Annotated in this window: 57 protein-coding genes, 4 tRNA genes and 1 riboswitch (1 of these 62 running past the window's edge); of the genes, 30 read left to right on the top strand and 31 right to left on the bottom strand. The window is 64.4% G+C overall.

Going from position 1 to position 55,112, the window contains the following annotated elements:
• Both HG262_RS08235 and icd read right to left on the bottom strand, forming a co-directional pair.
• Positions 1-108: the 5' portion of an O-antigen ligase family protein gene (locus HG262_RS08235; protein ID WP_169270611.1), read on the bottom strand. Its footprint begins 1,107 nt before the window's first position; only the first 108 of its 1,215 coding nucleotides appear in the window; its start codon is at positions 106-108; its stop codon lies off the left edge, out of view.
• Between the two features lie 167 nt (positions 109-275).
• Positions 276-1,532, bottom strand: a complete 1,257-nt coding sequence (gene icd, locus HG262_RS08230) for an NADP-dependent isocitrate dehydrogenase (RefSeq protein WP_050447222.1) — start codon at positions 1,530-1,532, stop codon at positions 276-278.
• 489 nt (positions 1,533-2,021) lie between these two features.
• Between icd and HG262_RS08225 the strand changes: the two genes are divergently transcribed.
• Positions 2,022-2,447 (top strand): DUF1841 family protein, encoded by a 426-nt coding sequence (locus tag HG262_RS08225; RefSeq protein ID WP_169270540.1) that lies wholly within the window; start codon positions 2,022-2,024, stop codon positions 2,445-2,447.
• 72 nt (positions 2,448-2,519) lie between these two features.
• Here the strand turns inward: HG262_RS08225 and HG262_RS08220 are convergent, their stop codons facing one another.
• Both HG262_RS08220 and HG262_RS08215 read right to left on the bottom strand, forming a co-directional pair.
• Positions 2,520-2,882 (bottom strand): cytochrome c, encoded by a 363-nt coding sequence (locus tag HG262_RS08220; RefSeq protein ID WP_169270539.1) that lies wholly within the window; start codon positions 2,880-2,882, stop codon positions 2,520-2,522.
• Positions 2,883-2,893: 11 nt separating this feature from the next.
• The gene (locus HG262_RS08215; RefSeq protein WP_006217806.1) at positions 2,894-3,247 is read right to left on the bottom strand and encodes a cytochrome c; all 354 of its coding nucleotides are present in this window, start codon (positions 3,245-3,247) and stop codon (positions 2,894-2,896) included.
• A gap of 178 nt (positions 3,248-3,425) precedes the next feature.
• Here HG262_RS08215 and HG262_RS08210 point away from each other — a divergent pair, with 178 nt between their 5' ends.
• Entirely contained in the window at positions 3,426-4,307 is an 882-nt protein-coding gene (locus tag HG262_RS08210) for a MoxR family ATPase (RefSeq protein WP_169270538.1), read from the top strand.
• A gap of 25 nt (positions 4,308-4,332) precedes the next feature.
• Positions 4,333-5,505: a VWA domain-containing protein gene (locus HG262_RS08205; protein WP_169270537.1), complete on the top strand. Its 1,173-nt coding sequence runs from the start codon at positions 4,333-4,335 to the stop codon at positions 5,503-5,505.
• 4 nt (positions 5,506-5,509) lie between these two features.
• Here the strand turns inward: HG262_RS08205 and HG262_RS08200 are convergent, their stop codons facing one another.
• The 3 genes from HG262_RS08200 to HG262_RS08190 all read right to left on the bottom strand — a co-directional run bounded on the left by HG262_RS08200 (position 5,510) and on the right by HG262_RS08190 (position 7,375).
• Complete coding sequence (locus tag HG262_RS08200; protein ID WP_169270536.1) at positions 5,510-6,067, bottom strand: GNAT family N-acetyltransferase; 558 nt, start codon at positions 6,065-6,067, stop codon at positions 5,510-5,512.
• An 81-nt stretch (positions 6,068-6,148) separates the two neighbouring features.
• Positions 6,149-6,526, bottom strand: coding sequence for a hypothetical protein (locus tag HG262_RS08195; protein ID WP_169270535.1), 378 nt, complete (start codon positions 6,524-6,526; stop codon positions 6,149-6,151).
• Positions 6,527-6,775: 249 nt separating this feature from the next.
• Complete coding sequence (locus HG262_RS08190; RefSeq protein ID WP_169270534.1) at positions 6,776-7,375, bottom strand: GNAT family N-acetyltransferase; 600 nt, start codon at positions 7,373-7,375, stop codon at positions 6,776-6,778.
• Between the two features lie 109 nt (positions 7,376-7,484).
• On the opposite strand from HG262_RS08190, the gene HG262_RS08185 reads away from it, so the two are divergent.
• Both HG262_RS08185 and HG262_RS08180 read left to right on the top strand, forming a co-directional pair.
• Entirely contained in the window at positions 7,485-10,241 is a 2,757-nt protein-coding gene (locus HG262_RS08185) for a pitrilysin family protein (RefSeq protein ID WP_169270533.1), read from the top strand.
• Positions 10,242-10,527: 286 nt separating this feature from the next.
• The gene (locus tag HG262_RS08180; RefSeq protein ID WP_169270532.1) at positions 10,528-10,917 is read left to right on the top strand and encodes a DUF4148 domain-containing protein; all 390 of its coding nucleotides are present in this window, start codon (positions 10,528-10,530) and stop codon (positions 10,915-10,917) included.
• A 436-nt stretch (positions 10,918-11,353) separates the two neighbouring features.
• On the opposite strand, the gene dnaJ is transcribed toward HG262_RS08180, so the two are convergent.
• From dnaJ to hrcA, 7 genes are all read right to left on the bottom strand, one after another.
• Positions 11,354-12,487 (bottom strand): molecular chaperone DnaJ, encoded by a 1,134-nt coding sequence (dnaJ, locus tag HG262_RS08175; RefSeq protein ID WP_105555315.1) that lies wholly within the window; start codon positions 12,485-12,487, stop codon positions 11,354-11,356.
• 109 nt (positions 12,488-12,596) lie between these two features.
• Complete coding sequence (gene dnaK / locus HG262_RS08170; protein ID WP_169270531.1) at positions 12,597-14,522, bottom strand: molecular chaperone DnaK; 1,926 nt, start codon at positions 14,520-14,522, stop codon at positions 12,597-12,599.
• A gap of 80 nt (positions 14,523-14,602) precedes the next feature.
• Positions 14,603-15,007 carry a thioredoxin family protein gene (locus tag HG262_RS08165; protein WP_169270530.1) on the bottom strand — a complete coding sequence of 135 codons (405 nt, stop codon included), beginning with the start codon at positions 15,005-15,007 and terminating at the stop codon, positions 14,603-14,605.
• A gap of 17 nt (positions 15,008-15,024) precedes the next feature.
• Positions 15,025-15,582 carry a nucleotide exchange factor GrpE gene (grpE, locus tag HG262_RS08160; protein WP_169270529.1) on the bottom strand — a complete coding sequence of 186 codons (558 nt, stop codon included), beginning with the start codon at positions 15,580-15,582 and terminating at the stop codon, positions 15,025-15,027.
• 123 nt (positions 15,583-15,705) lie between these two features.
• Positions 15,706-15,942 (bottom strand): hypothetical protein, encoded by a 237-nt coding sequence (locus tag HG262_RS08155; RefSeq protein WP_006223544.1) that lies wholly within the window; start codon positions 15,940-15,942, stop codon positions 15,706-15,708.
• Positions 15,932-17,056 (bottom strand): ferrochelatase, encoded by a 1,125-nt coding sequence (gene hemH / locus HG262_RS08150; protein ID WP_169270528.1) that lies wholly within the window; start codon positions 17,054-17,056, stop codon positions 15,932-15,934. The genes HG262_RS08155 and hemH overlap by 11 nt, the downstream gene beginning before the upstream one ends.
• Positions 17,057-17,101: 45 nt before the next feature.
• Entirely contained in the window at positions 17,102-18,106 is a 1,005-nt protein-coding gene (gene hrcA / locus HG262_RS08145) for a heat-inducible transcriptional repressor HrcA (RefSeq protein WP_006223542.1), read from the bottom strand.
• Between the two features lie 142 nt (positions 18,107-18,248).
• Between hrcA and HG262_RS08140 the strand changes: the two genes are divergently transcribed.
• Positions 18,249-19,148: an NAD kinase gene (locus tag HG262_RS08140; protein ID WP_169270527.1), complete on the top strand. Its 900-nt coding sequence runs from the start codon at positions 18,249-18,251 to the stop codon at positions 19,146-19,148.
• A 13-nt stretch (positions 19,149-19,161) separates the two neighbouring features.
• Positions 19,162-20,823, top strand: coding sequence for a DNA repair protein RecN (gene recN / locus HG262_RS08135; protein WP_169270526.1), 1,662 nt, complete (start codon positions 19,162-19,164; stop codon positions 20,821-20,823).
• Between the two features lie 145 nt (positions 20,824-20,968).
• Here recN and fur read toward each other — a convergent pair whose 3' ends face one another.
• Positions 20,969-21,388 (bottom strand): ferric iron uptake transcriptional regulator, encoded by a 420-nt coding sequence (gene fur, locus HG262_RS08130; protein ID WP_006223539.1) that lies wholly within the window; start codon positions 21,386-21,388, stop codon positions 20,969-20,971.
• 157 nt (positions 21,389-21,545) lie between these two features.
• On the opposite strand from fur, the gene HG262_RS08125 reads away from it, so the two are divergent.
• The gene (locus HG262_RS08125; RefSeq protein ID WP_169270525.1) at positions 21,546-22,082 is read left to right on the top strand and encodes an outer membrane protein assembly factor BamE; all 537 of its coding nucleotides are present in this window, start codon (positions 21,546-21,548) and stop codon (positions 22,080-22,082) included.
• Positions 22,083-22,099: 17 nt separating this feature from the next.
• Positions 22,100-22,891, top strand: a complete 792-nt coding sequence (gene dapB / locus HG262_RS08120) for a 4-hydroxy-tetrahydrodipicolinate reductase (RefSeq protein ID WP_169270524.1) — start codon at positions 22,100-22,102, stop codon at positions 22,889-22,891.
• 82 nt (positions 22,892-22,973) lie between these two features.
• On the opposite strand, the gene murB is transcribed toward dapB, so the two are convergent.
• The gene (gene murB / locus HG262_RS08115) at positions 22,974-24,020 is read right to left on the bottom strand and encodes a UDP-N-acetylmuramate dehydrogenase (protein WP_169270523.1); all 1,047 of its coding nucleotides are present in this window, start codon (positions 24,018-24,020) and stop codon (positions 22,974-22,976) included.
• A gap of 193 nt (positions 24,021-24,213) precedes the next feature.
• On the opposite strand from murB, the gene HG262_RS08110 reads away from it, so the two are divergent.
• The 8 genes from HG262_RS08110 (at position 24,214) to HG262_RS08075 (ending at position 28,112) form a co-directional block, all read left to right on the top strand.
• Positions 24,214-24,289, top strand: a tRNA-Gly gene (locus HG262_RS08110).
• Positions 24,290-24,478: 189 nt separating this feature from the next.
• On the top strand, positions 24,479-25,660 hold the full coding sequence (locus tag HG262_RS08105; protein WP_169270522.1) for a hypothetical protein: 1,182 nt from the start codon (positions 24,479-24,481) through the stop codon (positions 25,658-25,660).
• Positions 25,661-25,792: 132 nt separating this feature from the next.
• Complete coding sequence (locus tag HG262_RS08100) at positions 25,793-26,503, top strand: hypothetical protein (RefSeq protein ID WP_169270521.1); 711 nt, start codon at positions 25,793-25,795, stop codon at positions 26,501-26,503.
• Between the two features lie 141 nt (positions 26,504-26,644).
• Positions 26,645-26,720, top strand: a tRNA-Gly gene (locus tag HG262_RS08095).
• Between the two features lie 156 nt (positions 26,721-26,876).
• Positions 26,877-26,952: transfer RNA gene (locus HG262_RS08090), tRNA-Gly, on the top strand.
• Between the two features lie 55 nt (positions 26,953-27,007).
• Positions 27,008-27,081: transfer RNA gene (locus tag HG262_RS08085), tRNA-Cys, on the top strand.
• 66 nt (positions 27,082-27,147) lie between these two features.
• Positions 27,148-27,510, top strand: coding sequence for a hypothetical protein (locus HG262_RS08080; RefSeq protein ID WP_169270520.1), 363 nt, complete (start codon positions 27,148-27,150; stop codon positions 27,508-27,510).
• A gap of 2 nt (positions 27,511-27,512) precedes the next feature.
• Positions 27,513-28,112, top strand: coding sequence for a DUF2946 family protein (locus tag HG262_RS08075; RefSeq protein ID WP_169270519.1), 600 nt, complete (start codon positions 27,513-27,515; stop codon positions 28,110-28,112).
• Between the two features lie 29 nt (positions 28,113-28,141).
• Here the strand turns inward: HG262_RS08075 and HG262_RS08070 are convergent, their stop codons facing one another.
• Together HG262_RS08070 and HG262_RS08065 are read right to left on the bottom strand one after the other, a co-directional pair.
• Positions 28,142-28,573 (bottom strand): nuclear transport factor 2 family protein, encoded by a 432-nt coding sequence (locus HG262_RS08070; protein ID WP_211187026.1) that lies wholly within the window; start codon positions 28,571-28,573, stop codon positions 28,142-28,144.
• A gap of 132 nt (positions 28,574-28,705) precedes the next feature.
• Complete coding sequence (locus tag HG262_RS08065; protein ID WP_169270518.1) at positions 28,706-29,107, bottom strand: DoxX family protein; 402 nt, start codon at positions 29,105-29,107, stop codon at positions 28,706-28,708.
• 130 nt (positions 29,108-29,237) lie between these two features.
• Here HG262_RS08065 and HG262_RS08060 point away from each other — a divergent pair, with 130 nt between their 5' ends.
• From HG262_RS08060 to HG262_RS08040, 5 genes are all read left to right on the top strand, one after another.
• Positions 29,238-30,170 carry a LysR family transcriptional regulator gene (locus HG262_RS08060; protein ID WP_169270517.1) on the top strand — a complete coding sequence of 311 codons (933 nt, stop codon included), beginning with the start codon at positions 29,238-29,240 and terminating at the stop codon, positions 30,168-30,170.
• 10 nt (positions 30,171-30,180) lie between these two features.
• Complete coding sequence (locus HG262_RS08055; RefSeq protein ID WP_169270516.1) at positions 30,181-30,762, top strand: NUDIX hydrolase; 582 nt, start codon at positions 30,181-30,183, stop codon at positions 30,760-30,762.
• Positions 30,759-31,532 carry a leucyl/phenylalanyl-tRNA--protein transferase gene (gene aat, locus HG262_RS08050; RefSeq protein WP_169270515.1) on the top strand — a complete coding sequence of 258 codons (774 nt, stop codon included), beginning with the start codon at positions 30,759-30,761 and terminating at the stop codon, positions 31,530-31,532. Before HG262_RS08055 ends, aat begins: the two co-directional genes overlap by 4 nt.
• A 41-nt stretch (positions 31,533-31,573) precedes the next feature.
• On the top strand, positions 31,574-32,308 hold the full coding sequence (locus tag HG262_RS08045) for an arginyltransferase (RefSeq protein ID WP_169270514.1): 735 nt from the start codon (positions 31,574-31,576) through the stop codon (positions 32,306-32,308).
• A 75-nt stretch (positions 32,309-32,383) separates the two neighbouring features.
• Positions 32,384-33,427, top strand: coding sequence for a quinone-dependent dihydroorotate dehydrogenase (locus HG262_RS08040; RefSeq protein ID WP_169270513.1), 1,044 nt, complete (start codon positions 32,384-32,386; stop codon positions 33,425-33,427).
• Positions 33,428-33,575: 148 nt separating this feature from the next.
• Here the strand turns inward: HG262_RS08040 and phaP are convergent, their stop codons facing one another.
• Positions 33,576-34,154, bottom strand: coding sequence for a TIGR01841 family phasin (gene phaP / locus HG262_RS08035; protein WP_169270512.1), 579 nt, complete (start codon positions 34,152-34,154; stop codon positions 33,576-33,578).
• Positions 34,155-34,537: 383 nt separating this feature from the next.
• Between phaP and HG262_RS08030 the strand changes: the two genes are divergently transcribed.
• Entirely contained in the window at positions 34,538-35,515 is a 978-nt protein-coding gene (locus tag HG262_RS08030; RefSeq protein ID WP_169270511.1) for a tripartite tricarboxylate transporter substrate binding protein BugD, read from the top strand.
• An 81-nt stretch (positions 35,516-35,596) separates the two neighbouring features.
• Here the strand turns inward: HG262_RS08030 and HG262_RS08025 are convergent, their stop codons facing one another.
• From HG262_RS08025 to HG262_RS08015, 3 genes are all read right to left on the bottom strand, one after another.
• The gene (locus tag HG262_RS08025; RefSeq protein WP_169270510.1) at positions 35,597-36,463 is read right to left on the bottom strand and encodes an IclR family transcriptional regulator; all 867 of its coding nucleotides are present in this window, start codon (positions 36,461-36,463) and stop codon (positions 35,597-35,599) included.
• A gap of 158 nt (positions 36,464-36,621) precedes the next feature.
• Positions 36,622-37,437 (bottom strand): molybdopterin-binding protein, encoded by an 816-nt coding sequence (locus HG262_RS08020; protein WP_169270509.1) that lies wholly within the window; start codon positions 37,435-37,437, stop codon positions 36,622-36,624.
• Positions 37,438-37,470: 33 nt separating this feature from the next.
• Complete coding sequence (locus tag HG262_RS08015; RefSeq protein WP_169270508.1) at positions 37,471-38,280, bottom strand: EI24 domain-containing protein; 810 nt, start codon at positions 38,278-38,280, stop codon at positions 37,471-37,473.
• A 63-nt stretch (positions 38,281-38,343) separates the two neighbouring features.
• Between HG262_RS08015 and HG262_RS08010 the strand changes: the two genes are divergently transcribed.
• Complete coding sequence (locus tag HG262_RS08010; RefSeq protein ID WP_169270507.1) at positions 38,344-38,727, top strand: thioredoxin family protein; 384 nt, start codon at positions 38,344-38,346, stop codon at positions 38,725-38,727.
• A gap of 82 nt (positions 38,728-38,809) precedes the next feature.
• Here the strand turns inward: HG262_RS08010 and HG262_RS08005 are convergent, their stop codons facing one another.
• The 3 genes from HG262_RS08005 to HG262_RS07995 all read right to left on the bottom strand — a co-directional run bounded on the left by HG262_RS08005 (position 38,810) and on the right by HG262_RS07995 (position 41,685).
• The gene (locus HG262_RS08005) at positions 38,810-40,300 is read right to left on the bottom strand and encodes a DEAD/DEAH box helicase (RefSeq protein WP_211187015.1); all 1,491 of its coding nucleotides are present in this window, start codon (positions 40,298-40,300) and stop codon (positions 38,810-38,812) included.
• Between the two features lie 321 nt (positions 40,301-40,621).
• Complete coding sequence (locus HG262_RS08000; RefSeq protein WP_169270506.1) at positions 40,622-40,957, bottom strand: AzlD domain-containing protein; 336 nt, start codon at positions 40,955-40,957, stop codon at positions 40,622-40,624.
• Complete coding sequence (locus tag HG262_RS07995) at positions 40,954-41,685, bottom strand: AzlC family ABC transporter permease (RefSeq protein WP_169270505.1); 732 nt, start codon at positions 41,683-41,685, stop codon at positions 40,954-40,956. The genes HG262_RS08000 and HG262_RS07995 overlap by 4 nt, the downstream gene beginning before the upstream one ends.
• A gap of 194 nt (positions 41,686-41,879) precedes the next feature.
• Here HG262_RS07995 and HG262_RS07990 point away from each other — a divergent pair, with 194 nt between their 5' ends.
• The 4 genes from HG262_RS07990 to HG262_RS07975 all read left to right on the top strand — a co-directional run bounded on the left by HG262_RS07990 (position 41,880) and on the right by HG262_RS07975 (position 44,685).
• Entirely contained in the window at positions 41,880-42,800 is a 921-nt protein-coding gene (locus HG262_RS07990) for a branched-chain amino acid transaminase (protein ID WP_169270504.1), read from the top strand.
• 91 nt (positions 42,801-42,891) lie between these two features.
• A complete protein-coding gene (locus tag HG262_RS07985) occupies positions 42,892-43,110 on the top strand; it encodes a zinc-finger domain-containing protein (protein WP_054424547.1) in 219 nt (72 codons plus the stop codon).
• 34 nt (positions 43,111-43,144) lie between these two features.
• The gene (locus tag HG262_RS07980) at positions 43,145-43,567 is read left to right on the top strand and encodes a nuclear transport factor 2 family protein (protein WP_169270503.1); all 423 of its coding nucleotides are present in this window, start codon (positions 43,145-43,147) and stop codon (positions 43,565-43,567) included.
• 17 nt (positions 43,568-43,584) lie between these two features.
• Positions 43,585-44,685, top strand: coding sequence for an alpha/beta fold hydrolase (locus HG262_RS07975; protein ID WP_169270502.1), 1,101 nt, complete (start codon positions 43,585-43,587; stop codon positions 44,683-44,685).
• A 40-nt stretch (positions 44,686-44,725) separates the two neighbouring features.
• Here the strand turns inward: HG262_RS07975 and HG262_RS07970 are convergent, their stop codons facing one another.
• Positions 44,726-46,249: a M48 family metalloprotease gene (locus HG262_RS07970; protein WP_211187013.1), complete on the bottom strand. Its 1,524-nt coding sequence runs from the start codon at positions 46,247-46,249 to the stop codon at positions 44,726-44,728.
• A gap of 57 nt (positions 46,250-46,306) precedes the next feature.
• On the opposite strand from HG262_RS07970, the gene galU reads away from it, so the two are divergent.
• A complete protein-coding gene (gene galU / locus HG262_RS07965) occupies positions 46,307-47,158 on the top strand; it encodes a UTP--glucose-1-phosphate uridylyltransferase GalU (RefSeq protein ID WP_169270501.1) in 852 nt (283 codons plus the stop codon).
• A gap of 18 nt (positions 47,159-47,176) precedes the next feature.
• On the opposite strand, the gene HG262_RS07960 is transcribed toward galU, so the two are convergent.
• From HG262_RS07960 to HG262_RS07940, 5 genes are all read right to left on the bottom strand, one after another.
• Positions 47,177-48,049 (bottom strand): cytochrome c oxidase assembly protein, encoded by an 873-nt coding sequence (locus HG262_RS07960; protein ID WP_211187011.1) that lies wholly within the window; start codon positions 48,047-48,049, stop codon positions 47,177-47,179.
• A 93-nt stretch (positions 48,050-48,142) separates the two neighbouring features.
• On the bottom strand, positions 48,143-49,246 hold the full coding sequence (locus HG262_RS07955; RefSeq protein WP_169270499.1) for a porin: 1,104 nt from the start codon (positions 49,244-49,246) through the stop codon (positions 48,143-48,145).
• A gap of 52 nt (positions 49,247-49,298) precedes the next feature.
• Entirely contained in the window at positions 49,299-52,106 is a 2,808-nt protein-coding gene (gene mgtA / locus HG262_RS07950; RefSeq protein WP_169270498.1) for a magnesium-translocating P-type ATPase, read from the bottom strand.
• Positions 52,107-52,520: 414 nt separating this feature from the next.
• Positions 52,521-52,856, bottom strand: a complete 336-nt coding sequence (locus HG262_RS07945) for a hypothetical protein (RefSeq protein WP_169270497.1) — start codon at positions 52,854-52,856, stop codon at positions 52,521-52,523.
• Between the two features lie 460 nt (positions 52,857-53,316).
• On the bottom strand, positions 53,317-54,321 hold the full coding sequence (locus tag HG262_RS07940; RefSeq protein ID WP_169270496.1) for a sodium:calcium antiporter: 1,005 nt from the start codon (positions 54,319-54,321) through the stop codon (positions 53,317-53,319).
• Between the two features lie 80 nt (positions 54,322-54,401).
• A riboswitch (yybP-ykoY riboswitch) is annotated at positions 54,402-54,558 on the bottom strand.
• A 142-nt stretch (positions 54,559-54,700) separates the two neighbouring features.
• Here HG262_RS07940 and HG262_RS07935 point away from each other — a divergent pair.
• Positions 54,701-55,112: aminopeptidase P N-terminal domain-containing protein (locus tag HG262_RS07935; protein WP_211187009.1), on the top strand; the 412-nt coding region annotated here is incomplete at its 3' end.

Below are 55,112 nucleotides of genomic sequence, written 5' to 3'. Positions count from 1 at the left end.
CATGGGTTCGTAGTGCTTGAGCGCATTGGCGAGCAAAGCGATCAGCGCAACCCCCCCGCTCAAATAGACGATGACGGGGCCTCCCACAGGGCTGGTCAATGCCAGCATGGGAACCAGCAACACAAGCCAGGTGGCCAGGGATACATACAATCGGGGCACAGCGATCAACCTAGTAGAAAAGCGGAAACACAACGAACATCTTGCGGGTCAGGTGGACAAAACCCGCGCGCCATGACGGCGGGCGGGTTCTGCGGGACGTGCGGCGAGGCCGCAGCTTACATGTTTTCGATCATGACCTGGCCAAAGCCCGAGCACGACACCTGGGTCGCGCCTTCCAGCAGACGCGCGAAGTCGTAGGTGACCTTTTTGGACAGGATGGATTTCTCCATGCTGGAGATGATCAGGTCGGCGGCTTCGGTCCAACCCATGTGGCGCAGCATCATTTCAGCCGACAGGATTTCGGAGCCCGGATTCACGTAGTCCTTGCCGGCGTACTTGGGCGCCGTGCCGTGGGTGGCTTCGAACATGGCGACCGAATCCGACAGGTTGGCGCCCGGCGCGATGCCGATGCCGCCCACTTGCGCGGCCAGCGCGTCGGAAATGTAGTCGCCGTTCAGGTTCAGGGTGGCGATCACGTCGTATTCGGCCGGACGCAGCAGGATCTGCTGCAGGAAGGCATCGGCGATCACGTCCTTGACGATGATCTCGCGGCCCGTCCTCGGATTCTTGAACTTGCACCACGGGCCGCCGTCGATCAGTTGGGCACCGAACTCCTTTTGCAGCAACTCATAGCCCCAATCGCGGAAGCCGCCTTCCGTGAACTTCATGATGTTGCCCTTGTGCACCAGCGTCAACGACGTGCGGTCGTTGTCGATGACATATTGCGCGGCCTTGCGCACCAGGCGCTCGGTGCCTTCGCGCGACACCGGCTTGATGCCGATAGAGGACGTGTTCGGGAAACGGATCTTCTTCACGCCGAGCTTGGTCTGCAGGAACTGGATCAGTTCCTTGGCCTGCTCGCTTTCGGCCATGTATTCGATGCCGGCATAGATGTCTTCCGAGTTCTCGCGGAAGATCACCATGTTGGTCTTCTCGGGTTCGCGCACCGGGGACGGCACGCCCTTGAAGTACGCCACCGGACGCAGGCAGACATACAGGTCCAGCTGCTGGCGCAGCGCCACGTTCAGCGAACGGATGCCGCCGCCGACCGGCGTCGTCAGCGGGCCCTTGATGGACACCACGTAGTCTTTGACGACTTCCAGGGTTTCATCGGGAAGCCAGACGTCCGGGCCATAGACCTTGGTGGCCTTTTCGCCGGCATAGACTTCCATCCAGTGGATCTTGCGCTTGCCGCCGTAGGCTTTCTGCACCGCCGCGTCGACAACCTTGATCATGACGGGGGTGATGTCGGCGCCCGTGCCGTCGCCTTCGATGAAGGGAACGATGGGCTGTTCAGGCACATTCAGCGAGAAATCGGCGTTGACCGTGATCTTCTGGCCGCCAGCGGGAACCTTGATATGTTGGTAGGACATGAATGCTCCATTTGCTCCGGGTGGTTTTTCTGCACGCGCCGCATCGGAAAGCGTCCGATTCCGCGGGGAGACCGCCCTCGCGAACCGCACACAGGATGGCGGATACCGATCAATTCTATATCGCAAAGAGCCTGCCGGGCCTTGCGCCTCCCGGAGCCACTGAAAAAAAGCCCCCCGAGGGGGCGCTTTTTACCTTGGGGCGGCCCAGCGGCGACAGGCCCCCACGCTGCACGCGCGTTGCGCGCTTGCTGCCCCCCGAGGGGGCGCTTTTTACCTTGGGGCGGCCCAGCGGCGACGGCCCCCACGCTGCACGCGCGTTGCGCGCTTGCTGCCCCCCGAGGGGGTGCTTTTTACCTTGGGGCGGCCCAGCGGCGACAGGCCCCCACGCTGCACGCGCGTTGCGCGCTTGCAGCCCCCGAGGGGGCGCTTTTTACCTTGGGGCGGCCCAGCGGTAAAATACCTCTCTCCCCCGAATTACGCCCCCCACCGATGTTCAATCCCTCCCGCGACCAAGTCCGCGAATTCTTTATCGACACCTGGCGCAAGCACCGCGCCAACGAAGTGCTGACGCCGCTTGAAGCCATGGCGCTGGACTGGATCATCGAGCATCCCGAATACCACGGTGACCTTGAAAGCCCGGAAGCCATGACCATGGAATACGCCGTCGAGAAGGGACGCACCAATCCCTTCCTGCACCTGTCCATGCACCTGGCGATCGCGGAACAGTTGTCCATCGACCATCCGCCGGGCATCCGCCGCGCTTACCAGCAGCTGACCGCGCGCTCCGACGCGCACCAGGCCGCGCACGAAATCATGGAATGCCTGGGTCAGGTCGTCTGGGAAGCGCAGCGCCTGGGCACACCCATGGACAGCGACACCTACATCGACCTGATCCGCCGCCGCGCCAGCCTCTGACCATTCATCCCGGCAATAAAAAAACCCTCGGCCTGAAACCGAGGGTTTTTTATTGACCCAGTCGCCCAGCGCTTACTTGCGCACGCCCAGGTCGCTGGGCATCGACGCCAGCCAGGCCGATACGTTGGAGATGTCCTGGTCGGACAACTGCGTGGCGAAAGCGCCCATGATGGGGTTCTTGCGCACGTTGGCCGTGGCCGCGCTGCCTGAGGCGCCGCGCTTGTATGCCTTCAGGGCGTGGGCCAGGTAGTCGGCATGCTGGCCCGCCAGCGTCGGGTAGGCCGGGTCCACCGCCGTCTTGGCGTCGGCGCCGTGGCAGGACGCGCAATTGAATTTGTCGAAGACGGCCTTGCCGGCCGCCAGGTCCTGCGCCTGGGCGGCGGTGCCGGCGATGGCCAGGGTCGCGCCCGCAAGGGCAAGCATGGTGCGGTTCATGGTTTTGCCCCTTATTTGAGATTCGAGTAGTACGCGGCCAGATCGGCGATGTCCTGATCGGACAGGCTGCCGGCAATGGCGTCCATCGTGGGATGGCTGCGCGCGCCTTTCTTGTACTCGTTAAGGGCGGTCTCGATGTACTTGGCGTTCTGGCCAGCAATCATCGGCACGTGATAAAGCTCGGGAAATGTCGCCTTGTAGCCTTCGATGCCGTGGCAGCCGATGCACATGGAGACTTTGTCACGGGCGTTCTGGATGTTGCCGACAGGCGCTGCGTCAGCAGCAACAGCCTGGCCGGCGATCGCACAGGATGCCATCGCGGCCAACACGGAAACCGTGCACTTCAGAGAGGTTCGCAACTTCATTGGAATGGCTCTTCTTGGTATGGCTTAAGGACTAGGGCCTGCATCACACGAAAAGGCCCCCTGCAAACACGTTGCGGGTCGAACCCAACTGCAAAACCGCCTGATTGTACGATAATTGCTCAGGATTAATACCTTACGATGGTATTGATCACCGTCAATCCTCGGAAGCCATCAGACAATGTCCGCAGCCCAGTCCGCCTCCCCGACCTCGCCCGCCCGCTTCAACGGAACCGACAGCTACGTCGCCACCGACGACCTGAAGCTGGCCGTCAACGCCGCCCTGACCCTGCAGCGGCCGCTGCTGATCAAGGGGGAGCCCGGCACGGGCAAGACCATCCTGGCGGAAGAAGTGGCGCGCGCGCTGGGACGGCCGCTGCTGCAATGGCATATCAAGTCCACGACCAAGGCGCATCAGGGCTTGTACGAATACGACGCAGTGTCGCGCCTGCGCGACTCGCAGCTGGGCGATGAAAAAGTCCGCGACATCCGCAACTACATCGTGCAGGGCACCTTGTGGCAGGCCTTCCAGGCCGACGAGCCGGTGGTGCTGCTGATCGACGAGATCGACAAGGCCGACATCGAATTCCCCAACGACCTGCTGCGCGAGCTGGACCGCATGGAATTCCATGTGTACGAAACGCGCGAGACCATCGCCGCGCGCCACCGCCCGCTCGTCATCATCACCTCCAACAACGAGAAGGACCTGCCCGACGCGTTCCTGCGCCGCTGCTTTTTCCACTACATCCGCTTCCCCGACCGCGAAACCATGCGCGACATCGTGGCCGTGCACTATCCGCACCTGAAGCAGGATGTTCTGCGCGCCGCGCTGGACACGTTCTTCGCGCTGCGCGACGCGCCCGGCCTGAAGAAAAAACCGTCCACCTCCGAATTGCTGGACTGGCTGCGCCTGCTGCTGGCCGAAGACGCCACGGCCGCCGAGATCGACGCGCACACCGCCACCGCCGTGCCGCTCATGGCCGGCGCGCTGTTGAAAAACGAGCAAGACGTGCATCTGCTGGAACGCCTCGCGGCCATGACGCGCGGCGGCCAGCGCCGTTGATCTTGCAGCTACCGGCGGCCCGCACATGCTGATCGACTTCTTCTATCACCTCCGGGCGCACAAGCTGCCCGTCTCGGTCAAGGAATACCTGACGCTGGTGGACGCGTTGCGCCAGGACCTCATGGCGCCCACGCTGGACGAGTTCTACTTCCTGGCGCGTGCCACGCTGGTCAAGGACGAGTCGCTCTACGACCGCTACGACAAGGCCTTCGGCGCGTATTACAAGGGCATCGAAGCCGCCTTGCCGGCCGGCAAGGAGATCCCGCTGGACTGGATGATCAAGCAGTTCGAGAAAAACCTGTCGCCCGAAGAAAAGGCCGCCATCGAAAAGCACGGCTGGGACAAGCTGATGGAGCTCTTCAAGGAACGCATGGAAGAGCAGAAAGAGCGCCACGCGGGCGGCAGCAAATGGATCGGCACCGGCGGCACCTCGCCGTTCGGCAACGGCGGCTACCACCCCGAAGGCATCCGCGTGGGCGGCGCCTCGGCCGGCAACCGCTCGGCGGTCAAGGTCTGGGACATGCGCCAGTTTAAGGACTACGACGACCAGGTCGAACTGGGCACGCGCAACTTCAAGGTGGCGCTGCGCAGGCTGCGCCGCTTTGCGCGCCAAGGCGCCGAGCTGGAACTGGACCTGGACGACACCATCGCCAGCACCGCGCGCAACGCCGGCCACCTGGACCTGCGCATGGTCCCTGAACGCCACAACACCGTGAAGGTGCTGATGCTGCTGGACGTGGGCGGCAGCATGGACGATCACATCGGCCGCGTCGAAGAACTATTTTCAGCGGCCCGCAGCGAATTCCGCAACCTGGAAGTCTATTACTTCCACAACTGCCCCTACGAAAGCCTGTGGCAAAGCAACCGCCGGCGCCAGAACGAACGCTTCGACACCTGGGACGTGCTGCGCAAGTACAACCCGGACTGGCGGCTGATCATCGTCGGCGATGCCACCATGAGCCCCTACGAGATCCTGCAGCCCGGTGGCTCCGTCGAACACTACAACAAGGAACCCGGTGCGCAATGGATGCGGCGGCTGCTGGACGCCTGGCCCAAATCGGTCTGGCTGAACCCCGAACCCACGGCTTCCTGGCAATACCGGCAATCCATCGCGTTGATGCGCGACATCATGCAAGACCGCATGTATCCGGTCACCGTCGCCGGCCTGGAACAGGCCATGCGCGTCCTATCCAAGTAGGCTGTCACCCATCCACCGGCTGCTCGGGCGTATCCAGCGTCAGCTGATAAAACGCCAGATCCAGCCAGCGTCCGAACTTGAAGCCCGCTTCCTTGATGGTGCCCGAGTGCTTGAAACCCAGCTTCTCGTGCAGGCGGATGCTGCCCCCATTCGACGCGTCGATGCCGCCGACCAGCACATGCACCTGGTTGGCGCGCGCCCGATCAATCAGCACGCGCATCATGGCCTCGCCCAGGCCTTTACCGCGGAACCGCCCGTCGACGTAGACAGAATGCTCGACCGAGTATTTGAACGCGGGCCACGCGCGGAAGGTGCCATAGCTGGCGAACGCCATCAGCTCGCCCGCCGAGTTCTCGAATCCGACGACGGGAAAACCGCCCTGCTGCTTGACCTGGAACCAGCCTTGCATCGCTTCGCGCGGCCGCGGCTTGTAGTCGTAAAGCGCGGTGGAGTTGACGATGGCGTCGTTGAAGATGGCCAGGATCTGGTCCGCATGGCGCTCATGCGTGCAGTCGACAAGGAACGCGCCGTCCGGCGCGAGAGAGTCAGCGGGTGATTTCATCCTGAAAATTGTACTGCCCATCATAAAAAAAAAACCGGCGAATTCGCCGGTTCAGTGAGTTGCTGCCGCTTCTGGCCACTCTCAGGCGGCGCGGCTCTCCACAGATCGGTGGGCGGCGGACGGGCGGCGCAAGCCGGGGCACTGGCGCCATGACAGCTCGTCGGCGTCCATGTCCAGGTCGAACAGATCGTTGGCCGCCGGCCAGGGATGGCTGCGCGCCGCGGCGCCTTCCATTTCCAGCACATGTCCGGCGAACCCGCGGGGCGAACCGCCGCACTCCGCGAAATACCGCTGCGTGCTCAGGTCCACCACATAGGTGGTCATGTCGTGCGTCAGTATGGCCACGAATTGGCCGTCATCACTGGCATAGGCGTATTGGAATTGCCCTTTGATCCCGTCGCCGCTCAGGGCGCTACCGGTCAACTGGGACAAGGCACGCGTGACGATCTCGGTCAGCATGGGTCGTTCCTCCGAAAAATGCGCCGGCAGGATGCCGGCAGCGAAGGCGCGAACAACAAGCACCGGCGCCGCGCTTGCGGCGGCGTCTGGCGTTGGACGGGAAGCCGGTAGACGGCTGTCGCGCATCCCGTCGGCAACAGCTACTACGTGCTTCAAAGCTTACACCCGCACGCAGGCCTGCCCCAAATTTGCCTTGCGCACTAAGGATGTTGCATCGCAGCACCCTATGCGGATGCGGCTTTCGGACGCTTATGCGGCCGCAACCGGCATCCCGCCTGACTCTGCGTCACCGTTTTTTTGGTCGCGCCATTGCGCCTGCCCCATGCGGTACAGCACATGCGGGCGCAGCGGATGGCCTGCGGGAACAGCGGGGTGATCGAACAGATCGGCGTCCTCGCGCATGCCCAGGCGGGCCATCACAGCGCGCGAGCGCTGGTTGCCCACAGCCGTGAACGCCACGATCTCGGCCAGCCCCACCTGCTCGAATCCCACGCGCAACGCGGCCAGCGCGGCCTCGCTGGCGTAGCCGCGCCCCCAGAACGGCCGGGCCAGGCGCCAGCCGATCTCGACGCCCGGCGCGAACGGCAGCACCGGCGGCATCGGCTTGATCCCCACGAACCCCACGAAAGGTGCCACGCCAGGCGCCTCGACCGCCCAGAACCCCCAGCCATGTTCGTCGATGCCGGCCGCCAGGCGGGCGGCCAGCGCATCGCTTTGCAGCGCGGTGAGCGGTAGCAGGAATTCCGTGACACTCGGGTCCGCATTCATCTGGGCGAACAGCTTGCGGTCGTCGGCGCGCCATTGCCGCAGCACCAGGCGCGGCGTTTCTACTTCCAGCGATAAAGACATGTCGGATTTCCTTGCCGTGCGGCCGTCGGGCGCTGCCCGGACCGGCCCTTGAACCATTGGCAACGTATACACTCCAACGGATTCTGCCATGCCAAAGGAATTGTCTGCCATGCGCCTGTCCCTATCGAAGCTGCCGCGCCCACTGGGCGTGCTGCTGTTTTCCTCCTTCCTGGCCTTCCAGGCCGGCGCCGCCAGCCTTCCGGCCGGCGTCTCGGAGGCCGCCTCGATCGAAGGCATCACCGAATACCGATTGGCCAATGGCCTGAGAGTGCTGCTGGTTCCCGACGAGTCCAAGCCCTCGACCACGGTCAACATGACCTACCTGGTCGGTTCGCGCAACGAAAACTACGGCCAGACTGGCATGGCGCACCTGCTTGAACACATGCTGTTCAAAGGCACGTCCACCACCCGCAACGCCATGGGCGAGTTCTCGCGCCGCGGCCTGCAAGCCAACGGTTCGACCTCCAGCGACCGCACCAATTATTTCGCCAGCTTCGCCGCCAACCCCGACACCCTCAAGTGGTATCTGGGCTGGCAAGCCGACGCCATGGTCAATTCCCTGATCGCGAAGGAAGACCTGGATTCGGAAATGACCGTGGTCCGCAACGAAATGGAAAGCGGTGAAAACAGCCCGTCCCGCATCCTGATGCAGAAGATGCAGGCCGCAGCCTTCCAATGGCATAGCTACGGCAAGAACACCATCGGCGCCCGGTCCGACGTCGAAAACGTGGACATCGGCCAACTGCGCGCCTTCTATCACGAGTATTACCAGCCGGATAACGCGGTGCTGATCGTGGCCGGCAAGTTCGACCCGCAAGCCACGCTGGCGGACATCGAGGAAACGCTGGGCAAGCTGCCCAAGCCCGACCGCAAGCTGCCGCCCGAGTACACCGTGGAACCCGTGCAGGACGGCGAACGCTCGGTGACGCTGCGCCGCGCCGGCGGCACCCCGCTGGTGGCCGCGATGTACCACATCCCCGCTGCGGGCAGCCCCGATTTCGTCCCGCTGGACCTGGCCACCGTGATCCTGTCCGACACGCCGTCGGGCCGCCTGTATCACGCGCTGGTCGCTACCAAGCTGGCCTCGGGCGTGTTCGGCTTCACCATGGAAAACCGCGACCCGGGCCTGGCGATGTTCGGCGCGCAGCTGCCTCCTGGAAAAAACCTGGACCCGGCCGTGAAGGCCTTGACCAGCACCCTGGAAACGCTGGGCAAAAAGCCCTTCACGCAGCAGGAACTGGACCGCGCGCGCAGCAAATGGCTGACGGCATGGGAACAGACCTATAGTGATCCCGAGCAAGTCGGCGTGGCGCTGTCCGAAGCCATCGCCGCTGGCGACTGGCGCCTGTTCTTCCTGCAACGCGATCGCGCCCGCAAGGCCTCGCTGGCCGAGGTCCAGCAAGCCGCCGTCACCTATCTGGTGCAGAGCAACCGCATCGAAGGCCGCTATATCCCGACGGAAAAGCCCCTGCGCGCGCCGCAGTTGCAGCGCGAGGACCTGACCGCCGTGTTCAAGGACTACAAGGGCGATCCGGACTTCAAGGCGGCGTCCGCCTTTGACCCCACCCCCGCCAACATCGACAAGTTGACCCAACGCAAGAAGCTGGACCTGCCCAATGGCCCCGTCCAACTGGCGCTGTTGCCCAAGGCCACCCGCGGCAACCGCGTGCAGGCCCAGATGCTGATTCAGTTCGGCAACGAAAAAGACCTGCTGGGCCAGCGCGTGAACGCCAGCGCCGTGGCCGACCTGCTGACCCGCGGCACGCCCAAGCTGTCGCGCCAGGACATCCAGGACCGCCTGGACAAGCTGCAGGCCGAACTCGGCTTCAGCGGCGGCGGCACCACCCTCAAGATTGCCATGTCGACCAAAGGCGAGAACCTGCCTGAACTGACCGCGCTGGCGCTTGAAATCGTGCGCAACGCCAACTTCCCGAAGGAGCAGTTGGAGGAATACCAGCGCCAGCTTGAAACCTCGATCCAGAACGCCATGACCGAACCCTCCGCCCTGGCCGGACGCGCCTTGGCCCGGCAGGACAATCCGTGGCCCGCCAACGACCTGCGCTATGTCCCCACGTTCGAAGAGTCGCTTGCCAGCGTGCGCGGCCTGAACCGCGACGCCCTGGCCAAGTTCCATGCCAAGTTCTACGGCGCGGGCAAGATCGAGTATTCGGCCGTCGGCGACTTTGAACCGGAAGCCGTGGAAAAGGCGCTCAAGACCAGCCTGGCCGGCTGGAAGAAGGCGCCCGCCTACACCCGGGTAGCCAATCCCTACCGCGATATCCCTGCCAAGCAGTTCGACATCGACACCCCCGACAAGGCCAACGCCTTCTACATCTCGCGCATGCCGCTGAAGCTGCAGGACACGGATGCCGACTACGCCTCCCTGTACCTGGCCAACTATCTGTTCGGCGCCTCGGAAACCTCGCGCCTGTGGAACCGCGTGCGCGAAACCGAAGGCCTTTCCTATAACGTCCGCAGTTCACTGTCAGTGTCCTCGTTCGAGCCCAGCGCCAGTTGGACCATGTACGCCATCTATGCGCCGCAGAACCGCGAACGCCTGGAAAAGGCCATCAACGAGGAACTTGCCCGCGTGTTGAAGGACGGTTTTTCAGAGAAGGAAATCTCCGAAGGCATCAATGCCCTGCTGAACTACCGCAACCTGGCGCGTGCGCAAGACGACATCCTGGCCGGCACCTGGCTGGACTACCTGCAACGGGGCCGTACGTTCGAATGGTCGGCTGAGATGGACAAGAAGATCTCGGCGCTGACGCCCGACGCGGTCAACGCGGCCGTGCGCAAGTACCTGCGCGCGGATGGCTTCAGCACCGCTGTCGCTGGCGACTTCAAGAAGAAAGCCGCGCCCTGACGCCTGCTTTCCGCCAGATCCGCCCCTGCCTCGGCAGGGGCTTTTTTTTGCATGGCGAAACGTTGCCGTTTCCCCACCCCGGCCTTCGAATCGACAAGACCATGCCATTATTGGGGAGATTTTTTCATAACCGAACTATTACTCGGCTATTTGGAAAGATGTTTTCAAGAAATACGGGTTTATCCCAGGTGGGATAACGAGCAGAATTCAGTCATCGGGAAACGAAACGAACCACGACGGAGGGCCGCCGGATTCGGTCCCCACTTGAATTGATTGGAGGTCTACCATGAAAACCCTAACCACCACCCTGCTGCTATCCCTGGCCCTGGTTGGCGTTGGCGCCCAAGCCGCCGGCGTTGAACAAGGCAAGACCCGCGCCCAAGTCGCGACCGAACTGCAACAAGCCAAGGCCAGCGGCCAATACACCTTCGGCGAGCTGGACTACCCGCCCGCCCTGCCGCAAACCGCCAGCCTGAGCTCGCAAGAAGTGCAGGCCCAGCTGCAACAAGCCAAGATCAGCGGCCAATACACGTTCGGCGAACTGCAATACCCGCCGGTCGCCGCCGCACCGGCCGCCGTCAAGACGCGCGCCGAAGTCCAGCAGGAACTGGCCCACGCCAAGGCCAGCGGCCAATACACGTTCGGCGAACTCGAATACCCGCCGATCACCCGGTGAGCTGCTTGCTGTAGCCCGGCCGGCCTCAGGCGGCATCATGGCTTGGGGCCGGTTTTTTCGGATACAGCGGCAACCGCAGTAGTCGTAGCAGTCCTAGAAGTTGCTGTTGAAGTTCGAAGTTGCTGTTGAAGTTCGAAGTTGCTGTTGAAGTTCGAAGTTGCTGTTGAAGTTCGAAGTCGAAACTGAAGTCGATGTTGAAGTCGCAGTTGCAATAGAAGTTGCAGTAGCAGTAAAGCAGTAGCAGTAAAGCAGTAGCAGTAAAGCAGTAGCAGTCGGGCCGCGGCGGATGCCGCGGCCTTTTTCATTGCGGGACGGCCCTGGCGATGGCGCTATTCCAGCGCATCGGCCTCAACGAAAACACCCCGCAGGCCGGAAAACGGTTCCGGCCTGCGGGGTGCATGGGTCACCGATGGCGGCCTGGGCCGCCTGGGACGATTCAGCTGAAGAATTCCTTCACGCGGTCCGTCCAGGACTTGCTTTGCGGCGAGTGGCGGTCGCCCCCGTCGTTCAGCGATGTCTCGAACTGGCGCAGGATGCTCTTCTGGTCTTCGCTCAGGCGAACCGGCGTCTCCACGACGACGTGGCAGTAGAGGTCACCCGGATAGCTGCCCCGCACGCCGCGGATGCCCTTGCCGCGCAAGCGGAAGGTCTTGCCGGACTGGGTGCCTTCGGGAATCGAGATCTCGGCCTTGCCGCCCAGCGTGGGCACCTGAAGCTCGCCGCCCAATGCCGCCGTGGTGAACGGGATGGTCAGTTCGCAGTGCAGGTCGTCGCCGTCGCGCTGGAAGATCTTGTGCTGCTTGATGTGGATTTCCACATACAGGTCACCCGGCGGGCCGCCGTTGATGCCCGGCTCGCCATTGCCGCTGGAGCGGATGCGCATGCCGTCGTCGATGCCGGCCGGAATCTTGACCTGCAGGGTCTTGTTGCGGCGGATACGGCCCACGCCGTCGCAGGACGGGCACGGATCCGTGATTTCCTTGCCGTTGCCGTGGCAGGTCGGGCAGGTCTGCTGCACGCTGAAGAAACCTTGCTGCATGCGCACGGCACCCGAACCGCCGCACGTGCGGCAGGTCTTGGGCGAAGTGCCCGCCTTGGCGCCTGAACCATGGCAGGTGTCGCAGTTTTCCCAGCTGGGCACACGGATTTCGGTGTCGAAACCGGCCGCAGCCTGTTCCAGCGTGATTTCCAGCGCGTACTTCAGGTCGGCGCCGCGGTACACCTGCGGGCCGCCGCCGCGACGGCCACCGCCGCCGGCGCCACCGAAAATTTCGCCAAAGATGTCGCCGAAGGCGTCGGCAAAACCGCCGCCCATGCCCGCCCCGCCCATGCCGGCGGAGTTGGGGTCCACGCCCGCATGGCCATAGCGGTCATACGCGGCGCGCTTCTGTTCATCACCCAGGACCTCGTAGGCTTCCTTGGCTTCCTTGAACTTCTCTTCGGCTTCTTTGCTGTCCGGATTGCGGTCCGGATGGTACTTCATGGCCAGCTTTCGATAGGCCTTCTTGAGTTCGTCGTCCGCGGCGTTTTTCGCTACGCCCAGGACTTCGTAATAGTCGCGTTTTGCCATGATCCGTGGGCTCAAAAACGAGCCGTCTTTTCAGTGCTACAGAATGAGTACGCCCGGTAGGCGGATTTCTCCGGCTACCGGGCGGCAGAGGCTGGTCAGCGCCCGGCCATTATTGGTCGCGCTTGACTTCCTTGAAGTCGGCGTCGACGACGTTGTCGTCCACCGGCTTCGCGTTGTCGGCCGCTTGCTGCTGGCCGGCCGCTTGTTGCGCCTGCATGTCGGCGTACATCTTCTCGCCCAGCTTCTGCGAGGCGGTCGACAGGGCTTCCACCTTGGCGTCGATCGCGGGCTTGTCGCCTTCCTTCAGCGTGTCTTCCAGGTCCTTGATGGCGGCTTCGATGCTTTCCTTCTCGGCAGCTTCGAGCTTGTCGCCGTACTCGGTCAACGACTTGCGGGTGGCGTGCACCAGCGCGTCGGCCTGGTTGCGCGACTGGGCCAGCTCGGCAACGCGGTGATCTTCCTCGGCGTTGGCCTCGGCATCCTTGACCATGCGCTGGATCTCGTCTTCCGACAGACCCGAGTTGGCCTTGATGGTGATCTTGTTTTCCTTGCCGGTGCCCTTGTCCTTGGCGGACACGTGCAGGATGCCGTTGGCGTCGATGTCGAACGTGACTTCGATCTGCGGCATGCCACGCGGCGACGGCGGAATCCCTTCAAGGTTGAACTCGCCCAGGGCCTTGTTGCCCGCGGCGATTTCACGTTCGCCCTGGAACACCTTGATCGTCACGGCCGGCTGGTTGTCGTCGGCGGTCGAGAAGGTCTGCGAGAACCGGGTCGGGATCGTCGTGTTCTTCTGGATCATCTTCGTCATCACGCCGCCCAGGGTTTCGATACCCAGCGACAGAGGCGTCACGTCCAGCAGCAGCACGTCCTTGCGGTCGCCCGACAGCACGGAACCTTGAATGGCGGCGCCAGCGGCGACGGCTTCATCGGGGTTCACGTCCTTGCGCGGTTCCTGGCCGAAGAATTCCTTCACCTTTTCCTGGACCTTGGGCATGCGGGTCATGCCGCCGACCAGGATCACGTCGTCGATGTCGGAAACCTTCACGCCGGCGTCCTTGATGGCGACGCGGCAGGGTTCGATCGTGCGTTCGATCAGTTCTTCGACCAGCGCTTCCAGCTTGGCGCGCGTGATCTTCAGGTTCAAGTGCTTCGGACCCGAGGCGTCCGCCGTGATGTAGGGCAGGTTGATTTCGGTCTGCTGAGCCGACGACAGTTCGATCTTCGCCTTTTCAGCGGCTTCCTTCAGGCGTTGCAGCGCCAGCACGTCCTTGGACAGATCAACACCTTGTTCCTTCTTGAACTCGGCAATGATGTAGTCGATGATGCGCTGGTCGAAGTCTTCGCCGCCCAGGAAGGTGTCGCCGTTGGTCGACAGCACTTCAAACTGCTTTTCACCGTCGACGTCGGCGATTTCGATGATGGACACGTCGAACGTGCCGCCGCCCAAGTCATACACGGCGATCTTGCGGTCGCCCTTTTCGGTCTTGTCCAGGCCGAACGCCAGCGCGGCAGCGGTGGGTTCGTTGATGATGCGCTTGACTTCCAGGCCGGCGATGCGGCCGGCGTCCTTGGTGGCCTGGCGCTGGCTGTCGTTGAAGTAAGCCGGGACGGTGATGACGGCCTCGGTCACTTCTTCGCCCAGGTAGTCCTCGGCGGTCTTCTTCATCTTGCGCAGCACGTCGGCCGACACTTGGGGAGGCGCCATCTTCTTGCCGCGCACTTCCACCCAGGCGTCGCCGTTGTCGGCGCGGGCGATGGTGTAGGGCATCAGGTTGATGTCCTTCTGCACCGCTTTTTCTTCAAACTTGCGGCCGATCAGGCGCTTCACCGCGTACAGGGTGTTGCGCGGGTTGGTCACGGCCTGGCGCTTGGCGGGGGCGCCGACCAGGGTCTCGCCGTCGTCCATGTAGGCGACGATCGAGGGAGTGGTGCGAGCGCCTTCCGCGTTTTCAATGATTTTGACCTGCCCGCCGTCCATGACAGCCACGCAGCTGTTGGTCGTGCCCAGGTCAATGCCAATAATCTTGCTCATGGTGGGTACCTTGAATTAAATCTATGAAAATAGAGGGAAACTTCTTGTCCCCACATAACTGGGGCTACTCGCAGGGTTTTTCAAGACACCTGGCCGGAATTTTCCGCACCCGGGTCCTGCAACCGCTGGATTGCCGCCGTGAACTGGGGCAATCCGGGCCAGCCGGTGATGCGCCCAAGCCGCTTTCCGGCCCGGTACAGCACAAAAGTGGGGACACCATGCAGGGAAAAGCGGCGACCCAAGGGCTCGTCGGCATAGACGTCGGCCTCGAACCAGGTCAGGCCCAGGCCCAGCAACGTCTCTTGGTGCAGCAACGCCGCCTGCTTGAAAAGATTGCAGTTATAGCAATCCTGGCCCCACAGGAACACGCAGCGCAAATCCGCCCCCGGCGCCTGGACCACGGCGGCATCGAATCCCCCAGTGTCGACATGACGCATGCCGAACACCTGGAAGACCTGAGCCGGATCGAAGCGGGGATCGGTCATGGCGCGCAGAACCGCGATCAGCCCTGGCCGGCGGACACCACCACCAGCGCCGGACGCAGGGTCCGGTCGGCGATGGCGTAGCCCTTCTGCAGCAGTTGCAGCACGGTGTTGGCCGGCTGCGCGTTGGGGATCGAGGAAATGGCTTGATGCAGGTGAGGATCGAACTTGTCACCCTGGGCCGGCGCGATTTCCTTGAGCAGATTGCGCTCGAAGGCCGCGGTCAGTTGTTTCAGGGTGACCTCAACGCCTTCACGCAGCGTTTCAACGGTCTGGTCGGGCTGGGCCAATGCGGCTTCCAGGCTGTCCTTGACCGGAACCAGGCTTTCGGCGAACGACTCGATGCCGAATTTGCGCGCCTTGGACACTTCTTCCTGGGCGCGGCGGCGCACGTTCTCGGCTTCGGCCTGAACGCGCAGAAGCTGGTCGTGCTGCTCATTGACGGTAGCCTGGGCCGCGTCCAGCTGGGCGCGCAACTCGTTCAGCTCGGCCTGTGCGGCGTCCTGGGCGGCGGGGGCCGCGTCGGCGTTCTGGCCGACTTCGGGCGTCTGATCTACAGGCTCGTGGGGTGCCGTCATGGGGAATCCTCCAAAAAGAATGGCTTTCGCAGACATGAATGGGGGCCAATACCCCTATTTCAAGCCCGGGAAAGCGAAATATTCCCTGACGGCGCCCGCCCGGGTCCCGGGCGGAGCGACCGCTTACTTCTTGTGGGGCTGCGCCGGCGCGACCGGGTCGCTGGCGGGGAAGCTCTCTTTCAGCGCGCGGTCGACGTGCGCGTCGTCGTCATCCGGTTCGGACCGGATCGCGATGGGATCGCTGGCCGGAAAGGTCTCGGCCAGGGCTTCGTCCAGATCGTGCTCGACCTGATCCTCATCAACAGGGGTTGAAACCGTCCCCTTTTTTACAGCCTTGCCGCTCTTGGGATCATGGTGCATGCGCCTTCTCCTTCAAGTCCGTGGTGGCCCGGGATGTCAGCGGCCAGCCCTGCAAGTTCCGTTCCACCATGCTGGCCAAGCCGGCGATCCAGGCCGGATCGTCATTCAAGGCGGGGATGTATCGGAACTGCTTGCCGCCTGCCTCGACAAACGCGTCGCGGCATTCCAGGCTGATTTCTTCCAGGGTTTCCAGACAGTCTGCCACAAATCCCGGGCACACCACATCCACCTCGGTTACCCCCGAGGCTGCCAGCGCCTTGAGCGTGGGCTCGGTGTAGGGCTCCAGCCAGCGGGCGGTGCCGAAGCGGCTCTGGAAGGTCACTTCGATCTGCTCGCGCGGCAAGGAAAGGCGTTGCGACAGCAGGCGCGCGGATTCCATGCAATCGCGGTAATAAGGGTCGCCCAGTTCAATGGAATAACGCGGCAGGCCGTGAAAGCTCATCACCAGCTTCTGCGGCTTGCCGTGTTCGCGCCAGAAAGATTCGATGCGCGCGGCCAACGGGTCCAGCCACGCCGGATCCTCGTGGAAGCGCTTGGTGAAGCGCAATTCGGGCTGGTCGCGCAATCGCCCCGCGTGCCGGGTTACCGCGTCGACCACGGTGGCCGTCGTGCTGGCGGCGTATTGCGGATATAGCGGCACGGTCAGGATGCGCTCGCAGCCCGCGGCGCGCAGGCGCGTGATCGCATCGGGAATCGACGGATTACCGTAGCGCATGCCCAATTCCACCACGGCATCAATGCCCGCCGCGTGCAATGCCGCGCGCACGCCATCCGCCTGGCGCTGGCTATAAACCATCAGGGGCGACCCCTCCTTCAGCCACACGCCGGCATAACGCGGCGCCAGCTTCTTGGGGCGCATCGTCAGCACCAGCCCATGCAGGATGGGCTTCCACAGGTAGCGGGGAATTTCGATCACGCGAGGGTCGGACAGGAATTCGCCCAGGTATTTCTTGATGCCCGCCTTGTCCGGCGTGTCGGGGGTGCCCAGGTTCACCAGCAGTACGCCGACCTTGCCGGGTCCCCGCGGGGGCGGGTCTTCGTTGAAAGGGTCGTCCTGCTCGGTTTCCGGCAGATAGCGTTCAGGCCACAGGTACTTGAACAGGCGAAGAAACACGAAAACTCCCCTTCCTCCGCAAGGAGGATGTAGCTTTGAATGGAACTACTGGTTGTGGCTGAGGGCGTTGGACAACAGGCGCGCCGTGATGTCCACGATGGGAATGACGCGCTCGTACGCCATGCGGGTGGGACCAATCACGCCCAGCGTGCCCACCACCTTGCCGTCCACGCCGTACGGCGCGGTAATGACCGAGACTTCTTCCATCGGCACCAGTTGCGAGTCGCCGCCGATGTAGATCTGCACCCCCTGCGCGCGGCTGGACACGTCCAGCAGTTGCAGCAGGTCGGTCTTCTTTTCGAACAGCGAGAACATCTTGCGCAGCCGATCCATGTCGGAGGCGATGTCCGTCACGTCAAGCAGCTTGCGCTCGCCGGAAATGATCATGGCGTCGCCGTCTTCGGCCGCCTCCGCGCTGGCTTCCACCGCCGCCTGCATCAGGCGCGAGATGTCTTCGCGCAGTTGGGCGAGTTCGGTGGACAGGGTCTGGCGCACCGCGTTGAAGGACTTGCCGGCGAAATGCATGTTGAAGAAATTGCCGGCTTCCAGCAATTCGGCTTCGACATAATCGCGCTGCACGAACAAGATCCGGTTCTGGACGTCGCCGTCGGGCGTGACGATGATCAGCAGCACCCGCTTGTCGGACAGCCGGATGAATTCGATCTGGCGAAACACCTGGGCGCGCTTGGGGGTCAGCACCACCCCCGCGAACTGCGTCAGGTTCGACAGCAGCGCGGCCGCGGCATTGACGGCGCGGGTGGGTTCGGCGGCCGACAGCATTTCGCCCATGTTGTGCGGCTGCAGCTGGTAGGACTGCACGGCCAGCAGCGAATCGACGAACATGCGGTAACCCCGCGGCGTAGGGACACGGCCGGCGGACGTATGCGGGCTATGGATCAGCCCCAGCTCTTCCAGGTCCGCCATCACATTGCGGATCGTGGCCGGGGACAAGTCGAAGACTTTCGATAGCGTCCGCGAGCCGACGGGCTGCCCATCGGCGATGTAGCGTTCTATCAACGCTTTCAGTAGTGCGCGTGCGCGGTCATCCATAACAGGTATTTTAGGGAATCTTTTCCAATTAAGGCGATTTTTGTCCTGCACGCGGATATGCGGCCCCATATAATCGGCAAATCAGCCCGCCCCGACGGGTTCCGGCATCCTGGCTTCGCCCTTCTTCGATAAGCACGCATCCATGCATTTTCCTACCGTCGCCTTGATCGGCAGATACCAGGACACCGGCCTGGACACACCGCTGAGAGCCCTTGCGCACGCGTTGACGCAAGCGGGCAGGCACGTGCTCATCGACGCCGATACCGCACGCAACACCGGCCTGACCGAATACCCCGTCGCGACCCTCGAAGAAATCGGCCATCACGCGTCGCTGGCCGTCGTGATGGGCGGCGACGGCACGGTATTGGGCGCGGGCCGCCATCTGGCGCCTTTCGGCGTTCCGCTGGTGGGCATCAACCACGGCCGGCTGGGCTTCATCACCGACATTGCGCTGCAGGATGCGCATGGCGCGTTGGCCCGCGTGCTGGAAGGCAGCTTCCAGATCGAAGAGCGCATGCTGCTGGAAGGCAGCGTGTGGCGCGGCGACCAGAGGATGTATTCCGCATCGGCCTTGAACGACGTTGTGCTGAACCGGGCCGGACGCGGCGGCATGATCGAAGTGCGCGTGGAGCTGGACGGCGCCTTCATGTACACGCAGCGCGCCGACGGCCTGATCATCGCCACCCCTACAGGCTCCACCGCGTACGCCCTGTCGGCCAACGGCCCCATCCTGCACCCCGGCATGAACGCCATGGTGCTCGTGCCTGTGGCGCCGCAAACGCTGTCGAACCGCCCCATCGTGATCCCTGACACCGGCGTGCTGAACATGACGCTGACGGCGATGGGCCGCGTGGAAGTCGGCGCCAGCGTGCATTTCGACATGCAGACCTGGTCGGACCTGCAACCGGGCGACCGCATCGTCGTGCAGCGCGCGCCCTATACCATCCGCTTCGTGCATCCCGAAGGGTATAGCTTCTTTTCCACCCTGCGCCGCAAGCTGCACTGGAACCTGATGCCCCAAGCCACCGACAACGTAGAGTAGTAAGCGCCCCGACATGCTGCGCACCCTGCATATCCGCGACTTCGTCATCGTCGAACAGACCGAGATCCATTTTGGCCCCGGCTTCACCGTCTTCTCCGGCGAGACCGGCGCGGGCAAATCCATTCTGGTGGACGCGCTGGCGCTGACGCTCGGCGAACGCGGCGACGCCAGCATGCTGCGCGAAGGCGCGCCGCGCGCCGACATCACGGCGGTGTTCGACACGCCCAAGTCGTTGCACGCCTGGCTGGCCGAGCGCCAGATCGACGTCGACGACGAACTGTCGCTGCGCCGCGTCATCGATGCGCAAGGCCGTAGCCGCGCCTACATCAACGGCACGCCGGCCACCGTGGCCCAGTTGCGGGACTTGGGCGACAGCCTGGTCGACATCCATGGGCAGCACGCCCATCAAAGCCTGATGCGTCCCGATGCCCAGCGCGACCTGCTGGACGCCCACGGCGGCCACGGCGACCTGCGCCAGGCCGTCGGCCAGGCCTGGAAGCAATGGCGCGCGGCGGCCCGCCAACTGGAGGCCGCCGAGAAAGATGCGGCCAGCCTGGCCATCGAGCGCGACCGCCTGCAATGGCAAGCCGACGAGCTGGACCAGCTGGCCCTGGGACCCGACGAATGGGACGCGCTCCAATCCGAGCACACCCGCCTGTCGCATTCCCAATCGCTGCTGGACGGCGCTTCGCAGATCCTGGAAACACTAGACGGCGAAGGCGATTCCGCGCACCACCGCATCACGGCGGCCAACCATCGAATCCAGCAGATGCTGCGCCACGACCCCGGCCTGCAAGGCGTGCACGACGAGCTGGAATCCGCCCGCATCGCCATCAGCGAAGCCGTGTCGGACCTGAACAACTACGTCAGCCGCGTCGACCTGGACCCCAAGCGGCTGGCCGACGTGGAAGCGCGGCTGGGCCTGGTGTTCGAGACCGCCCGCAAATTCCGGGTCGAACCCGATGCCTTGTGCGAGCTGCGCGACTCGCTGCACGCCGATCTGGCTGCCCTGCAGGCAGCGGGCGATATCGAGGCGTTGCGCGCCCAGTCGGTCGCCGCTCAGGCGCAATACGATGCCGCGGCCGCCAAGCTGACCACCGCCCGCCGCAAAATCGCGAAAGACTTGGGCAAGCAAGTCACGTTGGCCATGCAGACGCTGGCCATGCAAGGCGGCAGGTTCGAACCTGCGCTGGCGGCGGCCGCGCCGTCCGCGCAAGGCAATGAACAGGTTGAATTCCTGGTGGCCGGCCACGCCGGCACCACGCCCCGCCCTCTGGCCAAAGTGGCCTCGGGCGGTGAGCTGTCGCGCATCTCGCTGGCGCTGTCCGTCATTGCAAGCCGCGCAGCCCGCGTCCCCACGCTGATTTTCGACGAAGTCGACAGCGGCGTGGGCGGCGCGGTGGCTGAAGCCGTCGGTAAACTGCTGCGCGAACTGGGCGAACGCCATCAAGTGCTCTGCGTCACCCATTTGCCGCAGGTCGCCGCCTGCGGCAACAACCAGTTCCTGGTCAGCAAGACCGCATCGCGCGGCACGACCCGCTCCAGCATCAAAGAACTGGACGCTCCAGCCCGGGTCGAAGAGATCGCCAGGATGCTGGGCGGGGTCAAGCTCACCGCCACCACCCGCGAACACGCCCGCGAAATGCTGGAAGGCTTCGGCCAACCCGCCGCCTGATCGCTGTCTGGCTTCCGAACCCCGTGGCCGCGCCCGGGGCATTTTATTGAACGCCCAACAAAAAGCCCCTTCTAACTAAAGGGGCTTTTAGACTCACGAACCCGCGGCGAGCGCGGCCGTAGTCCGTGGGACGAACGCAGGCGGCTTAGCGGCCTTTCAGGCAGCTACCGCAGATGCCGTACAGCACCATCGCGTGGCTTTCCAGCGCGAAGCCGTTGTCCTTGGCGATCTTTTGCTGACGCTTTTCGATGTCCGGGTCCGAAAACTCGACCACCTTGCCGCAGTTCGTGCAGATCAGGTGATCGTGGTGATCGCCGTCATTGAGCTCGAACACGGCCTTGCCGCTGTCGAACTGGCTGCGGGCAAGGATGCCGGCCTGTTCGAACTGCGTCAACACGCGATAGACGGTCGCCAGGCCAATTTCGACGTTCTCGCCGATCAGGGCACGATAGACGTCTTCGGCGCTGAGGTGGCGCTGGTCGGACTTGCGGAAAATATCAAGAATTTTCAGGCGGGGAAACGTCGCCTTCAAACCCATGTTCTTCAGTTCGCTTTGGTCGCTCATGGTGTAATCGCTCTCCGTCCGCGTTGGCATGGGCAAGGATGTGGGGCGCGCCGCGAGCCGGCTCCCCTGAATTCATGCCGCCCCGCGGAACTATCCTTATGAAACCTTTATGATAACGGTTTTGTCTGCTTCCAAATAATAGGGGCGCGTAGTGTCCATGATTGCACGAATTCCCTCCCGCTCGCTGAAGACTGGATTGGCCGTCGCCGCCCTGGCCGTCGCCCTGGCCGGCTGCTCCGGAGACAAGTGGGGCTTCCCCTACAAGGCCGGTGTCCAGCAAGGCAACTGGATCACCCAGGAACAGGTCTCCCTGCTGCAACCCGGCATGACGCGCGAACAGGTGCGCTTTGCGCTCGGCAGCCCCACGCTGACCAGCGTGCTGCACGCCAATCGCTGGGACTACCCCTACTACTACAAGCCCGGCTACGGCGAAGCCCGTGAACGCAAGTTCACCGTCTGGTTCGAAAATGACCGGCTGACCCGCTGGGAAGGCGACAAACAGCCCGACCTGCAACCCTATCAGCTGAATACCCCCAGTCCGACGGCCGACGAAAAGGCCGACAAGCGCCTGGACCAGGACGAGGCCCGGTTGAAGGAAGAAGCGGAACAGGAGAAGCGTGATTCCGCCGCCCCTGTCAGCCCGCTGAACCAGTACCCCGGCCAGCCGGGCAACTCGCCCGAGCCGCTCCGCTAACCCCTAGGATTCTCTACATGCGTATTGCAATTGCCGGCGCCAGCGGCCGTATGGGCCAGATGCTGATCGATGCCGTCCTCAAGTCCACCGACCTGCAACTGACGGTTGCGCTGGTCCGCAAGGGTTCCACCGCCCTGGGCCAGGATGCCGGCGCACCGCTCGGCCAACAGACGGGCGTGCTCATCACCGATGACCTCGATGCGCTGGCCAAGGCCGACTGCCTGATCGACTTCACCCGCCCCGAAGGCACGCTCGAGCACTTGCAGGCCTGCGTCAAGCACGGCACGCGCGCCGTGATCGGCACGACGGGTTTCGACGACAACGGCCGCGCCGCGATCGACGTCGCCGCGCAGAAGATCGCCATCGTGTTCGCGCCCAACATGAGCGTCGGCGTCAACGCCACGCTCAAGCTGCTGGACATGGCCGCGCGCATCCTCAATTCCGGCTACGACGTCGAAGTATTCGAAGCGCACCACCGCAACAAGGTCGACGCGCCGTCGGGCACTGCCCTGAAGATGGGCGAAACCATCGCATCGGCGTGGGATGTGGCCCTGCCTGACGTGGCCACCTGGAGCCGCCATGGCGACACCGGCGTGCGCAAGCCCGGCACCATCGGCTTCTCGGTCTTGCGCGGCGGCGATATCGTGGGCGATCACACGGTGTCGTTCTGCGGCATCGGCGAACGCATCGAGATCACGCACCGTTCGGCCAGCCGCGTCACGTACGCGGAAGGGGCGCTGCGCGCCGCACGCTTCCTGGAAGACAAGCACAACGGCCTGTACGACATGCAATCCGTGCTGGGCCTCTAAGGCCTGCACGCACAAAAAAGGATCCCTCGGGATCCTTTTTTTCGCCCGGCAAAAGGGCGGACGGCAAAAGCGCGGCGTCCGCTCAGACGACCACCGGCTCCGGCTCCAGCCTGACGCCATAGCGGTCGGCGACGGCTTGCTGAATGGCCTGCGCCAACCCCATGATGTCCGCCGCAGTGGCCCCGCCCCGATTCACCAGCACCAGCGCCTGCCGGTCATGCACGCCGGCCGCCCCCAACGTCCGCCCCTTCCAGCCGCACTGATCGATCAGCCAGCCCGCGGCCAGCTTGTAGCGGCCGTCCGGCTGGGCGTAGGACACCAGCCCGGGAAACTGTTCCGCCAGACGGTCGCGCACGCCGGCCGTCACGATGGGATTCTTGAAGAAGCTGCCTGCATTGCCGGTCACGGCGGGGTCGGGCAGCTTGGCGCGGCGGATCTCGCACACCGCGTCAAAAATGTCGCGGGCAGCCGGCGCGCCGTGCGCCAATCGCGGATGGCGCTGCAGGTCGGGGTAGCCCAGCACGGGTTGCCACGGCCGGGGCAACGCGAAACGCACACTGACGATGACCCAACGGCCGGGGGCGTCGTGCTTGAACGCGCTGTCGCGATAGGCGAAGCGACAATCGTCCGCACGCATTTCAATCAACCGCCCGGCCGGCACGTCCCAGGCAGTCAGGCTGTGCAAGCGCTCCTCGAACTCCACGCCATAAGCGCCGATGTTCTGCACGGGCGCGGCCCCGACCGTCCCCGGGATCAGCGCCAGGTTCTCCAGGCCGTCCCAGCCGTTGTTGACGCAGGTTTGCACGAAGCGGTGCCAGTTCTCGCCGCCCGCGGCCTCGACCAGCCACGCGTCGGGCCGCGCCTCCAGCAAACGCACGCCCTTGAAAGCCACCTGCGCAACCAGGCCCGGCACCCGCTCGGGCAGGACCACATTGCTGCCGCCGCCCAGCACCAGCAGGGAGTCGGCCTGCCGCGCCAGATCCGACAACGCGGGCAATTGCGCGGGATCGTCCAACGTGACGAACGCGTCGGCATGGGACGCCAACCCCAGCGTATTCAGGCGAGTCAGGTCTTGGGCAGTGGGGGGCAACGCAACGGGCGCGGGGCTGGAGGGGGCAGGATTTGACATGGGTGCTACTGGCTATGCTATAGTTTCTGTCTTCGCTCATATTACTTGATTGAGTGTTTGGGCCTGATGTTCAAGCAACATCATGCCCATGACAAACTCAAAAAAATCATGTAAGATGCGCGCCTTCTGATCGATAACCAAGTTGATCAGAGTGAATAAGAAAAAGGTTCTGGATCGTTTTTTCAGAATCCACGCGGGAGTAGCTCAGTTGGTAGAGCGCAACCTTGCCAAGGTTGAGGTCGCGAGTTCGAGACTCGTCTCCCGCTCCAAATTCAGATTTGCAGCGTTTTCCTGAAAATTCTGCAAATCATTAAAAAGGGCCTGCGGGCCCTTTTTTCATGCCCGCTCGATATGCATGCAGCATGCATGGCGGCACAGGCATGCCGGCACATCCATGCCACGCGAGGATGCCACCCGCGCACGGTGCGTTACCGCCCATCCGCGGTACATTCTCGGGCATGCCGCACTCCCATCCCCCCGCCTTCAATCCCTTGCTTGCCGTTTTATCCGGCCTGTCCCTGGCTGCGGGCGTGATCGCGGGCATTGCCGGCCTCACCACGAACTCCTCAGGCGGCATGTTCCCGAACCTGGCCTTGGCGCTGGGATTGATGGGGCTGGGCTTGGGCAACGCCATGTCGTTCCTCTGCAATCTGCTGGCCTGGCGGCTGGGCGCGCGCTTGCGGTGGCTGCGGATCGTGCTGATCATCCAAGCCCTGCCCACCATCGCCTTTGCCGCCATCGCATGCAAAGCCCTCTGGGACAACTGGCAGGACCGCCGCAGCCTCCAGCAACGCAGCGCCGTCTGGAACGCGGTGCGTAGCGACAACGTCGCCGCCCTGACCTTGGCGCGGCAGTCCTGCGGCACGGCATGCCGCGAAGGAATCACCGACCAGGGCCTGCTGATGAACGCGACAATGGCACGCGCCCACCATGTGGCCAGCCACCTGATCGCACAAGGCGCGACGGTCAGCGCCAGCCTGACCGCGCCCTCTATGGACCTGCACACCTGCGAAGGCCGGTACCTGCCGGCGCTTTCCACCTTGAGCGTCGCGGTCGCCAAGCGCGACGACGCGCTCGTGGCCCTGCTGCTGCCCGCGAGCGACATTGCGGCGCGGCGCGAGGCCATGTGGACGGCGGCAACGCTCGACCGCCTGGACACCGTGAAGACGCTCGCCGCCAACGGCGTGCCGCTGACCTTGCGCGGCAAGATCCTGGACCAGAACGACACCCTGCTCGTGGCGGCCGCAAGCGGCGCCGCCACGACAGTCGGCCGATGGCTCATCGACACCCAGGGCTTGCAAGTAGACGCCATCACCAACGGCCCAGACCCCTATCCCGGCACCGCGCCCATCGCCGCCTTGTCCGATTTCATGCGCGATACGCAATCGCCGCGAGCAATCGAGTTCCTGCGCCTGCTGCGCGCGCATGGCGCGGACCTGGACGCCCGGCCTCGCAACGGCACCTCCGCGCTTGAGGAGGCCGTGCGCATAGGCAGAAAGCCGGTCGCAGCCCAACTGATCGATGCGGGCGCAGACCCGGCCCGCTTGCCGCCTGCGGCGCGAACGCGCCTGGCCGAGCTGCTAGCCGGCCCGGACGAGCCGGCATTCCCCAAGCGCCGGACCGATTGCGTTCCTCCCTGAGTTGCCGGATATCAAACCTTCGGCAGACTCGGGCGCAGGCGCGGGCTCAACCCTCGCCTCGCTGGGCATAATCGATGGTCTTCCCGGCCGCGCGTGACGCACCCTCGGCCAATCCCCAAGGAGGCCTGCGCCATGAAGGGAATTAGCCGCGCGGTGTGGCTGCACCGCTTGAAAACCGCCAGCTACGCGATCGGTTCCGTCGTACTGATCAGCTGGGTCACTGACGCGCTGAACGAAGGACTCATGTTCAAGCCGCTGCTGCGCTACTTCTACCCGGCCGCGGTCGAAAACTACCTGCACCCGTTCACGGACCGCCCCAGCCTGATGATCTGGCTGATGCCCTTGCTGCTGGCGCTGTTGCTGATGTTCGCCTCTTCGATGATGACGGTGCATCACTTCAAACGGCGCGTCCTTTACCGCATGAGCCCTCCGATCGCTTCTTCGAAACCGGACCACCTGATCACGCTTGCGACCGGCGACCAGACGCTGCGCGGCCTTCCCCGCACCGCCCGGCGTCCCACGCTGCATGCCCTGTACAGGCAAGCCAGCGAAGTGGCGCCGCTGGAAAAAGCTTGCGCCGCCGCGGGCATCGCGCTGCACGCCCACGCCTTGCCCGATACCCGCGACATCCGCCAACTGACTCTGCGGCTTGACCGCATCCTCGCGCAGATACGCCACAATGCGGACCCCGCGGCGAGCATCGCATTCGACCTTGGCAGCCTGCCGCCCGAACTGGCCAGCGCGGCCACGATCGCCTGCCTGGAGAACAGCGTGATGCTGTGCTATCTGGACGCGCAACAGCAACTGCGCACGCACCGCGTCATTTGCGAAATAAGCGATTGAGCGCCCCAGGCCCGGCCATGAAATTCGACCTTGCTCCCCTCGCCGCGTGCAAACTTTTTAAATTTCTGTATACTTCCGCCTCTCTTGCAAAGAACAACGTTTCGGGTTGCACAAATCCAGATGTTTTCAGCGCGGGAAAATGCGGGAGTAGCTCAGTTGGTAGAGCGCAACCTTGCCAAGGTTGAGGTCGCGAGTTCGAGACTCGTCTCCCGCTCCAGATTTCGATTCGCAGCATTTCTTTGAAAATTCTGTGTATAATCGCTGTCTTTGGTGGAAACGGCCAAGCGAGAAGTCATCGCGAATTTCACCACTGCCTGCAGCAATGCATGCAGAGAGCAGTACAAAGCAGTAAGCAGCACAAAGCAGTACCCAAGCGGGAGTAGCTCAGTTGGTAGAGCGCAACCTTGCCAAGGTTGAGGTCGCGAGTTCGAGACTCGTCTCCCGCTCCAAATACAAAAAGGAAGCAACGGCCAACACCGCGCTTCCTTTTTTCTTGCAAGTGCTGGCGCAATGGCAGAGTGGTCATGCAGCGGATTGCAAATCCGTGTACGTCGGTTCGATTCCGGCTTGCGCCTCCAGCATCTTTTCCCCTCCCCCAAGCATCTCGTTACGCATCCCTACGCGCTGTCAATCGAATGATTGCTATGGTGACGCCGTTTTCATTTGACGTCGAACCCATGCACCGCATTCTGAATTTCCGCGCTTGTTCCCGCGCTTATTCCCCATTGCTGGCCTTGTCCGCCGCCGCCGTGCTATCGCTTGCGCCGCTGGCGGCCGAAGCCGATTCGGACCGCCACCACCATCGCCACGGCCGCGAGTACAAAGAGAAGTATTGGGAAGGCAACTGCAGGGTCGAGCGCAAATGGAAGCGCAACGGCGAGTACCAGGAAAAGCGCAAGTGCCGTGACGATTATCATCAGGGCTACATGGCACCGCCGCAGGTCATCATGCCCATGGCGGCGCCCGCGATCATCATCAACCCGCCCCCCATCATCATCCGGCCCTGAACATGGATCAATCGGTGAAGGACGCTATCGCCCGCTGGCCCGACGTGCCTGCAGTCTTCGGCTGGCTGTCGCTGGACGGCCGCGGCCGCTGGCGCCTGCACCCGCAAGGCCTGGCCACGCAAGGCGGCGAAGGCGAGTCCATTACCAACACCCAGATCCTGGATTTCATCAACCGCAACTACGGCCATGACGACGCGGGCCGCTGGTTCTTCCAGAACGGGCCGCAGCGCGTCTTCCTGCGGTTGGACGCCGCCCCGTTTGTGTTGCGGCTAAGCGACGACAGCGGCCGCCTGCTTACCCACACGAACCTGCCGGTCGAATCCGTCAGCGAATGGTGGCTGGATGACGCCGGTCAGCTGTATGCGATGACGCCGGCCGGCGGCGCGGTCGTGCTGGACCGGGATCTGCCCGCGCTGCTGGAAAAGCTGGTGTCGGATACCGGCGCGCCCTTGCTTGACGCGCTGGCCGACCTGCCCACCGGTCAAGTCATTCAGGCGTCATGGCCCGACGTCTACCCGGCCGCGCCGCTGCAAGCGATAGCCGGGAATGCCGTTGCGCAGGCACTGGGATTCGATCCCAATCCCCGCGCGGCGCAAGACTGATCCGGCCCAAGCCGGATCCACGCCCAGGATCAGAACATGCCATTGGTGTTGGCGGACTGCTCCGGGATGGGCTGCACCGCATCCCAATGCTCGACGATCTTGCCTTGCTCAAGCCGGAAGATATCGATGATGGCGTTGCCGCGCGTGCCGGGTTCGCGCACCGCGTGCACATGCAGGATCACATAATCGCCATCGGTGAAGACGCGCTTGATCTCGCTATGCGACTTCGGGAATTTATCGCGCAAAAAGGCGACGAACTTGCGAAAGCCCTCGGGGCCGTCGGCCGCGTTCGGGTTGTGCTGTACATAGCGGTCGCCCACATACTTCAGCGCGGCATCCGCATCCTTCTGGTTCAGCCCCTTCTCGTAGAAGGCCAGCACCGCGGCCTTGTTGGCGGCCTCTTGCTCGGGGCTTGCCTGGACGGCGGGTGACAAAGCGGCGGCAAACAGCAATGCACCCATGGCGCGGCGGATCAATCGCATCGGAACAATCATCAGGACTCCTGAATGGAAAAAGGGCGGCCGGCTCATTCTATGAGCCAGCCGCCCCGTCAACCATGGCCGTGCCGGTAGACAGTCTGGTGCGCGCAGCGGTCAGCCACGGCCGCTTTTGACCAGCGCGAACTTACCGTCGCCCAGCAGCGCCAGCACGGCGGCCGCGACGGTCAGGAAGATCGGATATTCCCAGCCGCCACCCGCGTTGCCGAAGCCCCAGCCATTGCCGAAGTGGACCGTGGACGCCACGAACAACTGCACCACCGCGATGGCGGCGACCCAGCGCGGCACGATGCCCAGGATCAGCAGCGCGCCCGCAGCGACTTCAAAGAACGTGACCGGGTAGGCCAGCCAGCCGGCAAAGCCGATCTTGGCGAAAAACTGCGCGGTGCCGGGCAGCGTGAACACCAGCAGTTTAGTCAGGCCGTGGGCCAGGAACATGACGCCAAGGGCGACACGCAGCAACAGCGCGGCGTAGGGCGCGGTACGGGTATCAATCATTGCGCTCTCCTTGAGCGGTTCGGGAATCGCCCAACACGGGATGATTCGTCTTGGGCGCTATTCTTGCGATTCCAAAAACAAAGATAAACATGCAGAATTGCAAATTATTGTTCCCCATTAGGAAACAATCTTGGACACCCATACCGCCATGCAGACCTTCGCCAAGGTCGTGGAACTGGGCTCATTCGCGGCTGCGGCCGACAAGATGGGACAGGCACGGTCCGTCGTGACGCGGCAGATCGCCTACCTGGAACAGAAGTACGGCGTGCGCCTCCTGAACCGCACCACGCGCAAGCTCAGCATGACCGACGCAGGTCGCGCGTTCTACGACCGCGTCCGCCCGATCCTGGCCGAAGTATCCGATCTGGAGCTGTCGCTGCAAGCCGAAGGCCAGCGTCCCAGCGGCCGCCTGCGGGTCAGCGCGCCGGTGTCCTTCGGCATCCTGCACCTGGGCCCCGCCATCGCCGAATACCTGCAGCGCTACCCTGATGTCGTCATCGACCTGGACCTGAACGACCGGGTGGTCGATCTGGTGGAAGACGGATTCGACGTCGCGGTGCGCATCGGCCCGTTGCTGGATTCGTCACTGGTGGCGCGCCCGCTGGCGCCGCAGCAATTGCGGGTCTGCGCGGCGCCCGCCTATCTGGCGCGCCACGGCACGCCCACAACGCCTGAAGACCTGAAGCAACACCGCTGCCTGCATTACGCCTACGCCAGCACCGGCAACGAATGGCATTTCGAAAAAGACGGCGTCACGCACCTGGTCCGCGTGAACGCGGCGCTGCGCGCCAACAACGGCGACGTGCTGCGCACCGCCTCGCTGGCCGGGCACGGGATCATCCTGCAGCCCGAATTCCTGGTGGGAGACGATATCCGCGCGGGACGGCTGGTGGCGCTGCTGGCCGACTACGCCCACACTCCCATCTCCATGTACGCCATCTATCCGCATCGGCGTTTCCTGTCACCCAAGGTGCGGTCTTTCGTTGAACACCTGGAAGCGCGCTTCGGCGCCCCGGCCGCTGCCGCCCCGGGACGGCGCGCCAGTCCCCGCCGCAGCCGTTAGAATCCTACCCATGACCGCCAAACCGTCCATCGAATACTTCCCCGCCCCCCGCCGTTCGCTTTTCTGCAGCCAGTGCGGCACGCCCGTCAACCGCCGGGTGCCGGAAGGCGACAACCGCGAACGCGACATCTGCGATCATTGCGGCGCGATCCACTACCAGAATCCGCGTCTGGTGGTCGGCACGGTCCCGGTCTGGGAAAACCGCATCCTGCTGTGCCGGCGCGCGATCGAACCGCGCTACAACACCTGGACGCTGCCCGCGGGCTTCATGGAGCTGAGCGAGAGCACCGCGCAAGGCGCCGCCCGCGAAACACTGGAGGAATCCGGTGCGCGCATCCGCCTGGGAGAGCTCTACACCCTGATCGACCTGCCCCAGATCGACCAGGTGCACGTGTTCTACCTGGCCCAGGCGCTGGGGCCCGAACTGGACCCCGGCCCTGAAAGCCTGGAAGCCCGCTGGTACGACGAAGCCGAGATTCCCTGGGACGACCTGGCGTTCCGTACCGTCGCAACGACGCTGCGACACTACTTCGAAGACCGCAAGCAAGGCGTCTTCGTCCCCCACCACTACACCCTAGAATCGCACCGTTGAAGCTGCCCTGGCTTGCCGCCGACACACCGTTTCCGCCAGCGGAATTCGCGCTGACAGAGCCTGACGGCCTGCTGGCGGCGGGCGCGGACCTGTCCCAGGAACGGTTGATCCAGGCCTACTCCAACGGGATCTTCCCCTGGTATTCGGAAGGCGAGCCCGTGCTGTGGTGGAGCCCCGATCCCCGCATGGTGCTGGCCCTTGCGGACTTTTCACCGTCGCATTCGCTGCGCAAGCTGCTGCGCCAGATCGCGGGCCAGGAACATGACGCGACGCCCCGGGTGCAGGTGCGCGTGGACACCGTCTTCCCGCAGGTGATGGCGCACTGCGCCGCCCCGCGCGACGGCCAGCCCGGCACCTGGATCACCGGCGCCATGCAGCAGGCCTATGCCGGTTGGCACCAGGCCGGATATGTGCACAGCATCGAGACCTGGATCGACGGCGAACTGGCGGGCGGCCTGTACGGCATCAGCCTGGGCCGGATGTTCTTCGGCGAATCCATGTTCACGCTCGTGCCCAACGCGTCGAAGATCGCCCTGGCCTACCTGGTGCGCTACCTGAGCGGCCATGGCGTGGCGTGCATCGATTGCCAGCAGCAGACGCGTCACCTGGCCAGCCTGGGCGCCCGCCCGATCGCCCGGTCGCGCTTTCTGCAGCATGTGCGCCAGACGACGGTACAACCGCCCATTCCCTGGGCGCGGGGAATCCTGGACAGCAGCGGGCGCCTGCGGCCCGAAGCCGCGCCCATCGCCGACTTCGGCGTTAATATGTAGCCATCCCGTCGCGGACTTGCCGTCGCGATGCGTAATCCCCCATGAGCCAGCTCAAAGAACTTCCCTTCTCCACGCTGCAGTTCTACGCAACCGCTCCCTACCCTTGCAGCTACCTGCCGGGTCGGCAGGCTCGGTCGCAGGTCGCCGCGCCCGGCCATCTGATCAACGCGGGCACTTATTCCCAGTTGGTCGAACAGGGCTTTCGCCGCAGCGGCCTGTTTACGTACCGCCCCCATTGCGACAACTGCCAGGCCTGCGTGCCCGTGCGCGTGGACACGGCCGGGTTTGCGCCCAACCGCAGCCAACGGCGGGCTTGGCGCGGCCACCAGGACCTGCAGTCTTTCGTGGCCGAACTGGCCTGGTCGCCCGAGCATTACCGGCTATATACGCGGTATCAACAGGGGCGGCATCCCGGCGGCGGCATGGATGAAGACAGCCGCACCCAATATGCGCAGTTCCTGCTGACCAGCCGCGTGAACACGCGCCTGGTGGAATTCCGCGACCCTGACGGGGTGCTGATGATGGTGTCCATCATCGACGTGCTGGACGACGGGTTGTCGTCGGTCTACACGTTCTACGATCCCGATGCCGAAGGCAGCCTGGGCACCTATAGCATCCTGTGGCAGATCGAGCAGTGCCGCAATCTGAACCTGCCCTGGCTGTACCTGGGCTACTGGATCGCGGACAGCCGCAAAATGTCCTATAAGTCCAGCTTCCACCCCGCGCAATTCCTGGCCGACGGCGAATGGCGCGATCAGGTTGTTCCGTCCCCCTGATTTCTCTGCCCCCGGGTGCCACGCGCCCTCGGCCCTGCCGCAAGGCCGGCGAAATTCGCTCTACAATTCCGCCCCATGTCTATCCTCTTCCACGCCTATCCCCTGGCCCGCCCGGCGCTGTTCGCCATGGACGCGGAAACCGCCCACGAAGTCACGCTGTCGGGCCTGCAACGCGCCTACGAGTGCGGCGCCACGCGCAAGCTGATGCATGCGCAGCCCACCGCCCCCAGCACGCTGATGGGCATGCAGCTGGCCAACCCGATCGGGCTGGCGGCGGGCCTGGACAAGAACGGCGCCTATATCGACGCGCTGGGTAACCTGGGGTTCGGTTTCATTGAAGTCGGCACGGTCACCCCGCGCGCGCAACCCGGCAATCCGAAGCCGCGGATGTTCCGACTGCCACGCGCCAATGCGCTGATCAACCGGCTGGGCTTCAACAATCAGGGCCTGGACGCGTTCCTGGCCAACGTGCAGCGCAGCCAATGGCGCAAGCAAGGCGGCATCCTGGGCCTGAACATCGGCAAGAACGCCGATACGCCGATCGAGCGCGCGGCCGATGATTACCTGATCGGCCTGGAAGGCGTGTACCCCCACGCCGACTATGTGACGGTGAATATTTCGTCGCCCAACACCAAGAACCTGCGCGCGCTGCAAAGCGGCGACGAACTGTCGGCGCTGCTGGCGCAATTGGCGGACAAGCGCCGGGCGCTGGAAGACCAGCACCAGCGCCGCGTGCCGATGGCGGTAAAGATCGCCCCCGACCTGACGCAGGAACAGATCGACGCGATCGCCGACACCCTGCCCCGCCACGGCATCGACGGCGTCATCGCCACCAACACCACGCTGTCGCGCGACGCAGTCGCGGGCCAGGCGCACGCCGACGAAGCCGGTGGCCTGTCCGGCGCGCCCGTGCATGAACTGTCATTGAAAGTGATCCGCCGCCTGAAGGAACAACTGGGCGACAGCCTGGCCATCATCGGCGTGGGCGGCGTACTGTCGGGCCAGCAGGCCCGCGAAAAAATGGCCGCCGGCGCACACGCCGTGCAGTTGTACACAGGCCTGATCTATCGCGGCCCGGCCCTGGTGGCGGAATGCGTGCGCGCGGTGTCCAAGAAATAAAGCTTGGGCCGCCCTGCGGGGCGCTTTTTCGTCGACGCGGCCGCACAAAAAAAAGGGGCCACCCTGTGGGTGGCCCTAATTCCAGCTCTGCTCTGTCACTCAACAGTACTACATTACTGCGATTTGCGCAGCATCGCGCGCCAGAGACTTAGGCGGGGCGACGGCTGCGGCTGGCGACCTTGGTGGCGGCGTCGGCGGCATCCGTTGCAGCCTTGAAGGTCGCGTTGGCGGCGGCATTCAGGTTCGACTCGGCGACTTCGGCAGCCTGCTTGGCAGCCTTGGTGACGGAATCGTAGGCGCTGGTCGCGGTGGCCAGCGACGACTTGAACAGGGCGACGGCGCTTTCCGAGCCGGCCGGGGCGTTCTTCGAGAACTGGTCGACGGCTTCGCTCAGCTGTTGCTGGCCTTCGGCGATCTGTTCTTCGGTCAACTTGACCAGGCTGCCCTGGACGCCGGCAACGATGTCATACACGTGCTTGGTGTAAGCCATGGCCTTTTCGGCGCCCGGCTGCAGCAGGCCGGAGGCGAACGCCGCAGCTTCTTGCGGGTCCTTCACTTCGGCGGCTTGTTGCGAACGCTGGGCGACTTCGTCCAGGGTGGCGCGAACGACCTTCAGATTCAGTTCAACCAGCTTTTCAAAGCCGGCGAAAACGGCGGACTGGGCGGCCACGAAAGTGTTGATGCTGGCCTTCTGGCGGTCCAGAACTTGTTGCGGAATTGCGCTCATAGAATGCTCCTTTAGGGGTAGCCGGACGCTTCCGGCAAGTCAGGATGGTTGTCTGCGACGAAAATTAAACGTGCGCGGAAACTGGTACTACAAGCTACCGCCGGCCCGTTTGATGCACTGCACAATTCACATTCTAGACTGGCAGGATTCCTTGTCAAGCAGTTTTTGTGCAACGCAACAAGTATTTGCACATTTACGGTGCACGCTTTGTGCATGCCTTTGATCCTGCTCAAGAATTTCCCATGATTCGGGAAATACCGGACATGACGGCGTATCAATTCTTTTCTAAACTGCTTTCACGCTGATGACAGACAAATACAAATCAAAAGTCAGCGGTCAATAACTAAATCGCAGCAAGCAAAACCCCTGCAATTGGAGACTTCATGACCCTCATTCCCCGCACGCTTTCGGCCCTGCTCGCGGCCAGCGCCATGCTCGCGGCCGGCGCCGCCCACGCGGAATATCCGGAGCGCCCCATCAATATGGTGGTGCCATTCGCTGCAGGCGGCCCGACCGACAACGTCGCCCGCTCGCTGGCGGAAGCCATGCGGCCGAGTCTGGGCCAGACGGTTGTGGTCGAAAACAAGGGTGGCGCCGGCGGCACCATCGGCACGACGCAAGTCGCCCGCGCCCAGCCGGACGGCTATTCCATCCTGCTGATGCACGCCGGCTTCTCCACGGCACCGTCGCTGTACAAGAACCCCGGCTACGACCCGTACAAGAGCTTCGAGCCCATCGGCCTGGTCGTCGATGTGCCCATGACCATCATCGCCCGCTCCGACTTCCCGCCCAACAACATCAAGGAGTTGGCCGAGTACGTCAAACAGAACAAGGACAAGGTCTCGCTGGCCAACGCCGGTATCGGCGCCGCCAGCCACCTGTGCGGCACCATGCTGGTCGAAGCGCTGGGCGTCCAGTTGCTGACGATCCCCTACAAGGGCACCGCGCCGGCCATGAACGACCTGCTGGGCAAGCAGGTGGACCTGCTGTGCGACCAGACCACCAACACCACGCAGCAGATCGAAAGCGGCAAGGTCAAGGCCTACGCCGTGACCAGCCTGCAGCGCGTTCCCACCCTGCCCAAGCTGCCGACCATGGACGAGTCCGGCTACAAGGGCTTCGAGGTGGGCATCTGGCACGGGATGTGGGTGCCGAAGGGCACGCCCAAGCCGGTGGTGGACAAGCTGATCAAGAGCCTGCAGGCCGGCCTGGCCGACCCCAAGTTCCAGGAGCGCATGAAGCAATTGGGCGCCACGGTGCTGACGTCCGAAGCGAACCCGCAAGCGCTGGAAGCCAAGGTCAAGCAGCAAGTGCCCCAGTGGGCCGAGCTGTTCAAGAAGGCCGGCGTCGAACAGCAATAAAGGGCGGCCCTGCCGAAACAGGGCCTTCCAACGAAAAAAGCCCCCGCAAGGGGGCTTTTTCCTGGGCGGCTAGCGCCGCGGTCAGGACGGCCGCAACGCTTCCGCCGCCATCCCCAGCCCGTTGAAACCGGTGGATACGGACGGCTCGTAACCCAAGGCTTCGGAAATGCTGGCCGCCGTGTCGACCAGGGCCTTGATCCAGTCGTCTTGCAGGCGTTCGGCCGGGGCCGAGATCGACAGGCCCGCCACCAGCTTGCCGGTGTCGTCGAAAATGCCCGCGGCGATGCAGCGCACGCCGAGTTCCAGTTCCTCGTTGTCGCGGGCGTAGCCGTGGCGGCGCACCAGGGCCAGTTCGCGCTCCAGGCGGTCCAGGTCAGTCAGGCTATTGCGCGTGTGGCCGGCCAGGCCGGTGCGCAGCGCATAGGCGCGGACCTGGCGCGTGTCGCCGGTGGACAGGAAAAGCTTGCCGGTGGAGGTCAGGTGCAAGGGGGCGCGGCCGCCGATGGCACGCACCACCTGCATGCCGGAACGTTCGCTCCAGGCGCGGTCGATGTAGACGATTTCGTCGCCTTGCTGGACCGACAGGTTGATCGTCTGCCCCGTCAGCTTGTGCAGCGAACGCATGGCCGAAATCGCCGCCTCGCGCACGTTCAGACGCCCTTTCACCAGCGAACCCAATTCCAGCAGGCGCATGCCCAGCTGGTACAGGCCGTTATCGACGCGTTCGACGTAGCGGCCCACGACCAGGTCGTTCAGGATGCGGTGCGCGGTGGAGGCATGCAATCCGGTGGTCGCGGACAATTCCTTGAGCGTCACGGGATCCTGCTGCGCGGCAAGCGCATCCAGCAGGCGCATGGCGCGCTCGATCACCTGGATGGCGATGGGATGGGCGGAAGCGCCTTCGGTTTCGGCGTCCAGAGGATTGCGGGGGGGCGAAAGACGGGGCATAGGGGAAGGTTGGGGCTTTGTGCCGCGCCGCCGAAAAAACCGGCCTTGCGGCAACGCAGCAAACAGTTCTTTCCCGTATTGTGAAATTTACCGCGCCATTTGGCAATCGCTTTTTTTCGGCAATAAACGGGTACGCACCCGTTTATTGCTGATCAGGCTCAGTTGGCGGGCGGCGGCGCCAGCTTGCCGCCCAGGCGGAGCACTTCGGCCCGCAGAAACGCCAATGCCTCTGCGCAAGCGGCGGGTTCGCCCTTGACGCCCAACTCGATGTGCGGCGTGCCGCCGGCTTCGCCGACGCTCGGCAGGCTGAATGCGCGCACGTCCGGCCAGCGCGTTTCGACGCTGACCATGGCCGGCGTGATGCGCGACTCGGGCATGCTGAACACCAGGAAGGAATGCTCCACATGGGCGCGCACATGCTGCAGTGCACGATAACGCGTATCCAGGGTCCATTCCAGCATCGGCCACGCCATGACGGGAAAGCCCGGCACGAACGTGTGGTCCCGGATGAAGAAGCCCGGGATGCGGTTATACGGGTTCGGGACGATCTCGCAGCCTTGCGGGAACATGCCCATCTGCAGGCGCTGCTGGTTCTCGGGCGCGCTCATGTCGGCGGTGCCCTGCCCCTTGGCCGCCATTTCGGCGGTGCGCAAGGCGATCGCCTCTTCGGCTTCGGGGTGCAAGGCCAACGGCAAGCCCAGCGCCGCGGCGGCGGCCTGGCGGGTGTGGTCGTCGGGCGTCCCGCCGATACCGCCGCACGAGAGCACGACGTCGCCGGTGGCGAAGCTGCGCCGATAGGCGGCAGCCAGCGTATCGCGGTCGTCGGGCAGCACTTCGGCCCAGCTCAACTGCATGCCGCGCGCGCTGAGCAGCTCGACGACCTTGGAAAAATGCTTGTCCTGACGGCGGCCGGAGAGGATTTCATCTCCGACGATGATGAGGCCAATGCGGCGGGCGGCGGATTCTGCGGCCATGTCCGATTCCAGAAGATAAGGGGAAGACGCCGGTCAGGCGTCGATGACGCGGTCCTCGCGCAAACGCTTGAGCGCTTCCAGTCCGTAATGCGCGTAGACCAGCGCCGAGAACACCGGCAGGATAATCCACGCGGGCGGCAACAGGTTCAACAGCGAGCAGATCAGGCCGATGCTCCAGAAGCCGCCGTTGTTGCGTTCCAGGATCAGCTTGCGTTCTTCGGGGCTGGCATGCTCGACGATCGCGTCCACGCGCATCATGCGCGAGAACGCAAATGCCCACCAGAAGATCGACAGCACGATGGCCATCGGCGGCACCAGCCACAACGGCAGCGTCAACAGCCAGCCTGCGGCAAACGCCGCGGACACCCATACCGCGTTCCAGACGCTGACCGCGGTGGCGTTCTTGCCTTGCCGCGTGACGCTGGCGTATTCGCGCTGCCCGACGTGGCGCAGCACGAGCGGCATCACGAAGACCGCCGCGATCGCCAGACCGAGGATGCCCGATACCGGCAGCAGGATGGCCACCGCAATGATGGGCACCAGATAGATCTTGAGCGAAAACAGGCCCATCGCCAACATCCAGTCCTCTGCGCGGTTCACGAAGTCCCAGCGGGCGGCCTCGGCGGCCAGCCACTCGTTGAGCGGCGTCCAGAACAGGTACAACAGCAGGAAGGCGCCGATGAGCGCAATCAGGAAGGGCAGCAGCACCGCGAACAGCATGGTCGGGTGGCATTGGGAGACGAGCGCGCGCTTGAAGGCCTGGCCCACGCTGACGGCGCCGGCCCCGGCGGCGGTCAGGCGGCCGTTGCCGGGCGGGGTGGAATCAGTGCGCAATGCGGTCATGGGAGCGGAAAAAGGCGGTGGACATCCCGGGTATGATAGTCAAACACGCCTTCATCTGCTGACATGTCTCTACTTGTACCCGGCACCGACCTTGCCGCCCTGCGCGCGCGGCTTGGCGCAATCCCCGACACCTGGCTGGTCGCCTGTTTCTGCGCGGCGTGGTGCGACACCTGCGAACAGTACAAGCCCAAACTGCAAGCACTGGCCGCCACGCTGCCGCAGCACGTCTTCGCATGGATCGACATCGAAGACCACGCGGAGCTGCTGGGCGACGAAGACGTCGAGAACTTCCCCACCCTGCTGGTGCAGATCGGCGCCCGCGTCGTGTTCTACGGCCCTATGCTGCCGCACATCGGACACCTGGAGCGGCTGCTGGAAAGCGTGGATGAAAACAGCCCGGCCGTCGCCACGGCGCTGCCGGACCTGACGAAGCTGCTGGCGGCCTGAGCCGCGCATCCGCAATAAAAAACCCGCAAGGCCTTCGCGTTGCGGGTTTTTTCATGGCCGGGCAGCCACAAGAGAAAGGCAATCAGTTCTTGCGCGAGCCGCCCAACAGCACCGCCACCTGGCGCTTGGGCGCCGAGGACGAATTGCCATTGTTGTTGTTGCCGGGCGCCGGCTCTTCGGCCGTCGAGGAGGAAGCCTGCGGCTCGTAGGGCTTCAGGAAGAAATCATCCACCGGCTGGCGCGAACCGCCGGAGGTGTAGCCCGAGCGGCGGTCCGACGAACGGCCGCGGTCGCCACGATCGCTGCGGTCGCCGCGGCCGGCTTCGCGGCCTTCGCGCGACGAACCCGTGCGCTCGTCGCTGCGGCGGTGGCTGCGCGCCACGGCGTCGGCCGGCAGGTCGAGCGTGCCGCGCGGCACTTCGCGCTTGATCAGCTTTTCGATATCGAGCAGGAAACGCTCTTCGTCGGCCGTGAACAGCGCGATGGCTTCGCCGGATGCGCCTGCGCGGCCGGTGCGGCCGATGCGGTGCACGTAGTCTTCCGCGTTGTAGGGCAGGTCGTAGTTGATGACGCAAGGCACGCCTGCCACGTCCAGGCCGCGGGCGGCCACGTCAGTCGCCACCAGCACTTCGAGTTCGCCGGCCTTGAACGCTTCCAGCGCTTTCATGCGGTCGGCCTGCGTCTTGTCGCCGTGGATCGATTCGGCCTTGACGCCGTCGCGTTCCAGTTCGCGAGCCAGGCGCGCCGTGCCGATCTTGGTGTTCGAGAACACGATGACCTGCTTCAGGCCGCGCGACTTCACCAGATGCACGACGGCGGCGCGCTTCGCGTCGCTGGACATCTTGTAGGCGATCTGCGTGATCGTCGTGGCCGTGGCGTTACGCGCCGCGACTTCGATTTCGACGGGGTGGTTCAGGTACGAACGGCCCAGCTTGCGGATTTCGTTGCTGAAGGTGGCCGAAAACAGCAGGCCCTGACGCTGCGTGGGCAACAGGCGGATGATGCGTTCCAGGTCGGGCAAGAAGCCCATATCCAGCATGCGGTCCGCTTCATCCAGCACCAGGATGCCGACCTGGCTCAGGTTCACGTTCTTTTGCTCGACGTGGTCCAGCAGGCGGCCGGGGGTCGCCACCAGCACTTCGCAACCGCGGCGCAGCGCTTCTTTTTGCGGACCGATATCCACGCCGCCGAACACCACGGCCGAACGCAGCGGCGTCTGCTTGCTATAGCGCTTGACGCTTTCGTACACCTGGTCGGCCAGTTCACGCGTGGGCGTGAGGATCAGCGCACGCACCGGGTGACGCGCGGGCGACGCGCTGGTGTTGGCCAGCGGCATCAGCCGGTGCAGGATGGGCAGCGTGAATGCGGCCGTCTTGCCGGTGCCCGTCTGGGCAGCGCCCATGACATCACGCCCTTCCACCACGACGGGGATGGCTTGGGCCTGGATGGGTGTGGGGATGGTGTAGCCGGTTTCGGCGATGGATTGCAGCAACAGCGGATGCAGCCCGAAATCGGCGAACGTCGGCGCGGGCGCGTCAACGGGGGGTGCTACGGATTGTGTGGATTCAGTCATCAGGGTTTGGCAGATACCGGGACCAGTGAAAAAGAACAAAACGAGAGTGCTACATGCACTGCACTACATATGCATCGGGGCAATCCAAATACGCGTGGTCGCAACGCGACGGCACGCTTGTGCCGCAAAGCGCTTTCGGCTTCGCGGACAATCGGCACCCTGCCTTGCAGGCCAGTCGGCGCATTATGGATTCGATACTTATGAGGGCAGTACCAGGCCCGGATTGCTGTGGATAACTTAATTTTAGCGCAGCCGCCTTACCACACGCTCAAACAGCGCGTATGTCCACCAGATGGACGATTTGTGACCGAAATAAGGACGTCAGCCCGCGAGCCAGCGCAGGCCCCACAACACGACCATGCCGACAATGATCACCATCACCGCGCTGCGGGTGCGCAAGAACACCAGGATGGCAACCACGCCGGCCACCAGTTTGTAGTCGAATACCGGCCCCAACCCCGCCTTCCAGGGCAGCAGGTCCGGCACCACGATAGCCGTCAGCGCCGCGGCGGGCGCGTAGCGCAACGCGCGGCGCACGCCGTCCGGCAGCGGGATGTAGTCGCCGAACAGCATGAAGCCCGCTCGCGTCAGCACGCTGCACAGGGCCAGCAGCAGGATGGCGGAATAGACGTAGAGCTCGGAGGGCCAGAGGGTCATGGTCGCGCCTTGAAGAAACGTTCAGCCCACATGCCGGCCACCACACCGGCGATAACGGCCGCCGCCAGCCCCAGACGCAACGGCAGCACCTGGCCGACCCAGGCGACAACGCCGGCCGCCAGCATGGACACGAGCATCGGCTTGGAGCTGGCCAGCGGCACCGTGATCGCCAGCAGCGCCAGCACCGCGGCGAAATCCAGCGACCAGTTCGTGGGCACCATCGCCCCCAGATAGATGCCGACGATCGACGACGACTGCCAGACCAGCCAGCCTGGCACGATCGTGCCCAGGAAGAACCACAGCTGTTCGCGCGTGCCGCGCTCGGCCGAATCGCCATAGCGCGGCATGAACAGCACGAAGCCCATGTCGGTCGTGAAGTAGCCCAGTCCCAGCCGCTTGGGCCAGGACATGTGCCGGAAATAGGGATGGAGCGCCGCGCCGAAGATGATGAAACGCAGGTTGACGACGCAGCCAGCGGCGAAAATCAGCCACAGCGGCGCGCCCGTGGCGATCAGCGGCAACGACGTCAATTGGGCGGACCCCGCGTAGAGCAGCAGCGTCATGGCCAGCGCCATGGTCTCGGTCAGGCCGGACTTGACCATGGCCACACCGGTCACCAGGCCCCAGGTCGCCGTGGCGATGAGGGCAGGAACGATGGCATGGATGCCGGAGCGGAATGCGGCCAGGCGTTCCTGGCGGATTTCGGGAAGCGCGGATTCAGAGGACAACGGCTGACCCCTGGCGATTCGGACAGGACGACATGGGAACTCTAACGGGTTGCGCGGGCCGAATGGCACCACGCCGGTGCGCGGATAGGCCGGTATTGTAACCTCGCCGCTTGATACAATAGGCGCCTCGAGTTTATTGACCCCTTGGGGCCTGACGCACGGCGCCAGGCCTGGCGCCCTGTGTGGAGAAGACCATGTCGATGGCTGACCGCGACGGTTTCATCTGGTATGACGGCAAGCTCGTCCCATGGCGAGACGCGACGACGCACGTCCTGACGCACTCCCTGCACTATGGCCTTTCCGTCTTCGAAGGCGTGCGTGCCTATCAGTCCAAGATCGGCACCGCCATTTTCCGCCTGGAAGACCACACCAACCGCCTGTTCAATTCGGCGCACATCTACCAGATCCCCATGCCGTTTGATCGCGACACGATCAACGAGGCGCAGCGGCAGGTCGTGCGCGAAAACAAGCTGGAATCCGGTTACCTGCGGCCGCTGGTGTTCTACGGCCCGGAAAAGATGGGCGTGTCGCCCAAGGGCGCCCGCGTCCACGTGGCGATCGCCGCCTGGCCGTGGGGCGCCTACCTGGGCGAAGACGCCCTGTCCCAGGGCATCCGCGTCAAGGTGTCGTCCTTCGCCCGTCAGCACGTGAACGTCACGATGCCGCGCGCCAAGGTGGCCACCACCTACGCCAATTCCATCCTGGCCAACACCGAAGCCCTGCAAGACGGCTACGACGAGGCCCTGCTGCTGGACACCGAGGGCTTCGTGGCCGAAGGTTCCGGCGAGAACCTGTTCATCGTCAAGGACGGCGTGCTCTGCGAACCCGAGATCGCGTCCGCCCTGACCGGCATCACGCGGTCAACCATCCATGCCCTGGCGGCCGACTTCGGCTTGCGCGTGGTCACCAAGCGCCTGACGCGCGACGACGTCTACATCGCCGACGAGGCCTTCTTCACCGGTACCGCCGCGGAAGTCACGCCTATCCGCGAGGTCGACAACCGCCAGATTGGCGCAGGCAGGCGCGGCCCGGTTACCGAGAAGTTGCAGATTGCATTTTTTGACATGGTGCATGGCCGCATCCCGAAGTACCATCACTGGCTAAGTAAAGTCTGAAGTTTGACGCTGATCCGTGCGGCCTTGTCCCCGACAGGACCGCATCATTGCCCCAACCTGCCGTTTATCGGTTCTTTTTTCAGGAATATCCATGACCGCTGCTGCCCCGGCCGCCGTCCCCCACGCTCACGAAGTCATTGAGGTCGGCGCCGAAGACCTGCCCGTGTTCTGTCCCGGCCCGAAAGCGCCGCTCTGGAGCATGCACCCCCGCGTGTTCCTGGACGTGGCCCGCTCGGGCTCCGCCAGTTGCGCCTACTGCGGCGCCGAGTACCGCCTGAAGGCCGGTACGGTGCTGCACGGCCACCACTAAGCCGCCGCACAACGCTTACCCGCCACACGCAACCATGTTTGCCACCCCCGAAGAAGCCGAACACGCGTTCTACGAAGCCCTGGAACAGGGGGACGCCGTCCGCCTGATGCAGGTGTGGGCCGACGACGAGGAAGTCGTCTGCATCCACCCGGGCGGGCTGCGCATCGTCGGCCACTCCGCGGTGCACGAGTCCTGGCAACAGGTGCTGGCCAACGGCCCGCTTCACGTCCGCCCGCTGCGCCCGCTGGTCATGCTGAGCATGATGTGCGCGGTGCACGTGCTGGTGGAGCAGGTGGCGGTGCGTACGCGGGAAGGCACGCAGTTCGCAAACTGCTACGCCACGAACATCTACCACAAGGGCCCCACCGGCTGGCGCATGGTCATGCACCATTCGTCGCCGGCGCCCACGGAAGCCGGGGTGCTCGATTTGCACGACGTACCCGACATGCTGCATTGAATCGGGTGGATTTTTAGTTGGCCGCTGCTCGTCTAGATACGTCCCCTTGCCCCGTTCCCTCCTGGTTGCCCGGAGGCGATGCCCAGACGGTTTACGCGTCGGTATTCGCGCAATACCACCGGATCGCGTTCGTGCGCGACCGGGTAGACACGCCGGACACCGATTTCGTGGACTTCGACTGGACCGGCCCGGGCCTGTTTCCGCACAAGGCCGCCGACGGCGCGCCCGTCAGCGGGCAAGGCCCGGTCGCCAATGGCAAGACCGCCGCGGCGCGGTGGATGACGGACGCGGATTGGAAGTCGCTGCCGCAAACCCCCGACACGCCTGCGCTGATCCTGTTCCACGGGCTGGAAGGCGGCAGCAACAGCCGCTACGCCCAGTCCGTCGCGCACTATTTCCGCGCGCGCGGCTGGATCGTCGTGATTGCGCACTTCCGGGGCTGCTCGGGCGTGCCCAACCGCCTGGCGCGCGCCTATTATTCGGGCGATTCCGCTGAAGTGGGCTTCCTGCTGGAGACGGTGCGCAGCCGCATCCCGCATGCGCGCTGGCATGCCGTCGGCGTGTCGCTGGGCGGCAACGCCCTGCTCAAATATCTGGGTGAACACCAGGAAGACACCGGCTGGCTGACGGCCGCCGCAGGCGTTTCCGTGCCACTGGACCTGGTCGCCTGCGGCAAGACGCTATCCACCGGGGTATTCAACCGGCGCGTCTATTCGGCGCATTTTCTGAAGACACTCAAGCACAAGGTGCTGGAGAAGGCCCACCGCTTTCCCGGCTCCATCGACGTGATGCGCATCGCGCACGCGCACGATCTGCGCGAATTCGACGACACCTATACCGCGCCGATGCATGGTTTTCGCAATGCCCTGGATTACTGGACGCGCGCCTCAAGCAAGCCCTGGCTGCCGAAGATCTCGGTGCCGACGCTGGTGCTCAACGCCCGCAACGACCCGTTCATCCCGGCGGCGTCGCTGCCCAAACCGGAAGAATGCGCGCCCGTCATCCTGCTGCACCAGCCCAGCGACGGCGGGCATGCCGGGTTTCCCACCGGCGCCTTCCCGGCGCACCTGAACTGGCTGCCGCAGCGGCTGGGCCGGTTCTTCGAAACCGGCTTATAGGAAGCCCGGGGGCGCCGCCCCCGGATTCAACACCAGCGCCTCAACCCGATTTGAAGCGCTCCAGCAACTGCCGCTCTTCAGCCAGCTTGTCCTTCACTTCCTTGATCTGCACGTCAATCTGCGATTGCTCGTAGAAGTCGGTCGACAAGCCGCGCGCCTGCTGCAGCTGGGATTCCGCCGCCGCGAACGCGCCGGTCATGACGTAGAAGCGCGCCAGGTCGCGCCGGGCCTGTACCGGCTTGCCGTTGCGTTCTTCGCTTTGCGCCAGCATCTGATAGAGGCTGGGCTCGTCGCTACCCCACTGCTTGATCTTGGCGCGCAGATAGTCCTGCGCGTCGGCATGGCGGCCGTTGCTTTGTAGCGCCTGGGCATAGGCGATGCCCAGCGCCCGCTGGTCGGGCCAGCGCTTGACGCCCGCCTGCGCCAGCTCCAGCGCGCGCGGGTATTCCTTGCGGGCCAGCGCGATATCGACGCTTAGCTTGGCCAGTTGCGCGGAATTTCGCCCGCCAGCCGTAGCCAGCGTCCACAAGCGGTCGGCTTCGGTCAGGTTGTTGCGCTGAAAGGCCTGCAAGGCCAGCCCGTAATACGCGGCGGACTGGCGCACGCCGGACAACGCCTGGGCCTCGTCCTGCAATTGCTGGCCGGCCGAGCGCAGGCTGACGGCGTCGCGCCCCTGCACCACGCGCATCTTGGCGCGCACGTACCAGAAGTCGTCGGAGTCCACATGGCGCGACGGCGGTATCGAGCGCACGCGGTTCTGCACATCGGACATGCGTTCAATGGACAGCGGGTGGGTACTGGCCCAAGAACCCCCGCCCGCCCCTTCGTTCAGGCGCGACGCGTTCATCAAACGCGAGAACATTTGCGACATGCCTTCGGCGTCGTATCCCGCCTTGGTCAGCATCTGGAAGCCGGCGCGGTCAGCCTCGCGTTCCGCGTCGCGGGAAAAACCCAGTTGGCGGTTGATGGCCGCGGCCTGGCCAAAGGCCGCCACGCCCATCGCCAGGTTGCCGCCGCCGCCCGCCAGCGCCGCCAGCAGCGCGCCGGCCAGGCTGGCCAGCATCAGCATGCCGTTCTGGCTTTGTTGCGTCATGCCGCGCGCGATGTGGCGCTGCACGACGTGACCGATTTCGTGCGCGACCACCGCGGCCAGCTCGGATTCGCTGCCCGACGATACGATCAGGCCGGTATTGATGCCTATAAAGCCGCCGGGCATGGCGAACGCGTTGATTTCGGGGTCGCGCACGCCGAACATTTCCACTTCCGGCACCGCGCCGGGTGCAAAGGCCGCCAGCTTGCGGCCCATCGTGGTCAGGTATTGGCTGAGTTCAGGGTCGTCGACGTACGTCGGGTCGCGCCGGCCTTGCGACATGATGGCTTCGCCCAGGCTGCGTTCCAGCATGGGCGAGAGGTCGGCCGCCGACGCGGCGCCCATCGTGGGCAGGCCCACCGGTTGCGCCCACGCGGCGACGGGGATGGAAGGAGCGAGCAAGGCGGCGCACAGTCCGGCAATCGCGCCCCGTTTCGCAATAGAGCAAATGGATGGCATTTTCCTGCGGTTCATAAGCCTATGATAGCGATGAGCTTAAAATGTTTCACCGATACCCCAAACGAGGTCTCAATGCGTCCCGTCCGTAAAGCCGTTTTCCCTGTCGCCGGCATGGGCACCCGCTTCCTGCCCGCCACCAAGGCGATGCCCAAGGAAATGCTGCCCGTGGTCGACAAGCCGTTGATTCAATATGCCGTTGAAGAGGCCGTGGCCGCCGGCATCACCGACCTTATTTTTGTGACCGGCCGCAACAAGCGCGCCATCGAAGACCACTTCGATTCCGCACCGGAACTTGAATCCGACCTTGAAAGCAAAGGCAAGCACGAGCTGCTGGCAATGGTGCGGGGCATTCTACCCGCGCACGTGAATTGCCTCTACATCCGGCAATCTGCCCCGCTGGGCCTGGGCCACGCCGTCCTGTCGGCCGCCCCCGCCGTGGGCGACGAGCCTTTCGCCGTACTGCTGGCCGACGACCTGATCGATGCCGACACGCCCGCCATGAAGCAGCTGGTGGACATCGCCGTCGCGCAGAACGCCAGCGTGCTGGGCGTGCAGGACGTGCCGCGCGCCGACACCCGCAAGTACGGCATCGTGGCCACGCGCAGCGGCGACGCCCGGCTGGATGCCCGGACCGAGCGCGTCACGCATATCGTTGAGAAACCTGAACCCGACGCCGCGCCGTCCACCTTGGCCGTCGTGGGCCGCTACGTGCTGGAAGCCGCCATCTTCGATCACCTGCGCTCGACCAAGATGGGCGCCGGCAATGAAATCCAGCTGACCGACGGCATCGCCTCGATGATGCGTGAGCGCGCGGTGTTCGCACACCGTTTCGACGGCGTGCGCTACGACTGCGGCAACAAGGCGGGCATGTTCCAGGCCACCGTGGCGCTGGGCAGGAAGTATCACGGCCTGCTGCCGGAATAATCCCGCCGCGCGTCCGCGCTAGGCGGACGCCGCCGCGCGGGCCTTGGCCCGCGCGCGGGCGTCGCGGTCGGCTTTGCGCAAGCGCCCCTTGCCGGACAGGCGCATCAAGGTTCCCAGCGCCACCATCAGGCCGATCACCTCGACCAGCGCCGCCGGTATCCACATGGTCAGGCCGCCGATGGTCTGGTCGGTCTGGGCGGACATCGCGATGGCGCGGCCACACAGCTCAAACAACGGGTAGATATCGCTTTCAGTGAAGGCGATGACTGCGCCCGCCACCATTTGCGGCAGCATCGTCAGCACGGGAGAAATGACCCGGCCGCCCGGCGTCATGGCCGCGGGCGGCGCGGGGCGGCGATCCAGGATCAGGTTCCAGTACATGAAACCGCTGATCACGACCGACCAGTTCATCAGCCGGTACAGGCGCCAGTCCAGCATGGAGTAGAACTGCACCGACGGAATCAGCCAGACCAGCACCAGGAAGACGAACAGCGTCGGCACGAAGATCTTGTTGGTCAGCACCGCGACCGTAGCGCGGCCCGTGCCCGTGCGCAGGAAATCCCGCAGGCGGATGCGCCACGCCATGGGCAGCCCGGCCCGCATGACCTGCCCCGGAAACGCCGCCATTACCAGCAGCGGCCCCAGATGGTGCAGCACCAGATGCTGGATGCGGTGGATGAAGAACATGCGCTCGGCGTAATAGTCCACCCGCGTATGCATCGACAGGTACAGCAGTACAAGGCCCACCCAGAAAAAGGCGCGGCGCGCGGCCGTCACATGGTGGACCCGCTGGCCGCGCACGAACAGCACGATCGCCACCACGAAGGAGGCGACCAGCGTGGGAGAGAACTCCCAGGGTATGAGCCATTCAAGACTATCCATGCGGGCCATCCGGAAGACATCGGGGAAGACGGGCCGGCGCCATGCGCCAACCCGCCGATTGTAGTAGACCCCGCCAGCCCTTGCTCCGGTGCCCCGGAGGGGTCAGAAATGGTGCGAGACGCCTGCCCCGACACGCGTGGTGTGGGAATTGGCGGGGTCGAACTGGTTGTCCAGCGTGTAGTTCGACGCGTAACCGGCAAATCCGTATAGCGTCGTGCGCGGGGACAACGCGTAGGTATAACCCAAGGTCACCAGCTGCGCCTTGCGCGCCGTCATGCCGTTGTCCCAATGCCAATCCGGCCGCGCCAGCGACCATTGCACCAGGACGGCGCCCGGCCCGACGGGCACGCTGGCGCCCGCCAGCCACGCGTCGACCGTGCCGCCCCGCACGAAAGGCGCGGGGCCCAGGCCCAGCCCGAGGCCGTCGGGATCGCCCCCGTCCAGCCCCGCATAGCCGTTCTTCTGGCGCGACCAGGCCAGGGTCACCTTGATCACGTCAAAATCGTACGAGGCGCCCAATTGCACCGCCTGCGGCCGCCCCCCGCTGCCTTCCGGCGCATGGGCCAGCCGCAGTTGGTCCCACGTGGCTACCGCCAGCAAGGGCCCGCTTTCGAACTTCACGCCCAGGCTCAGCGCGCGGTGGTTCTGATTGGTGCGGAATTGGCCCTGGTCCCCGGCATCAAACGAATACCCGACGCCCGCCTGAAGCCCGTTCCAGTCGGGCGAGGTGACATTCACCATATTGCTCAACTGGAAATTGTCGGACGCCTTGAAGGTGGCGCCCATGCCCATGTCCTTCCACGACGCGATCTCCAGCGCGTTGCCGTAGAGCTGGCCGATCGTGTGCTGGCGCCCGAAGCGGACTTCGCCCAGGCTGTCATGGCCAAGCCCGACCCACGCCGCGTAGTTGAACAAGCGGCCGTCTTCCTCCGAGTTGCCGTTGGACGGGTTAAAGCCGCTTTCCAGCTGGAAACGGCTATGCCAGCCTCCGCCCAGGTCCTCGGCGCCCTGCAAGCCCCAAAGGGAATCCGTCAGGCCGCCGTTGAGCACGCCGGTTTGGCTGCCCTGCCCCGACACGCTCGTCACGGCCACGCCGGCGTCCACGATGCCGTACAGGTGCACGCCATATCCCTCATCGGCGGCCAACGCCCCCAGCGGCAGCCCCAAGCCGCCTGCCACCGCGGCGGCACAGAATGCGATTCTCATGTTCTTCTCCCGATGGCGGCGGGCGTTGCCGCCCGCCGCAGCATACACAGACTTATTGCCAGCCGTAGCGGCGTACCCAGATGCCCTTGAGCAGTTGCGTCAGCACGCAGTAGCTCAGCAAGATGCCGGCGAGCCACGGGAAGTAGCTCCATGGCAGAGCCTGCAGCTGGAAGTACTCGGCCAGCGGCGAGAACGGCAGGACCAGGCCCATGACCACCACCACCATCGTCATCGCCATCAGCGGCCATGCGGCCCGGCTTTGCAGGAAGGGAATACGGCGCGTGCGGATCATGTGCACGATCAAGGTCTGCGACAGCAGGCCTTCGACGAACCAGCCCGACTGGAACAGCGTCTGGTGCTCGGGCGCATTGGCCTGGAACACGTACCACATGAGCGCGTAGGTGGCGATGTCGAAGAGGGAACTGATCGGACCGAAAAACACCATGAAGCGGCCCAAGCCGTCCGGATCCCATTGCTGCGGCTTTTTCAGGAGTTCTTCATCGACATTGTCGAATGGAATCGCCGTCTGGGAAATGTCGTACATCAGGTTCTGCAGCAAGAGATGAATGGGCAGCATCGGCAGGAAAGGCAGGAAGGCGCTGGCCACCAATACCGAAAACACATTGCCAAAATTCGAGCTGGCGGTCATTTTCAGGTACTTGAGCATGTTGCAGAAGGTCTTGCGGCCTTCGATCACCCCGTCTTCCAGCACCATCAGGCTTTTTTCCAGCAGGATGATGTCGGCCGCCTCCTTCGAGATATCCACCGCCGAATCCACCGAAATGCCCACATCGGCAGCACGCAAGGCGGGCGCGTCGTTGATGCCGTCCCCCATGAATCCCACCGTATTGCCCTGGGCGCGCAAGCTGCGCACGATGCGTTCCTTGTGCGCGGGTGTCAGCCGGGCGAACACGTTGGCCTCGCGCACCGCGGCGGCAAGCTGCACCTCGTCCATGGCCTCTATCTCGGCACCCAGATAGACGCGGCGCACCTCGAAATCCACTTCGCGGCAGACCTTCTGCGTGACGAGTTCGACGTCGCCTGTCAGCACTTTCACTTCAATGCCCGAGGCTTTCAGCGCGGCCAGCGCGGGGCCGGTCGACTCCTTGGGGGGATCCAGGAAGGCGATATAGCCCACCAGCACCAGGTCGGATTCATCGGCCACGCCATAGGCCTGCTGCGTAGGCGGCATTTCCTTGACGCCCACCGCGATCACTCGCAGGCCGTCGCGGTTCAGTTCCGCTGTCACCCGGCGGATGTCCGCCCGGCGCGAATCGGTCAGCAGGTGCACCTCGTTGCCCACACGCAGCCGTGTGCACGCGGACAGCATTTCCTCCAGCGCTCCCTTGCAGATCAGTTCATGGTGGTCGCGGCCATTCTCGGTCTCGTTGACCACCACCGACATCCGGCGGCGCGAGAAATCGAAGGGGATCTCGTCGACCTTGCGGTAGCGCGACGCCAGGTTCAGCCTGCGCTGCACTTCGGCATGCTGCAGCACGGCCACGTCCAGCAGGTTCTTCAGACCGGTCTGGTAGTAGCTGTTCAGGTAGGCATAGGCCAGCACGTCGTCGCTGGTGGTGCCGTAGACATCGGTATGGCGCTCCAGCACGATGCGGTCCTGCGTGAGCGTGCCGGTCTTGTCCGTGCAGAGCACATTCATCGCGCCCAGGTTCTGAATGGCGTCCAGCCGCTTGACGACGACTTTGCGCCGCGACATGCGCAAGGCGCCCTTGGCCAGCGTGGCCGTGACGATCATCGGCAGCATCTCGGGGGTCAGCCCCACCGCGATGGCCAAGGCGAACAGCAGCGCCTCAAGCCAGTCGCCCTTGGTGAACCCGTTGATCAGCATGACGATCGGCGCCATGACCAGCATGAAGCGGATCAGCACCCAACTGACCCGATTGATACCTTGCTGGAATTGTGTGGGCGCGCGGGTGGCCTGCGTGACGCGTCCCGCCAACTGACCAAAATACGTGTTGCCGCCCGTAGCGACGACCAGCGCGCTGCCCGAGCCGCTGACCACGTTGGTCCCCATGAAGGCCATGTTCTCAAGTTCCAGCGAATTGCCGGTTTCCACGCGCTGGACGGCGTGCTTTTCGACCGGCAGGGATTCGCCGGTCAGCGCGGCCTGCGCGATGAACAGGTCCTTGGCGTTCAGAATGCGGCAGTCGGCGGGAATCATGTCGCCCGCGGACAGCAGCACCACGTCGCCCGGCACCAGCTCCGCCAAGGGCACTTCGATCTGGCACGAGCCGGATTCGTGCAAGGGCGCCCCATACGGGCGGCGCGCGCCGCCGTCCGCGGCAGGCGCCATCGCGCCGCTGCGCAGCACGGTGGCGGTGTTCTGCACCATGGCTTTCAACGCCTCGGCCGCCCGGTTTGAACGGAGTTCTTGCGCAAAGCGCAGCACCGTCGAAATCACGACCATGGATCCAATGATCACGACCGCCGTCCACGACTGGTCGTCCGGCTCAGCCATCCAGACATCGGTCAGCCACGACAAGGCCGCCAGCGCAGTCAGCAGCAGATTGAACGGATTGCGATACGACAGCCACAGGTGCACCGGCCAGGACAGGGGCTTTTCGTGGTCGACTTCGTTGGCGCCGTGGCGTTCGCGCGCCGCCTGCGCCTGGGTTTCGGACAAGCCGCCGCGGCCGCTGCCCAGCAGCAGGAACAAGGCATCCGTGCCCATGCGGGACAGATCGAGCATGCGGCGGTTGGCGCGCCGCGACGTATCCGAGGCGGCCGATGCTGCAACGGCATCGACGCCTTGCTCCAGCATGGGGGACCGCCGGAAGTGGCGGCCTGCGCGCCGTCGGCCTGAGGCGGACGAGAAAAACGATTTCAGGAAGGTAAACATCGGAGTGCTCCGGCTTTTGGTGTTGTTGTCGGAGACACCGGCAAGCCAGCCCGTCGGGCTGCGCGCGGGCAGCAGCGGGCCGCGGCTTTCGCGGGAAAGCCGTCAATCCGCTGCGTACGGGCGTGCGCAGGCACCGGGGCAATGTTGCCGGTGTCCGGATCGCGTCGAAGTCGCGCCGGGTGCGGAAAACGGAAAGGGGCTAGCTAGGGAATCGAGACCGGCGCCGTTGGCGCTTGATGGCCAGGCCGGGGATTCTTTGCTGCGGAGTCCGTGGGAACCGGAATGACTGTCCGGCCGGTCGGCTCGCAGGGAGGAGACAGGTCAGACAGGCATGCCGGCGCCATGCACATGGCGCGATCGAGGTTCGGGGTCTAAGGCACTAGGCATGATCTCTCCTGGGGAATGGCGCTGGCGTCAGGCCATCGACGCGGCTTGCGCGCCGAAATGCACGTGGCGCACGGCGGGATTGGCGCTCAGGCGGCGGGCTTGCGACATCAATTCCGCCCGCAGTTCCGGGGGGCAATTGACCGTGATGCAAGCCGACGCCATGCTGGGGTCCTGGCCCTGGTCGATCTGCACTTGCGAGACATCCAGGCCGGCGGCGCTGAAGTCCAGGCAGATCTGCTTGCGCAAGGCGCCCAGTTCGTCGCGCGGACAGATGACCGTCAAGCGCGAGGTGCCGCGGCGGCGGCCCAGGGCGGTGGCGCGGTCCACGCCGGCGCGGCGTAGGAACAAGTCGAAGAAACGCATAACGACCTCCATTGCAAGAATGGGGAGCGTGATCGCGAGTACGCGTGCGCGACTGCGCGGCGCATAGCGTGCGGGCACAAGACGTGCACGAGCGCGGCGCTGCGACAAGCGGCGGTTCTGGCGGTTTACGTTGGGGAGATTCCCGGCAAGCCGAAGGCCTGCGCTATTGCCTGGGTGGGGACCCGAGGCTTGGGATACGCCGCAACCTGCATGACAGGATGCGGCAGATGGAGTTCTGCGTGTTTCCTGTCAGACAGCGAGGTCGATGCAAGATCGACTACTTTCGCCGGAATCGGTATTCACGAAGACTGCTCCTGGGATGGATAACAGCGGAAGTTTACGCGGGTTTCCACTGATGGACAAGGTTTATGCGGCGAAAGCGCCCTGAAAACAGGCAAAAAAATGCAAAAACGGCGCAAGCTCCGCGAAGCTTGCGCCGCGATCGGCATCCGGCCCCGGGTCAAGCGTAGAAGTGCCATCCCAGATATGCCGCGAACAAGGCGTAGAAGCCCCCCACCGCCGACAGCGCCGGCACGCTCATCATCGACCTGCGAAAGCGCAGCCACAACAGGCCGATCGACAGCATCGTGAACAAACCCGCGGCCAGCAAGGGGGCGTCCAGCAGCCACGGCGTCATGAAAATGCCCAAGGCGCTGGGGATGGTGGCCTGGATCATCATCGCGCCCGAGATGTTGGCCAGCGCCAGGCGTTCCTTGCCTTGGCGCACCCAGATCAGCGCGTTCATGATTTCGGGCAATTCAGTGGCCACAGGCGCCAGCAGCAAGGCGGCCACGTGCGGCGACGCGCCCATGAAGATGCCCAGCACTTCGATCTGATTCACGAACACGTGCGAGGCACCCGCAATGACCACCAGCGCCAGGATCGTCTGCGTGGCGGCCCAGAACATGGTGGGGTCTTCATCGCGGGGACGCAGCTTGAGCGGTTCCAGGTCCTCGCTGTCGGTCCGTTCCTCGTCGTGGCTCAGTTCGCGCTTGATATAGAGGCCGTAGGTCGCCAGGAACAGGATGCCCAGCCAGGGCTTCCACGCGAAGGCCAACAGCCCCAGTCCGACTTTGAAGATGAAGATGCCCATGAACCAGGCCTGGTCGCGGGCCAGCCGGCGCTGGTCCGCGTTGATACAGTTGGCTTGCGTGGGCTGGCCCCGGCGCGCGCGCCACAGGGCGACGCCCACGACGGCGTACGCCAGCGTCGCCAGCACCAGCGGGCCGCCCATGGCTGCGCCGACGCCAATGTCTTTCTGTTCGGGGGTGTCGCCGAACACCACGGCCATGAAGGTGACCGCGCTTTCCGGCAGCGCGGTGCCGAATGCGGCCAGTACGGTGCCGGTGGCGGTAGCGCCCAGATGGAAACGGTGTCCGACCCATTCGACTCCGTTGACGAAGAATTCGCAGGCGAAGTAGATCACTGCCGCGGACAGGAAAAACAGAAACAGGGTGAGCAACATATGAACGCAGCCGGACGAGCAGAAACCAATTGGCGCGACGCAGCGGCTCGCCCGGCAAGGGTGAACGCAACGCGGCCAAAGGTCTCGCCTGGCTGATCCATGCGGCGGGCGGGCCGCTTGCATGGAAACCGTTAGCGCCATGGAGTTCTAGCAACCGCTACGCGGCCCTGAACCACCAAGTCTGTTGACGCTAACTCCTTTGGGGACAAAGGATGGCTACTCCCCAATGACAGAGCGGCGATTGTAGCAGCGCGTACCTGACGGTCCAGTGAATCCCGTGTGGACGCCGCGGGAAACCCATGCGCTGTTGTTTGCACGCGATAGCGGGGTAAAGTAAGCCGCATCCCCATCCTTCGCGGCGTTCGCGCCCCTGCCCGCCATGAGCCTGCCTCCCGCCGACATCGCCCCCTTCGCCGCCCGGCGCCAACGCCTGATGGAGCAGATGCGCGCCGACGGCGGCGGCATCGCCATCCTGGCTACCGCGCCCGAAGCGATCCGCAACCGGGACGCCGAGTACCCGTATCGCCACGACAGCGATTTCTTCTACCTCACCGGGTTCACCGAGCCGGGGGCATGGCTGGTCCTGATCGCGGGGGCGACCGACCGCGCCGTGCTGTTCTGCCGCCCGCGCCATGTGGAACACGAAATCTGGGAAGGCAAGCGCTTCGGACCCGAAGCGGCCGCCGCGCATTTCGGCTTCGATGACGCGCATGCGCTCGACGCGCTGGACGAACTGGTGCCCAAGCTGCTGCTGGACCATCCCACCCTTTACGCGCCGCTGGCCGGCGACA

Origin of the sequence: Achromobacter sp. Bel (assembly GCF_012928505.1) — a bacterium.
GTDB lineage: Bacteria > Pseudomonadota > Gammaproteobacteria > Burkholderiales > Burkholderiaceae_B > Achromobacter.
The sequence above is the reverse complement of the archived record's forward strand: the minus strand, read 5'-3'. Positions and strand labels throughout refer to the sequence as shown.

What these genes read in the sequence shown, in the direction of transcription:
- icd (WP_050447222.1), bottom strand. Translation starts at nt 1,532, where the DNA reads ATGTCCTACCAACATATCAAGGTTCCCGCTGGCGGCCAGAAGATCACG.
- HG262_RS08225 (WP_169270540.1), top strand. Translation starts at nt 2,022, where the DNA reads ATGTTCAATCCCTCCCGCGACCAAGTCCGCGAATTCTTTATCGACACC.
- HG262_RS08220 (WP_169270539.1), bottom strand. Translation starts at nt 2,882, where the DNA reads ATGAACCGCACCATGCTTGCCCTTGCGGGCGCGACCCTGGCCATCGCC.
- HG262_RS08215 (WP_006217806.1), bottom strand. Translation starts at nt 3,247, where the DNA reads ATGAAGTTGCGAACCTCTCTGAAGTGCACGGTTTCCGTGTTGGCCGCG.
- HG262_RS08210 (WP_169270538.1), top strand. Translation starts at nt 3,426, where the DNA reads ATGTCCGCAGCCCAGTCCGCCTCCCCGACCTCGCCCGCCCGCTTCAAC.
- HG262_RS08205 (WP_169270537.1), top strand. Translation starts at nt 4,333, where the DNA reads ATGCTGATCGACTTCTTCTATCACCTCCGGGCGCACAAGCTGCCCGTC.
- HG262_RS08200 (WP_169270536.1), bottom strand. Translation starts at nt 6,067, where the DNA reads ATGAAATCACCCGCTGACTCTCTCGCGCCGGACGGCGCGTTCCTTGTC.
- HG262_RS08195 (WP_169270535.1), bottom strand. Translation starts at nt 6,526, where the DNA reads ATGCTGACCGAGATCGTCACGCGTGCCTTGTCCCAGTTGACCGGTAGC.
- HG262_RS08190 (WP_169270534.1), bottom strand. Translation starts at nt 7,375, where the DNA reads ATGTCTTTATCGCTGGAAGTAGAAACGCCGCGCCTGGTGCTGCGGCAA.
- HG262_RS08185 (WP_169270533.1), top strand. Translation starts at nt 7,485, where the DNA reads ATGCGCCTGTCCCTATCGAAGCTGCCGCGCCCACTGGGCGTGCTGCTG.
- HG262_RS08180 (WP_169270532.1), top strand. Translation starts at nt 10,528, where the DNA reads ATGAAAACCCTAACCACCACCCTGCTGCTATCCCTGGCCCTGGTTGGC.
- dnaJ (WP_105555315.1), bottom strand. Translation starts at nt 12,487, where the DNA reads ATGGCAAAACGCGACTATTACGAAGTCCTGGGCGTAGCGAAAAACGCC.
- dnaK (WP_169270531.1), bottom strand. Translation starts at nt 14,522, where the DNA reads ATGAGCAAGATTATTGGCATTGACCTGGGCACGACCAACAGCTGCGTG.
- HG262_RS08165 (WP_169270530.1), bottom strand. Translation starts at nt 15,007, where the DNA reads ATGACCGATCCCCGCTTCGATCCGGCTCAGGTCTTCCAGGTGTTCGGC.
- grpE (WP_169270529.1), bottom strand. Translation starts at nt 15,582, where the DNA reads ATGACGGCACCCCACGAGCCTGTAGATCAGACGCCCGAAGTCGGCCAG.
- HG262_RS08155 (WP_006223544.1), bottom strand. Translation starts at nt 15,942, where the DNA reads ATGCACCATGATCCCAAGAGCGGCAAGGCTGTAAAAAAGGGGACGGTT.
- hrcA (WP_006223542.1), bottom strand. Translation starts at nt 18,106, where the DNA reads ATGGATGACCGCGCACGCGCACTACTGAAAGCGTTGATAGAACGCTAC.
- HG262_RS08140 (WP_169270527.1), top strand. Translation starts at nt 18,249, where the DNA reads ATGCATTTTCCTACCGTCGCCTTGATCGGCAGATACCAGGACACCGGC.
- recN (WP_169270526.1), top strand. Translation starts at nt 19,162, where the DNA reads ATGCTGCGCACCCTGCATATCCGCGACTTCGTCATCGTCGAACAGACC.
- fur (WP_006223539.1), bottom strand. Translation starts at nt 21,388, where the DNA reads ATGAGCGACCAAAGCGAACTGAAGAACATGGGTTTGAAGGCGACGTTT.
- HG262_RS08125 (WP_169270525.1), top strand. Translation starts at nt 21,546, where the DNA reads ATGATTGCACGAATTCCCTCCCGCTCGCTGAAGACTGGATTGGCCGTC.
- dapB (WP_169270524.1), top strand. Translation starts at nt 22,100, where the DNA reads ATGCGTATTGCAATTGCCGGCGCCAGCGGCCGTATGGGCCAGATGCTG.
- murB (WP_169270523.1), bottom strand. Translation starts at nt 24,020, where the DNA reads ATGTCAAATCCTGCCCCCTCCAGCCCCGCGCCCGTTGCGTTGCCCCCC.
- HG262_RS08105 (WP_169270522.1), top strand. Translation starts at nt 24,479, where the DNA reads ATGCCGCACTCCCATCCCCCCGCCTTCAATCCCTTGCTTGCCGTTTTA.
- HG262_RS08100 (WP_169270521.1), top strand. Translation starts at nt 25,793, where the DNA reads ATGAAGGGAATTAGCCGCGCGGTGTGGCTGCACCGCTTGAAAACCGCC.
- HG262_RS08080 (WP_169270520.1), top strand. Translation starts at nt 27,148, where the DNA reads ATGGTGACGCCGTTTTCATTTGACGTCGAACCCATGCACCGCATTCTG.
- HG262_RS08075 (WP_169270519.1), top strand. Translation starts at nt 27,513, where the DNA reads ATGGATCAATCGGTGAAGGACGCTATCGCCCGCTGGCCCGACGTGCCT.
- HG262_RS08070 (WP_211187026.1), bottom strand. Translation starts at nt 28,573, where the DNA reads ATGGGTGCATTGCTGTTTGCCGCCGCTTTGTCACCCGCCGTCCAGGCA.
- HG262_RS08065 (WP_169270518.1), bottom strand. Translation starts at nt 29,107, where the DNA reads ATGATTGATACCCGTACCGCGCCCTACGCCGCGCTGTTGCTGCGTGTC.
- HG262_RS08055 (WP_169270516.1), top strand. Translation starts at nt 30,181, where the DNA reads ATGACCGCCAAACCGTCCATCGAATACTTCCCCGCCCCCCGCCGTTCG.
- HG262_RS08045 (WP_169270514.1), top strand. Translation starts at nt 31,574, where the DNA reads ATGAGCCAGCTCAAAGAACTTCCCTTCTCCACGCTGCAGTTCTACGCA.
- HG262_RS08040 (WP_169270513.1), top strand. Translation starts at nt 32,384, where the DNA reads ATGTCTATCCTCTTCCACGCCTATCCCCTGGCCCGCCCGGCGCTGTTC.
- phaP (WP_169270512.1), bottom strand. Translation starts at nt 34,154, where the DNA reads ATGAGCGCAATTCCGCAACAAGTTCTGGACCGCCAGAAGGCCAGCATC.
- HG262_RS08030 (WP_169270511.1), top strand. Translation starts at nt 34,538, where the DNA reads ATGACCCTCATTCCCCGCACGCTTTCGGCCCTGCTCGCGGCCAGCGCC.
- HG262_RS08025 (WP_169270510.1), bottom strand. Translation starts at nt 36,463, where the DNA reads ATGCCCCGTCTTTCGCCCCCCCGCAATCCTCTGGACGCCGAAACCGAA.
- HG262_RS08020 (WP_169270509.1), bottom strand. Translation starts at nt 37,437, where the DNA reads ATGGCCGCAGAATCCGCCGCCCGCCGCATTGGCCTCATCATCGTCGGA.
- HG262_RS08015 (WP_169270508.1), bottom strand. Translation starts at nt 38,280, where the DNA reads ATGACCGCATTGCGCACTGATTCCACCCCGCCCGGCAACGGCCGCCTG.
- HG262_RS08010 (WP_169270507.1), top strand. Translation starts at nt 38,344, where the DNA reads ATGTCTCTACTTGTACCCGGCACCGACCTTGCCGCCCTGCGCGCGCGG.
- HG262_RS08005 (WP_211187015.1), bottom strand. Translation starts at nt 40,300, where the DNA reads ATGACTGAATCCACACAATCCGTAGCACCCCCCGTTGACGCGCCCGCG.
- HG262_RS08000 (WP_169270506.1), bottom strand. Translation starts at nt 40,957, where the DNA reads ATGACCCTCTGGCCCTCCGAGCTCTACGTCTATTCCGCCATCCTGCTG.
- HG262_RS07990 (WP_169270504.1), top strand. Translation starts at nt 41,880, where the DNA reads ATGTCGATGGCTGACCGCGACGGTTTCATCTGGTATGACGGCAAGCTC.
- HG262_RS07985 (WP_054424547.1), top strand. Translation starts at nt 42,892, where the DNA reads ATGACCGCTGCTGCCCCGGCCGCCGTCCCCCACGCTCACGAAGTCATT.
- HG262_RS07980 (WP_169270503.1), top strand. Translation starts at nt 43,145, where the DNA reads ATGTTTGCCACCCCCGAAGAAGCCGAACACGCGTTCTACGAAGCCCTG.
- HG262_RS07970 (WP_211187013.1), bottom strand. Translation starts at nt 46,249, where the DNA reads ATGAACCGCAGGAAAATGCCATCCATTTGCTCTATTGCGAAACGGGGC.
- galU (WP_169270501.1), top strand. Translation starts at nt 46,307, where the DNA reads ATGCGTCCCGTCCGTAAAGCCGTTTTCCCTGTCGCCGGCATGGGCACC.
- HG262_RS07960 (WP_211187011.1), bottom strand. Translation starts at nt 48,049, where the DNA reads ATGGCCCGCATGGATAGTCTTGAATGGCTCATACCCTGGGAGTTCTCT.
- HG262_RS07955 (WP_169270499.1), bottom strand. Translation starts at nt 49,246, where the DNA reads ATGAGAATCGCATTCTGTGCCGCCGCGGTGGCAGGCGGCTTGGGGCTG.
- mgtA (WP_169270498.1), bottom strand. Translation starts at nt 52,106, where the DNA reads ATGTTTACCTTCCTGAAATCGTTTTTCTCGTCCGCCTCAGGCCGACGG.
- HG262_RS07945 (WP_169270497.1), bottom strand. Translation starts at nt 52,856, where the DNA reads ATGCGTTTCTTCGACTTGTTCCTACGCCGCGCCGGCGTGGACCGCGCC.
- HG262_RS07940 (WP_169270496.1), bottom strand. Translation starts at nt 54,321, where the DNA reads ATGTTGCTCACCCTGTTTCTGTTTTTCCTGTCCGCGGCAGTGATCTAC.